Genomic DNA, 53,721 nt, shown 5'->3' with positions numbered 1-53,721 from the left:
ACACGTTGAGTTCACTGGCGGCAGCCGCCAGAGATCCAAGACGGGCAACGGTTTCGACGGCGCGCAGGCCGTTGAGATGGACGCGGTTGAGCATGGTCATTTGAGATTTTCTAAACCGGCCCGGCCGAAATCTCAATTGAAAGACCCGTCGAAACGGCAGATTTTATGCAAGGGAAGACAGACCCGCGGAGCCAAAAAATGCTAAGGATCTTGTCGTCGTCGCTGAAGGTTTTTTTCGCTGCAGGTTCGGCATATGGGTCCCGTCGCGAGAGCGAGGCGCAGGGATGGCTGGCCGATCCGCTTTCGCATCCCGTGCTGAACACCATGTCGGAGCGCGAACTCGGCGACGTGCCGTTCAGGCTGACGGCGCGGCGAACCGTGCATGAAACCGCTTCATTGCGAACCGGTTTCGGTGGGCGCTGCTGAGCGGGAGCCAGGCGGTCCGGCTTGAGGAAAGTCGAGGCGAGGATCGCACTGGCCTAACGGATGGCGGATTGTTTCAGCGATCGCTGCAATTATTGTGCGCTGCAATGACATCAGCCACCTCGACAGCGCTCCGTTTTACCTTCGCCGGCATGATTGCCATGGCGGTTGCCATGGGCATCGGCCGCTTCGTCTACACGCCGATCCTGCCCGGCATGATGCAGGAACTGCATCTGTCGCCGGCCGATGCCGGATGGATCGCCTCCGCCAACTATCTCGGCTATCTCATTGGCGCATTGGCGGCGGCGGGCGGCTGGGCGCATGGGCGCGAACGCCTGCTGATGCTGGTGGGGCTCGGCGCCAGTGTGGTCCTGGCCGCGCTGATGGGGCTGACCGATATGATGGCCGCCTTTCTCGTTGTCCGCTTTCTGGCCGGCCTGGCCAGCGCCTTCGTCATGGTGTTCATGGCCAGCATCGTTTTCAGCCATATCGCGGCTGCCGGCCGCGGCGACCTGCAGGCGTGGCACTTCGGCGGCGTTGGCCTCGGCATCGCAATCTCCGCAGCGATGATGGCGGTGCTGGTCACCGAACATGCCGGCTGGGCGGCGGGCTGGTTGTGGTCGGCGGCAATTTCGGCTTGCGGTTTCGTACTCGTGGCGCTGATGGTCGACGAGGGTCCGCTCACCAATGGCGAAGTCGCCCGCGAGTCGGCATTGCGGATGGACCGATCGTTGATCAAGGTCATCATTGCCTACGGCCTGTTCGGCTTCGGCTACGTTGTGACGGCGACATTCCTGGTCGCCATCGTCCGGCAAGGCGGCGGCAGCCGCGTCTTCGAGGCCATGGTCTGGATGGTCGCCGGTCTTGCCGGCTTTCCCTCGACCTGGCTCTGGCAGAAGATCGCCGCTCGGACCGGCCTCTATCCCGCCTATGCGCTGGCATGCTTCATTGAAGTTGTCGGCGTCACCGCCAGCGTCGCCATCGGCGGACGTACCGGGCCGTTGCTCGGCGGCGTGCTGCTCGGCGGCACCTTCATAGCCATCACCGCATTTGGCCTCCAGGCAGCCAGACAGCTTGCACCGCGGGCGCCGCGGCGGATCTTTGCCCTGATGACGGCTGTGTTCGGCGTAGGCCAGATCATCGGCCCGATCGCCGCCGGGCTGCTGGCGCAAATGTCAGGCGATTTCTTCCTCGCCTCGATCGCCGCCGCCATCATGCTGGTCGTCTCCGGCGGCCTCACATGGTCGGCTGCGCCAAAATCGCCATGATTGTGGGGTTGCTCGGTGCGGGCATCGGGCACGGGCATTTTCTTTCCAGCTAATGTGTGACTTTATGCCCGCCGTAGTCAGCTGATTTGCGCCTAGATCGAGGAATTCGTCACAGTGTTCGTATCATTTTTCCCGCAGCCGAAGCTCTTCTTCACTTCGGCCGCCGTCTGGAGCCTTGCGGCGATCCTGTTCTGGTTTTTCGGTGGTGAACAATTGGGCGCGGTTTTCGGACTGCCGCCGGCTGCCGCTGACGGGCCGCCCATTATCGGCATCGCCATTCTCATGTCGCCGCCGTTTCTATGGTTTTATCTCTATTTCGCGTTTTGCGTGGCCGTCTTCTATGCGTTTTGGAGCTGGTATTCGCCACATCCCTGGCAGCGCTGGTCGATCCTGATGACCGCAGTCATCCTGTTCTTCATCTATTTCAATGTGCAGGTCAGTGTCGCCGTCAATGCCTGGTACGGGCCTTTCTTCGACTATGTGCAGGGATTGATGTCGGGGACAGGAAAGTCGACGAACAGTGAATTTTATATCGGATTGGCAGATTTTTCGTGGCTCGCGTTGGTCGGCATGAATGTGCAGGTGGTCAATGCTTTCATCGTCAGCCACTGGATCTTCCGCTGGCGCACGGCGATGAATAACTATTTTGTCGAGAACTGGGGTAGGCTTCGACATATCGAGGGAGCTTCGCAGCGTATCCAGGAAGACACGATGCGGTTCTCGCAGATCATGGAGGATCTCGGCTCCAGCTTCGTCCAGTCGATCATGACCCTGATCGCATTCCTGCCGGTCATGATCCAGTTGCAGGCTCACATCAGCGAGTTGCCGATTGTCGGCGCGATCCCGCAGCCATTAGTGGTCGCAGCCCTTGCCTGGTGTCTGTTCGGAACGATCTCGGTCATGATTGCCGGCCTGAAGCTTCCGGGACTGCAGTTCCGCAACCAGCGCGTCGAGGCCGCCTATCGCAAGGAACTCGTCTACGGCGAGGATCACGCAGACAGGGCTCAGCCAGCCACCACTGCCGAGCTGTTCGCGAACGTTCGTCACAATTATTTCAGGCTCTATTTCCACTACATTTATTTCAACGTCGTCCGTTACACATACCTGCAGGCCGACAACATTTTCTCGCTGCTGATCCTGGGTCCGTCGCTGGTTGCGCACAAGATAACGTTCGGCGCGCTGAACCAGATTTCGAATGCATTCGGTAAAGTGACGGGGTCGCTGCAGTTTCTGCTCACCTCCTGGTCGACCATCGTCGAGCTTCAATCGGTCCACAAACGCCTGCGCGCCTTCGAGGCGACCCTGCTCGGCGAGCCGCTGCCGGACATCGACCAGCGCTATCTGGCAAAACAGGGCGTTGAAGATCCGGCCTAAAGGCCGAGGTTGGAAATCGAACCGGGTTGGCGGCTCAGCCGCCGACCGAAGCCTGCTTCGGGGCAGCGTCTTGCCGCGAGACATAGTCGCGAAAACTGATGCATTCGACATCGGCTTTGACGCAGACCTCGCCGGCAAAGCGCTCCAGCGCATTCCAATAGGCGCCGTCATTCATCAGCGCGAAATGGAAGCCGAGCTCCAGCGGAATGCGCTTGCCCGCATACTGCTTGTCGAAGGCGGCGCGGAAGGCATCATAGGTGCGGTTCGCGAACTCGTTCGACTTGCTTGGCTGCTCGAAGCCGCCGGAATGCCTGACATAGAGATTGTAATCCATGGCGATCACCAGCCTTGACTTCGGTCCTTCCGGAATCTGCGGCAACGAAAACTGCATGATGCCGTTGCCGGCCACCGGCCGGGCGGGCCCCTGCGAGACGCCGCTCGCGTCGAACTGATAGCCGGCCGCCACCAGCGCCTCGTAGAGGGCCTTGTTCGCCGACAGATACGGCGCGCGGAAGCCGACCACCGCATGCCGCGCGAAGTTGCGCCAGCCCTGGGGTTCGGGCGCAACGCCGTTGATCGCATAGGCGTTCTCAAGAATGCGTTCGAACGAACTGAACTCTTTCAGCCAGTCGGCCTTGCTCCAGTCCTTGCCGTCGAAATGGCCGCAGCCATGGCCGGCGATGTCGTGACCCTCGGAGGCGGCAAGGCCGATCTGTTCGAGCCGCTCGGTGACTTCCTGTTTCGAGGCGGCAAAGCCGATATTGGATTTGCCGGCGCTTTTGCCGGGTGCGTTGTATTGCATGCGTGTTTCTGGCGACAGCAGGAAGACGCAGGAGAGAAAGTAGGTGAAGTGCGCGCCGGTGCGCTCTGCCAGTGCCCGGCTACGCTTCCACTGCGAAATGTCGCGGGCGCTGTCGAACGAAATGATGACGGCCTGCTTGGGCTTTGCCGGCCTTGGCGGCGCGGGCGGATCGGCCAGAGCCTGCCCGGCAGTGGCGAGCGCAGCGAGGGTAAAAGCAGCAACACGGAACGGAGGGTACATCGGCAATCTGATCTGCGCTTTTCTGAGCTGCACTTTGGGGGGAGACGTCTGGAAGCCGGCTATCCTCGAAATGTGGCGCTGGTGCGATTGGCCTTTTCGGCTGCTTGCCCGGGGCAAACATCCGTTTGCCCTAGGGAATGGGCGATTTTCCGGTTGAACCCCTTCCATGCCGACAAAATTTCGCTAAAACGCGGGCTGACAAAGGCCCGACCGGGCAGGAATGGTTTTGATCGATGTCTGACGACAGTTTTATCCGTGAAGTCAACGACGAGATGCGTCGCGACCAGGCGCACGCGCTGTGGGACCGCTTCGGTCCCGCCTTGCTTGTCCTCGCGATCCTCGTGGTGCTCGGCACCGCCGCCTTCGTCGGCTATCGCTATTGGGACGAGACGCGCGCCAACCGCTCCGGCGATGCCTTCTCGCAGGCGCTGAAGCTTGCCAATGACGGCAAGAACGATGAAGCGCTGACCGCGCTCGATCAGTTGGAGAAGGATGGCTACGGTGCCTATCCTTTGCTCGCCCGCATGCGCGGCGCAACCGTCAAGGCCGACAAGGGCGACTTCGCCGCCGCCGTCAAGGATTTCGACGATGTCGCCGCCGACACCGCCATTCCCCAGGGCATTCGCGACATGGCGCGTCTCAGGGCAGCGCTCCTGCTTGTCGACCATGGCTCCTTCGCCGACGTCTCCAGCCGTGTCGAGGCGCTTACATCGGACACCAACACCTTGCGCCATACGGCGCGCGAGGCCCTCGGCCTTTCTGCCTGGAAGGAAGGCAAGACCCAGGACGCGCTAAAGCTGTTCGACCAGATCGCCGCCGATGACGGCGCCCCGCGCAACACCCGCGAGCGCGCAACGTTGATGTCCGAGCTGATCCGTGGGTCGGGCAGTGCGTCGTGACCTTCAAAGCCGCCATCATCGGCAGACCTAACGTCGGCAAATCGACCCTTTTCAATCGGCTGGTGGGAAGGAAGCTGGCGCTTGTCGACGACACGCCGGGTGTCACCCGCGACCGCCGTGTCCATGCCGCCAAGCTATACGACCTGCATTTCGACGTCATCGACACCGCCGGCTTCGAGGATGCGGCTGCCTCGACCTTGCCGGGCCGCATGCGCGCGCAGACCGAGATCGCCATCCGCGAGGCGGACCTGATCTTCTTCACCATCGACGCCAAGTCCGGCCTGCTGCCCGACGACCGGACGTTCGCCGAGATCGTTCGCAAGTCCGGCAAGCCCGTGGTGCTGGTCGCCAACAAGGCTGAGGCGAAAGGTGCCCAGGGCGGCATGCTGGAGGCCTGGGAACTCGGCCTTGGCGAGCCGATCCCGGTCTCGGCCGAGCATGGCCAGGGCATGCCCGATTTGCGCGATGCCGTGATCGAAGCGCTCGGCGAAGCGCGTGCTTTCGGCGAAGATGAAGATGGCGAAGACGAAGAAGTCGCTGCCGGCGAGGTTCTGATCGGCGAGGATATCGCCGATCCGGATGCCGAGCACAGCTATGACGATACCAAGCCGATGCGCATCGCCGTCGTCGGTCGTCCCAATGCCGGCAAGTCGACGCTGATCAACGCGCTGATCGGCGAAGAACGGCTGCTGACCGGACCGGAAGCCGGCATCACCCGCGATTCCATCTCCGTCGACTGGGATTGGCATGGCCGCCGCCTGAAACTGTTCGACACGGCCGGCATGCGCCGCAAGGCCAGGATCCACGAAAAGCTGGAAGTGATGTCGGTGCAGGATGGCCTACGTGCCATCCGATTCGCCGAGATCGTCATCATCGTGCTCGACGCCACCATCCCCTTCGAGAAGCAGGATCTGCAAATCGCCGACCTGATCATCCGCGAAGGTCGCGCGCCGGTGATCGCCTTCAACAAATGGGATCTGATCGACCATCCCCAGGAGCTTCTGGCCGAACTGCGCGAAAAGACGGAGCGGCTTCTTCCCCAGGCGCGGGGCCTTCAGGCCGTGCCCGTATCGGCCGAGACCGGGCGCGGCCTCGACAAGCTGATGGATGCCGTCATCAGGACGCATAAGGTGTGGAACAGCCGCGTTTCCACCGGCAAGCTCAACCGTTGGCTGGAAGGCATCCTGGCGCACCACCCGCCGCCCGCCGTGGCCGGCCGCCGGCTGAAGGTCAAATACGTCACCCAGGCCAAGACCCGGCCGCCGGGTTTCGTCGTTCAGTGCTCGCGGCCGGATGCGATGCCGCAATCCTATGTCCGCTATCTCTCCAACAGCCTGCGCGAAGCCTTCGACATGCCCGGCGTGCCGATCCGCATTGCGCTGCGCACCTCGGACAACCCATTCGCCGGCAGGTCCAAGAAACGCGGTTGAGCGTCGGCGGCCGTCCGGCGATCACGCCACGTCGCGCAAGCCGCTGTCGCTGGCCTGCACATTTTTAGGCAGTGCCTGCCGGGCTGCATCCAGCAATATGTCGGCGAGGCGGGCCGCCACTGGCTCGGCTTCAGCGTCCTTGCGATACAGGAATAGCGCCAGCTTGGGCAGCGCCGGCAATCCGGCGATCTCCGGCGTCATCGCGCTGACGCTGGCTGGCAGGCCGATATCGGTGCGGATCGTCAGCCCCAGCCCCGCCGCAACGGCCGCCCAGATGCCGCCAAGGCTCGGGCTGGAAAACGACATTCGCCAGGACAGGCCGGCGCGGTCGAGCGTTTCGGTTGCAACCGTGCGCAAAAGGCATGGCGCTTCGAGCGCCACCAGCGGCAGTGGCTCACCGTGGCGCAGGCTGGTCTCAATGCGCTTTGCCGGGCCGATCCAGCGCATCTGCACATCGGCGACATGTTCGCTGTAGGGCAGCGTGTCGCCGCTGTGCCAGGCAAGCGCGATGTCGAGACTGCCTGACAGGATCCGTTCGGCAAGCTCGTGGCTGCGCGCGATCCTGGCTTCGATCTTGACCTTGGGATGGGCGCGGGCGAAGCGACCGAGCACGTCAGGCAGCACCGCCTCGCCGAAATCCTCCTGCAGGCCGAGCCTTACCCAGCCCTCCAGTTCGACATCGTGGATAGCGGATGCGGCCTCGTCATTCAATTCGATCAGCCGGCGCGCATAGCCGAGCATGGTCTCGCCGGCCTCGGTCAGGGCGAGGCCGCGTCCCGACTTGCGAAAGATCAGCGTCGCAGCCTGTTCTTCCAGTTTCTTCAATTGCGCACTGACCGCCGACGTCGACCGGCCGAGCCGGTCAGCCGCCTTGGCAAAGCTGCCCAGTTCCATGCCGGTGACGAAGCTGCGGAGAACGTCGAGATCGAAGGTTACGCGTCGCATAGATAATCCCGATTTTCAGGATGGTTGGTTTAAAACTTCCTGATTTCAAGGATGAAACTACGGCGCTAGAAACAGACCGTCAAGGCCCAGGCCGCTGGCCAAGCACGGGAAACAAATCATGTCCGCTATCGTCAATTGCACCGACCGACAGTCGCCGGGACTTTTGAAAGACACGGCTGCCGGCCCTGCCGGAAGGGCGTTCAAGCCCAACCATCGCTGGAAAGTTCTCGGCATCGGCGTTGCCGCCAATGCCAGCTTCTCGGCCACCTTCGCCGGCATACCGGCAACGGCGGTCGTGCTGCGCCAGGGTATCATCTGGCCAACGCCGAACTCGGTCTGGCCCTCGGCCTTCTGGGTCTGGGGGTTGCGCTCAGCGAACTGCCATGGGGTCTGCTCACCGATCGCTGGGGTGATCGGCGCGTGCTTCTGACCGGGCTTGGCGCCACGGCGGCGTGGCTCTTCGTCATGGCGATGCTGGTTGTACCGACAAGGGCCGGGATTCCCGATGTCACGCTGCTCTGCGCTAGCCTGCTCATCACAGGGCTGCTCGGCGGCAGCGTCAATGGTTCGAGCGGCCGGGCCATCATGGGCTGGTTCCGGGAAAACGAGCGCGGCTTTGCCATGAGCATCAGGCAGACGGCGGTGCCGCTCGGCGGCGGTCTTGGCGCGCTCGCTTTGCCCTCGCTTGCCCTGGCTTTCGGCTTTGCCGCCGTGTTCGGCGTCCTGGCGGGTGCATCCGCCCTCTCTGCCCTGTTCGCGTGGCGCTGGCTGCACGAGCCGCCGCCGACGGACGAGGGCCATCCCGCTGCGGCGGCTATGGCCGGACCGGCGCCGCTGCGCAATCTGGACGTTTGGCGCATCGCGACTGCTATCGGCCTGCTCTGCTTTCCGCAGGTGGCGGTGCTCACCTTCGCCTCCGTGTTCCTGCACGACTTCGTCGGTCTGGGAACGGCAGCGATCAGTGCGAGCCTCGCCGCCGTGCAGATCGGTGCCATGGTCATGCGCATCTGGAGCGGCCGCTTCACCGACCGCCACGGCAACCGCCGCCAGTTCCTTCGCCTGTGCAGTGCGCTGAGCGCATTTGCCTTCGCCGTGCTTTGGCTGCTGGTCTTGGTCAGTTCCGCCATGTCAGGCGGACAATTCTTGCTGATGGCGGTCCTTCCCGTTGTGCTTATTGTCGCAGGAGTCTCGGTCTCCGCCTGGCACGGCGTCGCCTATACCGAGCTTGCCACGCTTGCCGGTGCCGGCCATGTCGGCACCGCGCTCAGCCTTGCCAACAGCTTCGTTTTCGTCGGCTTCTTCCTGGTGCCGGTGGCCATTCCGGGCCTCTTGCACCTCTGGTCATGGTCCGGCGTCTGGCTGTCCGCCGCCATTTGCGCGCTGATCGCCTGGCCGATCTTCCTGCGGCCGGCCTGAAGGGCCCGCCGCAAAACCGCCCGAGTTCGGAACCACGACCTCGGGCAGACCGGGAGAACCCGATCGAACCTGTTAACGTCCCATCAAGGTTAATGCATCATTTTGCTCTCCAGTGGGGTCTATAGCGTTCCTGGAGAGAGTTCCGTGCATCGACGTGTGTTGAAGCGGCTTGTCGCCGCTGCCGGTGAGAGGCGTGGCTTTCTGCCTCCGTTGGTCATCGGTCTCGGCATCTGGATCGGCTTTCCGACCGTCGCCGCCTACCAGGACATGACGAGCCTCGTTTCCGGCCTCGAAGCGTCGAACACCCGCTGGAATTCCTACGTCGAGAAAACCATTGCCGGCTCGACCCACGCGGCCGAGATGCCCTTTGTCGATTCCGATGTCACCGAGTCCATCTCCGGATCGGGTGTCCACTTGGCCGGCGTCGGCAACGTCTCTTTTCGCGGCAAGGGCGGCAAGGTAAGCGCCACGCCCGACGAGGATCGCGTCATGCGCGCCGACAAAAAAGGCCGCATCGTCATGGTGTCGCCCGTCGCACCGCCGAAGAACTTCAATGCCGGCTCGATCTTCGAGCGCACCTCCTCCTTGCTGCGGCCCAGCATGGACAGCGGTCTGAAGATGGCCTTCGCCAAGCCGCAGATCAAAGGCAAGGAAATCCAGATCGCCGCGGCATTCCATGCGCGCGAGGACAAAAAGCCCGATCCCGGCGTGCCGGCGATGCTTGCCGCACTGGTCAACAACGACCATCCGGACGTGCTGGCGACCGCTTATGCGCAGCCCGAGCCCGATTATGCCAAGGCATCGCCGTTCGAAGCGCTGCTTCAGGACGAGCAGCCCAATGAGGGCCGCTTCATTCCGCCGATGGTCAAGGGCGATCATTCGTGGATCCAGAACCCGCTGCCCGCCAGCGTCTTCTCCAAGCCGGAACAGGCATGCCTCGCCAATGGCATCTATTTCGAGGCGAGGAGCGAATCCGTACGTGGTCAGGCCGCCGTCGCCCAGGTCATACTCAACCGCGTCCGCAACCCGACCTATCCGAATTCGATCTGCGGCGTCGTCTACCAGAACGACAGCTGGTTCAACCGTTGCCAGTTCTCCTTTGCCTGCGACGGCAGGAAGAAGCGCATCGACAGTCCTGCGGCCTACAAGACCGCCCAGGATATCGCCATGGCCGTCACCGCCGGCAAGATATTCATCCCTGAGGTCGGATCGTCGACCCACTATTACGCCCAATATGTCCATCCCGGCTGGGCGCGCACGATGGAGAAGATGACCAAGATCGGCCTGCATATCTTCTATCGGACCTATGGCGGCGGCTGGAGCTGAGCGCGCAACAGATCGCTGATCTTTGGCACGGCGCGCTGTCGATCGAAGAGCCATTGCTCGGGGGATTCGCGCAACGCATCCCCGTCATCGTGGCGGGCACGATGTCGCACCTTTCTAATCCATTGATTTTGCTGCCTAAAATACATGGCAATGAACTTCCGCCCGTGGCTTGACGGGCGCAAACCCTCTAACTATGTTGCCGGCGACTTTAGAAGCGGACGGACGGTGACGGTCTGACCGGGCAGGGGGGTTGCGATGGCCGACAAGAATGGGCCAGGCGGAACCGGAGAAACCGGCCGCGGCAAGCAGCATGAACCCGACATCCGCGACGACGATCTTGAGCGCCGTCGGCGTGACCTTGAAGCATCGCTCGCGACAAGGCGGCCGGACCGGCTCGAGGGGAAAGACGACGCGAAAGCGGGCAGTGTGGCCGGTTATGGCCAGGCGCTCAAACTCTCTAGCGAGTTTATCGCCGGGGTGGTGGTGGGTGCCGGCATCGGCTGGATCATCGACCGTCTGGCGGGAACATCGCCATGGGGTCTGATCGTGTTTCTGCTGCTTGGTTTTGGCGCCGGCGTACTCAATGTGATGCGTTCCGCGGGCGTTGTGGCAGAATTCGGACAGGGCGACAGATCGCGCCGTGACCAGGACGACAAGAAATGACCGCGCTTCATGGCGGTAATGGTAACGAGGCCGTACGCGGCATTGACGGGGTTTGAACGTGGCAGCTGACAAGGTCGATCCGATCCACCAGTTCCATATCAACAAGCTGATTCCGATCGACATCGGCGGCTACGATCTGTCATTCACGAATTCGGCATTGTTCATGGTCGCGACAGTTGTCGTCGCGGCAGCGTTTCTGTTTCTCACGACGTCGAGCCGCAGCCTAGTTCCGGGCCGCCTTCAGTCGGTCTCCGAGATGGCATACGAGTTCGTCGGCAACATGTTGCGCGATGCCGCCGGCACGCAAGGCATGAAGTTCTTCCCTCTTGTGTTTTCGCTGTTCATGTTCGTGCTGGTCGCCAACCTGCTTGGCCTGTTCCCGTATTTCTTCACCGTCACCAGCCACATCATCGTCACTTTCGGTCTGGCCATCCTGGTGATCGCGACCGTGGTCGTCTACGGCTTCATGAAGCATGGTTTTGGCTTCCTCAAGCTGTTCGTGCCGCATGGCGTGCCGGTGTTCCTGCTGCCGCTGGTGGTGCTGATCGAGGTGATCTCCTTCGTGTCGCGCCCCGTCAGCCTCTCGGTTCGTCTGTTCGCCAACATGCTCGCCGGCCACATCACGCTGAAGGTGTTCTCCGGATTCGTCGTCAGCCTGAGCGCGCTCGGCGCGGTCGGGGTGGCCGGCTCGATTCTGCCGCTGGCAATGGCGGTGGCGCTGACGGCGCTGGAACTGCTGGTCGCCTTCCTGCAGGCCTACGTCTTTGCCGTGTTGACCTGCATGTATCTCAACGACGCCCTGCACCCCGGGCACTGAGCAAAAATTTCCGGCCCAAGAGTTTCCAGCATTGGCGCCGGATGAAATCGCAACGGAATTTTTAGATCCAAAGGAGTTGAACAAATGGACGCAGAAGCAGCAAAGTACATCGGCGCCGGCATCGCTTGCCTGGGCATGGGTGGCGCGGGCATTGGCCTCGGCAACATCTTCGGCAGCTACCTGGCGGGCGCTCTGCGCAACCCGTCGGCTGCCGATGGCCAGTTCGGCCGTCTGATCTTCGGCTTCGCGGTGACCGAAGCTCTGGGCATCTTCTCGCTTCTGATCGCGCTTCTGGCCCTGTTCGGCTGAGCCCCTCTTTGGCTAAGCCATGAGAAGATTGGACGGGTCGGCCGCGCAAGCGGCGGGCCCGAATTTCGGGGATAGTCCATGTTCGTGACATCTGCCTTCGCGCAAGAGTCCGCGCCTGCCGATACCAGCCACGCTGCGACGGAAGGCGAGACGCAATCCGGCACCAGCGTGCCTGCCGAAGCGCACGGCACGTTTCCGCCATTCGATCCTGCGACGTTCCCGTCGCAGCTTCTGTGGCTGGCGATCACTTTCGGGCTGTTTTACCTCTTCCTGAAGCGGGTGGTGATGCCGCGCGTCGGGGGCATCATCGATGTCCGCAACGACCGCATCAGCCAGGATCTCGACCAGGCCGCCAAGTTGAAGGGCGAGGCCGACGCCGCTGTTGCTGCCTACGAGCAGGAACTGGCGGAAGCCAAGACCAAGGCCAACGCGATCGGCCAGCAGGCCAACGATGCGGCCAAGGCCGAGGCCGAGACCGCACGCAAGAAGGTCGAGGCCGCGCTCGACGCGAAGCTTGGCGAGGCCGAGGCCCGCATTTCTTCCATCAAGGCCAACGCCATGAAGGAAGTCGGCAGCATCGCCGAGGATACCGCTTCGGCGATCGTCGAGGCCCTGGTCGGCGGCAAGGCCAGCAAGGCCGAGATCGCGGCCGCGGTCAAATCCGTGGCCCGGTGAGGAGCGCATCATGGACTACACCTCTCTCGCAACGCTCTGGGCCACGGTAGCTCTGGTTATCTTCCTCGGCGTTGCAATCTACATCAAGGTACCTGGCCTGATCGCCAAGGCGCTCGACGCGCGCGCCGACAGGATCAGCAACGAGCTGGACGAAGCGCGCCGGCTGCGCGAGGAGGCCCAGCAATTGCTTGGCCAATACCAGCGCAAGCGCAAGGAAGCCGAGCAGGAGGCCGCCGCCATCGTCGCCGCCGCCAAGCGCGAAGCCGACATGCTTGCCGCGGACGCGCACAAGAAGACCGAAGACTATGTCGTCAGGCGCACCGCGCTTGCCGAACAGAAGATCGGCCAGGCCGAGCGTGACGCCATCAGTGAAGTCCGCGCCAGCGCCGTCGATATCGCCGTCGAGGCCGCACGCACGCTGCTCGCCGGCAAGATCGACGCCAAGGCGGGTGCCGAGCTGTTCAAGGCTTCGCTCGTGGACGTGAAGTCGAAACTGAACTAGACGATCCGTCTAGCCAATCATCGAAAGCCGCCCGGGAAACCTGGCGGCTTTTTTGTTGTGGGAAACCAGATTGGCGAGGCGGCCGAGCGCGCAATCTCCCTCCTTGAGGGGGAGATGGCCGGCAGGCCAGAGGGGGTCGCCGCGCATGAAGCGCTGGCCTGATCTTTGCTGAAAAATGGCGTCGTGCCCAGTCGAGCCGACCCCTCTGTCGCCTTCGGCGACATCTCCCCCTCGAGGGGGGAGATCGGCCGACATCGCCGTGGCTCACTCCAATCCGACCAGGCTCTCGTCTCCCGCCACTTCGGTCCCGCCCAGTCTGAACGGGGCAAACGACACGCGGTGCAGCCGCGGCACGGGACCATGAGCCTCGATCGCGGTGCGATGGCGGACCGTGGCGTAGCCCATGTGGGACTCGAAGCCATAGCGGTCGTGATGGTTGCCGCAGCCGCACATCATGCGGTCGCGCATCACCTTGGCGACGATCGAGGCGGCGGCGATCGATTGCGAACGCTGGTCGCCCTTGATCAGCGCGCGCCCCGCGCAGGGCAGGCCCGGGGGCACGTCGCGCCCGTCGGCGAGGGCGAGCTTCGGTTGAACCGACAGCCCGACCAGGGCACGGCGCATCGCCTCCAGGCTTGCCTTTAGGATGTTGCTGCCGTCGATGCCCTCGGCGCTGATCGAGGCCATTGAGACCGCCTGCGCGGAGCCGAGAATGAGCAGGAACAGGGCCTCGCGCTGCAAATGGGTGAGGCGCTTGGAATCGTCCAGCCCGTCAGGAATGTTGGCGGGATCGAGCACCACCGCAGCGGCCACCACCGGTCCGGCCAAGGGACCGCGGCCGGCCTCATCCATGCCCGCAACCGGCCACAGACCGTCAGCCATCGCCTTCGTCTCGAAGGAGAAGTCGGGCTTCTCGATGATCTCAAAGAGAGGCGGAGAATCAGAACGCGCGCGAGCCATGTTGCGGCGAGGTTCGCATCGGCTCCGATTCTCCGCAAGTCCCTCCGGGTCGGGTGGGGCGCCGGACCGGGAGGGCACCGTCTGCAGGCCGGGGCGGGCCGGACGGGATTCCTGTGCTGCGGCAGATCAAGCCGCCGCAGTGAATTGCATTCTCAAAGCAGCGTCAGCTGCAGTTGGTCTTTGGCAGCAGCAACGAACTGGTCGGTCCGCAACGTGCGCCGTTCGGCATTGAGGCCGAGCCGCTTGGCTGCGATCTCGAAGCGCCGGCCGATCTGCCAGGCATAGGGACCGGCGCCCTTCATGCGCTTGCCCCATTCCGAATCGTAGTCCTTGCCGTCACGCATCGAGCGGATCAGCGACATCACGTGGCGGTAGCGGTCGGGGTAGTGGCGCAGCAGCCAATCCTTGAAGATCGGGCTGACCTCCAGCGGCAGGCGCAGCACGACATAACCCGCCTCGCGCGCACCGGCGGCGCGTGCCGAATCGAGGATGCGTTCCATCTCCGGATCGGTCAATCCGGGAATGATCGGCGCCACCATGACCGACGCCGGAATGCCGGCATCCGAAAGCTGCCGGATCGCCTCCAGCCGCCTGGTGGGCGTCGACGCGCGCGGCTCCATGGTGCGCGCCAGCATGCGATCGAGCGTCGTCACCGACAGCGCCACCTTGGCCAGCCCCCGCTCAGCCATGCGCGACAGGATATCGATGTCGCGCGTCACCAAAGCGGATTTGGTGACGATGCCGACCGGATGACCGCGCGCCTCCAGCACTTCGAGGATCTCGCGCATGATCCGGTATTGCTTCTCGATTGGCTGGTAGGGGTCGGTGTTGGTGCCGATAGCGATGGTTCGTGGCTGGTAACCGTCCTTCGACAGCTCCTTGTCGAGCAAGCGCGCCGCATCTGGCTTGGCGAACAACTTGGATTCGAAATCCAGACCCGGCGACAGACCCATGAACGAGTGCGTCGGCCGGGCAAAACAATAGACACAGCCGTGCTCGCAACCGCGATAAGGGTTGATCGAACGATCGAAGGAGATATCGGGCGATTCGTTGCGGGTGATGATGGTGCGCGGCTTCTCGACCTGCACTTCGGTCTTGAAGGGCGGCAGTTCTTCCAGCGAATTCCAGCCATCGTCGAAAACATGCCGGCTGACCGGCTCGAACCGACCGGACGGATTGATGCCTGCCGACCTGCCGCGGTTGCGGTCCGGCCGGACACGCACGCCACTCTGCTCGATCATCGCATTGGCCATCTCGGCCCGTCCAGCTCCGAAAGCTGCAATGTCGGCGCGCACGATCTGTTCCATCTTCGCCCGCTCCCAAGGACTGTCCGTGTTGTGTCGAATCGCTCTGTTCATGAAATTATTCCTATTCTGTTGATGAGAACAAAGCAAGAACTTTTTATGGCTCGCTGGATAACTGGCGCTATGCCGCGCTTTCCGCTATCGGCTAACGATGCTTAGTGTTCTCATCGAAACCTGCAATGACGAGGAAGGGCTTACCCGCACGCTCGCCTCGCTGATTGGCGGCGCGGTTGAGGGCGTGGTGCGTGACGTCATCGTCTGTGACACGGGCTCTACCGACCAGACGCATCGTGTGGCCGAGCATGCCGGCTGTCACTACGTGACGGGCGGCATCGCCACGGGGATCCGGCAAGCCAAGGGGGACTGGTTGCTGCTTCTGGAGCCGGGCGCACGATTGATGGAGGGCTGGATCGACGCGGTCGTCGACCATACGGCCAGGCAAACCATGGCGGCACGGTTTTCGCGGGCGCGCGGCAGCCGCAAGCCGTTCCTGGCTCGCGTCTTTTCCGCAAACCGTGCCTTGGCCGACGGATTGCTGATCACCAAGCGTCAGGCCTCGGCCAGGAGTGCCGTCAGCGCCGAGGCCATCGCCCGCGGCCTCGCGACAAAGCGGCTCGACGCCGAGATTTGGATGGCGCCGGCGAAGCGGGAACGCCGCTCTCCGCGCTGAGTTTTTTGCACCTGCTCTGGTCATTGTGCATTGCACAAAATCTGACACGCGGTTAGCTTCCGGACAAAGCGGGTGAGTTGGGTTTGGGTCATGCCGAGTGGTGAACACCGATGCAGCATTGGTGGTGCCCTTATATCGAGGACCCGATGAATCTTCCAACGCCCGACAAATCCGGCACGGCCAGCCTAGAGGCCATTGCGCGCAACGGCAGTCTGCTGCGGCGTATCGCCGTGCGCATTCCAACCTATCTGACGGACCTGCGGGAAAACCCTGCCTGGCTGCCGATGTTTGTGCTGGCGCGCACTATGCCCGGGCGCCGCATGCATTGGCTGGGCGCAAAACGCGCCCGCCCGGTCGCGGATACGGGGGATACGATGTTCGCCGGTGTCGAACGTGAGGCAGTAGTCGAAGCGCTGCGCACCGACGGGCTGTTTTCGGGCCTCGTCCTGCCGTCTGATATCCATGAGGAGATCGCCGATTTCGCCCAGCGCACGCCTTGCTTCGGCAATTTCGACCGCCGTCTCGAATTCATGCCGGATGAACATGCGGAAGCTGAGAAGCGCTTTGGCCGCTCGCTGCTCAGCGGGCACTTTTTCGAGCGAATCCTTGATTGCGAGGCGGCGCTCGCCATCCAGCGCGACCCGCTGCTTCTAGACATTGCCGCGCACTATCTCGGCGGTCAGGCAAAACTGATCACGACGCGGGTCTGGTGGAGTTTTCCGACGGGTGCCGCTTCGGACGCCGACAAGAACCTCGCCTCGCTCGGCAAGTATCATTTCGACCTCGACGATTGGCGCATGCTGAAATTCTTTTTCTACCTCAAGCCGGTCGATGCCGAGACCGGTCCACACGTCTATGTGCGAGGCAGCCACAAGCGACGCAGCCTCAAGCATCAACTCACCCTCCTCGTCGGCCATTCCGCGCGAGAGGTCCTGGATGTCTATGGCGAGCAGAGCCCGGTGACATTGACTGGAGAAGCAGGACTAGGTTTCGTCGAGGACCCCTTCGGCTTCCACATGGGCACCGTGCCGTCGCGCAGGCCGAGGTTGATGATGGAAGTCGGCTTCGGCGTATCGCCGCCGTCGCGCCGCCGCTTTCATGGCGAGCCGGTCATCCGCTGAGAGCTGACGACCCGAAGTTCATCTCGACAGGCATCCGGTGAGCACGGCGCCGGGCTTTGCGCAGCGCCCGTGGAGCCGCCGCTTGGCCTCGGCTTTTAGGGAGCCGATTTGCCGCGCCGCAGATGCTCGTCCAGACGCGGCATGATCTCTACGAAGTTGCACGGCATGTGCCGGTAGTCGAGCTGCGCCTTCAGGATGCCGTCCCAGGCGTCCCTGCAGGCGCCGGGTGAGCCCGGCAGCACGAAGACGAAAGTGGCGTTGACGACGCCGCCGGTCGCCCGGCTCTGGACCGTCGAGGTGCCGATCTTGTCGTAGGAGATGCGGTGGAACACTTCCGAAAAGCCGTCCATGCGCTTTTCGAAGATTGGCTCCAGCGCTTCCGGCGTCACGTCGCGCCCGGTGAAGCCGGTGCCGCCGGTGGTGATGACGACATCGATATCCCTGTCCCGCGACCACGCCAGAACCGTGTCGCGGATTTTCTCGCGGTCGTCGGTGACGATATCGCGGGCAGCCAGTATGTGGCCGGCCTCGGCGATGCGGTCTGCCAGCGTCTGGCCGGATTTGTCGTCGGCAAGGCCGCGCGTGTCGGAAACGGTCAGCACCGCGATGCGTATGGGAATGAAGGAACGGCTCTCGTCAATTCTGGCCATCAGCTCCCTCCGAGGCGATGCTGCGCGTCGCGGCGACGAACCAGTCGGGCTGGCGACCACGGATCTCGGCGGCGGCGCGCTTGGCGACATTGCCGGTTTCGAACAAGCCGAAGCACGTGGCGCCCGACCCGGACATGCGTGAAAAACCCGATCCAGCCTTGTTCAGCCAGGAAAGTGCCCTGCCGATAGCGGGTTGCATCGCAATGGCTGCCGGCTCGAGATCGTTGCGGGTGATCTCCAGCCAGTTGCGCAGGCTGTGGAAGTCGATGCTGCGCGGCAGCGGCGGTAGCGCTTCGCTGTCGCGACGGGCAAGCGCTGCGAAGATGTCGGTCGTCGAGACCGGCGTGCCCGGATTGACCAGCACCAGCCCCAGCGTCGAAAAATCCGGCACCATCGAAAGCTCGTCACCAATGCCGCGCGCGACCAGCGGCTTAGCGGCCAGGCACATCGGCACGTCGGCGCCAAGTAAGAGGCCGATCCGCGCCAGCTCGACGCCATCGATATCCAGGGCCCATATCTCTACCAGCCCGCGCAGCACGGCTGCCGCGTCGCTCGAACCGCCGCCGACGCCGGAGGCAACCGGCAGGTTCTTTTCGAGCTTTATCGAGATAGGTGGGGTCTTCTCTTGCCCGACCGCCTGTCGCAGGGCATCGCGCGCCCTAAGCACCAGATTGCTGGCGTCGACAGGGACGGCCGGCGCGTAGCGGCCTGACACGACAAAATCATCAACTTCGGCCAGCGCGATTTCGACCCTATCGCCAAAACGGGTGAACACCGCCAGGCTCTCGATCAGATGATAGCCGTCAGGGCGCCTGCCGGTGACATGCAGCGCAAGATTGATCTTGGCGTGCGCATGCCAGGTGCGTGAACCGGTGTGGATGTCCACCGCGTCAGTCACATGTGAAATGATGCTCAGTCCTTGGCCAGCCGGTATTCGCCGGTCTTCGGATCCTTGACCAGCGTCCCCATCGCGCCATTGGCCGCCTGCTTTTCGGTGCGCCGCACTTTGGCGGTCACGCGCTCGGCCTCGCGGATGAAAGTGCGGTAGCCGAAATAGGCGGCGACGCCAACGACGGTGAAGAAAATGATCTGAGGCATGCCAAAACTCCTCCCACGCTGGGCCGGCGAAGGCGGCCGGTAGGTCGGTTGATACATGTCGCCCAAAGGTGGATCCGGTTTTGGGAACACGACATGCATAAGATTTCAAGCTTCTTATGCTAGACGGTTTCGCCGGGTTTTCAAAGCCCGAAGCGCGCCCATGATGCGCGCTCTTCCGCCGCATCGATCACCCCGCTCGCGGCCGCGGCGGCGATGTCGGGCACCGAAAAGCCCATTCTCGAGCCGAATAGGCCGAAGCGGCCGAGGAGACCGCGCGGTGCCGTGATCAGCCGGAGCTGGGTCTTCTCCCCGAAGCGTGTCTTCAGCACCGTCCGCATGTCGCCGAGCGCATCGACCAGGCCGAGTTCAAGGCCCTTGATGCCGGTCCAGAACAGGCCGGTGAACAGGTCCGGATCGTCCTTCAGCTTGGTGCCGCGCCGCTCCTTGACGAGGTCGATGAACGTGCCGTGCACCTCGAGCTGCAACGCCTTCAGCCGTTCGACGTCTTCCTTCTTCTCCGGCTTGAACGGATCGAGCACTGCCTTGTTCTGGCCGGCGGTGTGGACACGGCGCTCGATCCCGATCTTCTTCATCAGTTCCGGGAAGCCGAACGAGGCCGACACCACGCCGATCGAACCGACGATGGAGGACGGATCGGCAAAAATCTCGTCGCCGGCGACCGCGATCATGTAGCCGCCCGATGCCGCAACGTCCTCGACGAAAACCAGCACCTTTTTGTCCTTTTCGGTTGCCAGATCACGGATGCGCTTGAAGATCAGCCGCGACTGCACCGGCGAGCCGCCGGGCGAATTGATCGAGATGGCGACCGCCGGCGCGTCGTAGGAAAACGCTTTCTCGATGAGGCCGGCGGTGGAGGCCAGGGACAGGGTCGGCCGCAACTGGCCGCCACCGGCCATGATGGTACCGTGCAGCCGGATGACCGGAATGGTGACGACGGTGGAGCGCCAGGATTTCGGCAGCAGGCGGTTGATAAGTCGTTTCACGAGGGCACGGTCTCCGGTCGATGGGTTGCTGGCATGTAGGGATTCCCCGGCCAACAGCAATGTGGGCCCCAAGAATAGCTCAATCTCCGAACAAAGAGGCAAGCCCGTTGGTGATCATTTCACTGCGCTCATCAGGACCGTTGCCCGACTGCGCGTGCAGCATCAGCGGCGGCCGGATGGCAAGTCTTCCCCGTGCGCCGAGCGCCGCCCGCACAATGATGCGGATCGCCGCCGCGTCTGGGCGCGGGTGGACGGCAAGCATCTCGGCATCGCCGAAGCGGCCGGCGATTGCATCGAGAATCGAGCCGAGCTGTTCGGGTCGGGCGATGACGGCAAGCCGGCCACGCGGCCTGACCACCGCCGCGGCGCTCCGGATCCAGCTCTCGAACGCTCCATCCTCCATGACATGCGCTTCCTTTCGCAGGCGATCGGATGTGGCGCGGTCCCGCGCGGCGTTGAAAGGCGGGTTCATGATGACGAAGTCGAAGTCGTTGTCGGCGAGGCCGGCGGACGCCCGCGCCCGGCCCGATACGGTAACATCAGCGACGACCACCGAGGCGCGATCGCTGAGATGGGCATTGCCGGGATGGGCAAGGGTGGCCGCAGCGAAGGCCGCCATTTCCGGCGCGCGTTCGACAAGCACGGCCTCGGCCGCCAGGCAGCGCGACAGCACCGCCAGGCCCGCAGCCCCGGCTCCGGCGCCGAAATCGGCCAGACGCCCGCCAAAGGAAGATGGCACCGACGCGGCCAGCATCATCGCATCCATGCCGGCGCGATGACCGCCTTGCTTGGGCTGCACGAGCCAGAACCGGCCGCGATGGAAAGCATCGACCGTATGGGCCGGTGTGTCCGGGATAAGGGTGGCCGGCGCGGCGGGCATTATTTTCCACGGATCTCGTTGGCGATGCCGGCATCCGTCAGGATGCGCCGTGCCGCGTCGGCCTTGTCGGCGTCGACCATGACGCGCCGCGGCAGGATGCCGAGCGAGCCGTCGAGCACGCTCATGTTCTGGTCGGCGACGAAGCAGCCGATGCCGGCATCGCGCATAAGCGATTCGACAAAGGAGATAATGACGGCGTCGTTGGTGCGAATGAGCTCTATCATCGGGCGAAACTCTCAGTTTGCAGCGCTGATGTAAACGGGTAGGTGGATTGCCCTGGCAAAGCAGAACTTCCTTCGCCGCCAGTTGACAGCCTGTCATCGCCGCCGCGCCAATTCGCCTCTTGCCGTGGATGTGCCTGCCGCCCTAGAGTCCAAGCAGGGATTAAGGGTGCCGTCGCACGCGTTATACCAAGACGGGAGTGATTGTCGTGGGTGTCGTTCTCAACATCGAAAACGGGAAGCGGGAGCCCGCCTCCATCAAGGAGATGATCGATCTGACTGCGGCCGATATGGGGCGCGTCAACGAATTGATCCTGTCCAAGGCCGGCTCCGACGTCGAGATGATCCCCGAAATTGCCAACCATCTGATCTCGTCCGGCGGCAAACGATTGCGGCCGATGCTGACGCTCGCCGCCGCGCAGATGTTCGGCTATGCCGGCGAGGGCCACGTCAAGCTCGCCACGGCGGTTGAATTCATGCACACGGCGACGCTTCTCCATGACGATGTCGTCGACGAGAGCGGCATGCGCCGCGGCAAGAAGACCGCCCGCATGATCTGGGGCAATCAGGCGAGCGTGCTGGTTGGTGACTTCCTGCTCGGCCAGGCCTTCCGCATGATGGTCGATGTCGGCTCGCTGGAGGCGCTCGACATCCTGTCGAGCGCGGCTTCGATCATCGCCGAGGGCGAGGTGATGCAGCTTGCCGCCGCCAAGAACCTGGAGACCACCGAGGACGAACATTTCGCCGTCATCAAGGCCAAGACCGCGGCGCTGTTTTCTGCGGCTGCCGAAGTCGGTCCGGTCATTGCCTTGGCGACGCGTAACGACCGTGCGGCGCTGCGCTCCTACGGTATGAACCTCGGCCTTGCGTTCCAGCTGATCGACGACGCGCTGGATTATGGCGGCACCAGCAAGGATCTGGGCAAGAATGTCGGCGACGATTTCCGCGAGGGCAAGGTGACGCTGCCGGTCATCCTCGCCTACCGGCGCGGCACCAAGGCTGAGCGCACCTTCTGGAAGCGTTCCATCGAGGACAATGCCACCGATGACGCCGGCCTGGAAAAAGCGATCGGCCTGATGACACGCCACGGCGCCATCGCCGACACGATCGGGCGCGCCCGCCATTTCGGCGAGATCGCCCGCGATGCGCTGGCGCCGCTGGAAGCGACGCCGCAGAAATCGGCGCTGATCGACGTCATCGATTTCTGCATAAGCCGGGTGAACTGAAGGCTGGACTTTAGCGACGCTTCCTCTGGCTTACGCTGGAAGTTTTGCGAATTCGGTCCCGCCGTCTCGACAAGCTGCCTCGCCGCAAATTATCTATAAAAGATGGCAAAGGGCACAGACGACACCATCGCGGTCCGCATCAGCAAGGTACTGGCGGACCGCATCATCTCCGGCGCGATCGAGCCGGGGGCCAGGCTTCGGCAGGATCATATCGCCGAGGAATTCCAGACAAGCCATGTTCCCGTACGCGAAGCGTTTCGCCGTCTCGAGGCGCAAGGGCTGGCCGTCGGTGAGCCGCGCCGCGGCGTACGTGTCGCGGCTTTCGACCTGAGCGAGGTCAAGGAGGTCGCCGAAATGCGCGCCGCGCTCGAAGTGCTGGCGCTGCGCCACGCCGCGCCGCATCTGACATCGGCCATTCTCGACCTTGCCGAGGAAGCGACCAGGGCCGGCGACAAATCCCGCGATGTCAGGTCCTGGGAAGAAGCCAACCGCGCCTTCCACCGGTTGATCCTGTCGCCGTGCGGCATGCCGCGTCTGCTCGCCACCATCGACGACCTGCACGCGGCAAGTGCCCGCTTCCTGTTCGCGGCCTGGCGCTCGGAGTGGGAGACACGCACCGACCAGGATCATCGCGCGATACTCACCGCCTTGCGGCAGGGTAACACCGAATCGGCAGCCGCGACACTGGGGCGGCATGTCCAGTGGATCGGCCGCAAGCCGGTCAGGACGGCCTCTGGCACGACACGCGAGGCCTTTGCCATCGTGGGCTAGGATGACGCCTTGCACAGGCAGGGCTTGCTATCTTGGGGGATTTGTGGATTCGATAATAGATCGAAAACAGAAATTATCTATAATTTGCAATCGATCAAAGGAATCCCATGACAGACGTTGCATTCTCGTCCGGCAAGCCCTCGTTCAGTCCGCTCCGGCTTCAGGGCCGCCCTCTTGCCTGGCAGGTTGGAGCCGTCGTGCTCGGCACGCTGTTCCTGGCGCTGTCGTCCTACATCGAAGTACCGATGTTGCCGGTTCCGGTGACCATGCAGACCTTCGCCGTGACGTTGATCGGCGCACTCTATGGCTGGCGGCTTGGCGCCGTTACCATCGCCGCTTGGCTGGTCGAAGGCGCGGTCGGCTTTCCGGTGCTGGCCGGAGGCGCCGCCGGCGTCCAGCATTTCGTCGGACCAACGGGTGGCTATCTCTTCGCTTTCCCAATCGTCGGCGCCTTGGTCGGCTGGCTGGCCGAACTCGGCTGGAACGGCAACCGGGTGATGCTTGCCTTCGCCGCCATGCTGCTCGGCAACCTTGCCTGCCTGGTTCTCGGCACCATGTGGCTCGCCATCATGATCGGCGCCGAACAGGCCATCACCTTCGGCTTCCTGCCATTCATCGTCGGCGGTCTGCTGAAGTCGGCGCTCGGTGCCGCGACACTCATGGCTCTCCCCGGCAGAGCGAAGCCGGCCAATCCGTGACGATCAGGCTGCGCGCCCATCACCTCCTTTGCCTGCTCACCTATGTGGGCAAGGGATACAGTCCCGCCTTCACCGCCAACTATGACGGGATCGCGGAGCGCCTGAGCCGGGGCGAGGACATCCTCCTCGTTTCCGGCGCGGACGATGTCTGCGGCCCGTTGCTCGACGAGCCGGAGCCGCATTGTCTCAACGAGAGCGTCTACGAGCGCGATCGGCTCGCGGCACAGGATTTGGAGGAATTGCTGGCGCTCCCAATCCGCGTCGGCGCCAGCCTCGATCTCGATGCGTCGATGCTGGCCCGGATGCGGCAGGCGTTTTCCGCCGGCCGCGTGCGCAAGGCCTGCGGCGGCTGCGAATGGAGCGGGCTGTGCAGCACGATTGCTGCTGGCGGATATGTTGACACGCTGGTGCAGCAGTCTGCCTCGCTGGGCGAACACTGACATTGGCGTCGAGCCCCGCGGTCGAATCTGTGATATGCTCCGATCCGCGCGACGCCATGACCGAAATTCAAGATCGGAAAACCGTGGGCCGTCGCCATGATTTGTTAATCGGGTGCCCGGATTGTAAATTCGAGGCGGATTGAACCGCGACCCCAAAAAGGCCATGCTTTATCATGAAGATGGAGTCTACGCCGATCCCGCTGATGCGGAGATGGGCCTGGCTGAAAGGAATACGATGCGGCAAGGACGTGCGCGCTGGCTGACAAGGCTGGCAATTGTGACCGGCATGGCGATCTCGGCTCTGCCGGCCTATGCCAAGCAAACCACCGAACCGGTCAAGATCACGTCGTTTTCGGGCGCTTATCTGGCGGCCCGGATCGCCGAAGGCGACAATGACCTCGACAGCGCCATCGGCTATTACAAGCAGGCATTGGCCTTCGACCCGAGCGACACCGGCCTGCAGCAAAGCTTGATGCTGTCGCTGATCGCGCAAGGCCGCTTCGACGAGTCCCTGGTCTATGCCGACAAGCTCAAGGAAGTTCCCGATGTCGAGCGCTTCTCGCGCCTGGCGCTGGCCGTCGATTCCTTCCACAAGAAGGATTTCACCAAGGTACAATACTGGCTCAAGCTGTCGGTGGAATCCGATCTCGACCGGCTGCTCTCCGGGGTCATGTCCGGCTGGGCGCAGCAAGGCGCCGGTGAGGCCGCCGATGCGATGGCCTCCATCGACAAGTTGCAGGGGCCGGATTGGTTCGGTCTGTTCAAGTCGTTCCATCGCGCATTGATTGCCGATGCGTCCGGTATGCCCGAAAAGGCTGATGCGATCTACGCCGCGACCATGCAGGATACGGCCGCCGGTGGTGCGGCTCCCGAAACCTGGATGCGCAATGCGCAGGCCTATGCCTCGTTCCTGGCCCGCAAGGGCGACAAGACCAAGGCAATGTCGGTGCTCGATCAGGCCGAGGCGTTTTCGCCCGGCAAGCTGGAAATCGTCGCCCTGCGCGACAAGATCGCCAGGGGCGACAAGATCGCGCCCTTCGCTGCCGGTCCGTCGGACGGCGCCTCAGAAATTCTGCTTGATCTCGCCACCGCGCTCAACCGTGGCGGCGGAGAGCCGTTCGTCCGTCTCTATCTGCAGTATGCTCTGGCGCTGAAGCCCGACAGCGATGCGGCACTGGTGCAACTCGCCGCAGTGTCCGAGCAGTTGAAGGACGGCGAGGGCGCCATCGCGCTCTATCGGCGGATCCCCGCCACTTCGCCGCTGAAGGAGCTTTCGGAGCTGCAGCTCGGCCTCAACCTTGCCGATCTCGACCGTCATGAGGAGGCGATCACCCATCTGAAGACCTTCGTCGACGCCCACCCCGACGACATGCGCGCCTATCTGGCGCTCGGGGGTGTCTATTCCTCGAAGGACGATTTCCGCTCGGCCGCCAATCTCTACGACAGGGCTGTCGAGGCGCTGAAGACGCCGACCGCGGCCAACTGGAACATCTTCTACCAGCGTGGCATTGCCTATGAGCGGCTGAAGGAATGGCCCAAGGCCGAGCCGAACTTCCGCAAGGCGTTGGAATTGGTCCCCGACCAGCCGCAGGTGCTGAACTATCTCGGCTATTCCTGGGTCGACATGAACATGAACCTCAAGGAGGGCCTGGCGATGATCCAGAAGGCCGTCGACCTCAGGCCAAGCGACGGTTACATCGTCGATTCGCTGGGGTGGGCCTATTTCCGCCTTGGCCGATTCGACGATGCCGTGCGCGAAATGGAACGCGCCGTGTCGCTGAAGCCGGAAGATCCGGTTCTCAACGACCACCTTGGCGATGCTTACTGGCGCGTCGGCCGCAAACTGGAAGCCACCTTCCAGTGGAACCAGGCCCGCGACCTGAAGCCCGATCCCGATGTGCTGGCCAACTTGCAACAGAAGCTGATGAAGGGCCTGCCGCCGATCGAATCCAACACGGCGCAGGAAACCCCGAAGGTCAAGCCAGAGCCGGTGCCCGCCCCGAAGGGGTGAAATCGGTTTTTTTGAATGCAACGGGGCTTTTCGGAGCCCCGTTTCGTTTGTGGATGGCTGTTGCGCCCCCGACAGGCGCCGATAGGCTCGGAATTGCCTCAGAATAGCTTCCGGTAGACGACGAAGCCGGAACGTTCGCCGATCTTGTCATAGAGCTTCATCGCGGTCTGGTTGGTCTCGTGCGTCAACCAGTACACCCTGCCTGAGCCGGCGGCCTGGGCGCGCTCGTAGACGCCCTCAATCAGCGCACGGCCAATGCCTTTGCCGCGGGAGGCCTGTGTGGTGAAGAGGTCCTGCAGATAGCAATTCGGCGCGATCGCCGTGGTGCTGCGATGGAAGAGATAGTGCACGAGGCCGAGAAGCTGTCCCTCGCTCTCGGCGACCAGCGCATGAACCGGCTCATAGGCATCGAAGAAACGGGACCACGTCATCGCCGTGATCTCGCCCGGCAGGGCTGTTTCAGCCGAGCGGCCATAAAATGCGTTATATCCGTCCCACAGCGGCAGCCACTGGTCGAAGTCCTGACGCGTGACGGGACGGATGACGATCGGGCTGGGCATGGTTGACCTGTTGTCATTGAGGTGGACGCATCGAACAGACCTCAGGTGCCCAAGGCTGGCAATGGACCAGCCGCTCGCAAAGCTTTCAACTGTACGTTCGCGGGGGACGGCGGGCGCCTTGCTTGACGCCTCGCCGCCGGGTCACTAGGACGTGCCGGCAAGCTAGCCTGTGCTGCCGAGGCCCCCGTGACGATTGAAATCCCCGCCCATATGCATCCCAGCCGCTCGTTCCAGGGGCTGATCCTGACCTTGCACAATTACTGGGCGGCCTATGGCTGCGTCATCCTGCAGCCCTACGACATGGAAGTCGGCGCCGGCACCTTTCACCCGGCAACGACGCTGCGCGCGCTCGGACCGAAGCGCTGGAACGCCGCCTACGTCCAGCCCTCGCGCCGGCCCAAGGATGGGCGTTACGGCGAGAACCCGAACCGGCTGCAGCACTATTACCAGTATCAGGTGATCCTGAAGCCGAATCCGCCCAATTTGCAGGAGCTCTATCTCGGCTCGCTGGCGGCGATCGGCGTCGACCCGCTGCTGCACGACATCCGCTTCGTCGAGGACGATTGGGAAAGCCCGACGCTGGGCGCCTGGGGCCTCGGCTGGGAATGCTGGTGCGATGGCATGGAGGTGTCGCAGTTCACCTACTTCCAGCAGGTCTGCGGCATCGAATGCGCGCCGGTGGCCGGCGAACTCACCTACGGGCTGGAGCGGCTGGCCATGTATGTTCAGGGCGTCGACAATGTCTACGACCTCAACTTCAACGGCCGCGAAGGCGCCGACAAGGTCACCTATGGCGATGTCTTCCTGCAGGCCGAGCAGGAATATTCGCGCCACAATTTCGAATACGCCAACACGGCGATGCTGTTGCGCCACTTCGAGGATGCCGAGGCCGAGTGCAAGGCGCTGCTCGATGCCGGCGCGCCGGCGTCGAACGACAATGCGCCGATGCACCGCATGGTTTTCCCGGCCTACGACCAGTGCATCAAGGCCAGCCATGTCTTCAACCTGCTCGATGCACGCGGCGTGATTTCGGTCACCGAACGGCAGAGCTACATCCTGCGGGTGCGCAATCTGGCGAAAGCCTGCGGGGAGGCATTTTTGAAGACGCAGGCAGGCGGCTTGGCGGCCTGAGCTTCAGGCCAGCTTCATCATCGCGAGCGAAGCGTGAATCGGCATCGCGTTCTGAGTGCCGGTACCGTCGATCGTGCGCAATGCCTGCCGCACGCCCGGCATCGAGAAGGCGCCGTGGACCTGTCCGGTGAAGCAGGCGCCGAGCGCGAGGATCTGCAGAAGTCTGGATGCCGTTTTCATGGTCGTTGAGCCAAATGTTCCCTGCCTGAGCGTGGGTCGCTTCAGCGCTGCGTTAGGTTCATGGAAATCTTTGATCCAAGGACGAGCGGGATCGTCTCGTCCCGACAGGGACGCCAAAATTTGTGGAAAGGGTGACAGCGGCCAGCCGAGTTGCTATGCCCCGCCCGGACCTCTCTCCCGCATGAGCTGACCCTGATGCCTGACCTGCTTCTAGAACTTCGCTCCGAGGAAATCCCCGCCCGCATGCAGCGCAAGGCGGCGGGTGACCTGAAGAAGATGCTGACCGACGGTCTGGTCAAGGCGGGGCTGACCTATGAGGCGGCACGCGAGTACTGGACGCCGCGGCGCCTGACGCTCGATATCAGGGGCCTGACTGCACGCTCGAAAGATATAAGCGAGGAGATCAAGGGGCCTTCGACCTCAGCGCCCGAACAGGCGGTGCGAGGTTTTCTGCGCAAGGCAGGGCTGGCTTCCGTCGCCGAGGCGCATGTCCATTCCGACCCAAAGAAGGGCGACTTTTACATCGCCCATATTTCGAAGCCGGGCAGGGCGGCGGAAGACATTATCGCCGAGCTGGTGCCTGATATCATCCGCAGTTTTCCATGGCCGAAATCGATGCGTTGGGGCCCAGCCTCGGCCAAGCCCGGCTCGCTGCGTTGGGTGCGGCCGCTGCAATCGATCCTGTGCACCTTCGGCCCGGAGACCGAGGAGCCGGTGGTGGTCGATTTCGAGATCGACGGCATCCGCTCCGGCAACATCACCTATGGCCACCGTTTCCATGCGCCTGATGCCATCACGGTGCGCCGCTTCGACGACTATGTTTCCAAGCTGGAAGCGGCCAAGGTCGTGCTCGATGCCGACCGCCGCAAGGAGATCATCCTTGCCGACGCCCGCAATCTTGCCTTCGCCAACGGGCTCGACCTGGTCGAGGACGACGGGCTGCTGGAAGAGGTGTCCGGCCTGGTCGAATGGCCGGTCGTGCTGATGGGCGAGTTCGAGCAGGCTTTCCTCGCCATACCCGCTGAAGTGATCCGGCTGACCATCCGCGCCAACCAGAAGTGCTTTGTGACATCGCGCCCGATCTCCCCCCCTGAGGGGGAGATGTCGGCGAAGCCGACAGAGGGGGTCGCCTCGCGTGAAGCGCTGGCGCCATCTGTGCCGAGCCCGATCGAACCGACCCCCTCTGGCCTGCCGGCCATCTCCCCCTCAGGGGGGGAGATCAGCCAGCTTTCCAATCGCTTCATCCTCACCGCCAACATCGAGGCCAAGGATGGCGGCAAGGAGATCGCCCACGGCAACGGCAAGGTGGTGCGCGCGCGCCTGTCCGACGCGCTCTATTTCTGGACGACCGACCAGGGCGATTTGCCGGATCTCGGTGAACTAGAGGCATCAGCAAAGAAATTCGGGCTCGATCTGAGCAAGCCGCTCGACCAGCGCATGGCGCGCCTCGACCATCTTGGGGTGACTTTCCACGCCAAGCTCGGCACACAGGGCGAGCGGGTGGAGCGGATTGCGCATCTGGCCGAAGAACTGGCGCCGATCGTGGCGCAGTCGATCTCCCCCCTTGAGGGGGAGATGGCCGGCAGGCCAGAGGGGGTCGTCTCGCGTGAAGTGCCGACATCCTCTGTCCGCGATGTAGCGCCGCGTCCCGTCGTGCCGACCCCCTCTGTCGCCTTCGGCGACATCTCCCCCTCGAGGGGGGAGACTAGTGCGCTTGCCGCCCGCGCCGCTGTCTTGGCTAAGGCCGATCTCACCACTGAAGTCGTCGGCGAGTTTCCGGAACTGCAGGGCGCCATGGGTCGCAAATACGCTTTGCTGCAGGGCGAACACCCATCCGTGGCCGCGGCCATCGAGGAACATTACAAGCCGCAGGGCCCTTCCGACCGCGTACCGAGCGATCCGGTTTCGATCACCGTGGCGCTCGCCGACAAGCTCGACACGCTGGCTGGCTTCTGGGCCATCGACGAGAAGCCCACAGGGTCGAAGGACCCCTATGCGTTGCGTAGAGCGGCGCTGGGTGTGGTGAGGATCATACTGGAAAACAGGATCAGGATTTCGCTGGATGTCGCCATCGCAGCGACGGTGGCCTCGGCCCTCACCGCATATGAACGATCGGGAGAGGGGGTTGAGTGCCGTGGTCTGGTGGCGATGCTCGATTCCCGCATACGCGACTACAAGGGAGCAAGCCAGTTGTTGTCGGAAGCTGGCTTGATCTCCAACTTGTTGAAGGGTGGATTGGCCAAAGCAAATTCGGAAACCATCGGCGCCGCCGATCAGGAACGAGAGTTCTTCGACGGCCAGCGAATGATGGAATTGGAAGCATCACTTTCGCCATTCATCGCCGATCTCCTCGCCTTCTTCCACGACCGCCTCAAAGTCCACCTCCGCGACCAGGGTGCACGCCACGACCTGATCGATGCGGTGCTGGCGACAAGTTCGCGCCCGATCTCCCCCCTTGAGGGGGAGATGTCGGCGAAGCCGACAGAGAGGGGCGCTGTCCCGCCGTCCTCTCAGCGCCAAGCGCCCCCCTTTGCCCTGCCGGGCATCTCCCCCTCAAGGGGGGAGATCGGCCAATCGTCCAATGCCGACCTGCTGCAGATCGTCCGCAGAGTCGAAGCGCTGGGCTCCTTCCTCGACTCGGAGGACGGCAGGAACCTGCTCGCCGGAACCAAGCGCGCGGCCAACATTCTGGCCGCCGAAGAGAAGAAGAAAACGGTGATTGCCGAAACCGTTGAGCCGGCATTGTTGCGCGAGGTTGCCGAGAAATCGCTGTTTGCGGCGGTGAATCAGGCCGAGAAGCAAGCCGGAGAAGCTGTTCAAAACGATGACTTTTCCGCCGCGCTGCTGGCGCTTAGCGTGTTGCGTGAACCGGTTGATTCATTCTTTGAGCACGTTCTCGTGAATGATGAAGACCAGGCCGTGCGTGCCAACCGCCTGGCCCTGCTCGCCCGCATCCGCGCGGCCACCGGTCAGGTGGCGGATTTCTCGAAGATTGCCGGTTAAGGACTGAAAAAATATCTTCCAGCCGGCCGTTCGAGCCGGCTTACAGTCATATGACGATGATCTCTCCGTGGCAAAAGGGGCATGTTCCCAAACCCCACGGAGGCTTCCATGAATTCCGATCACGACATCGATGTGACAGAAGAAACTCCCGCCGAGGCGCTCGAATCCACTTCCGAAACCATCCTCGATCATGCCGCGGCCGCCGCGGTCGAAGCCGCTGACCTCTCGGATGACGACGAAGACGTTGAAGATGAGGAAGAAGGCGACGACGGCGTGAAGGCCGAAGGCGACGAAGAGTCCGAAGAGGACGACGACAACGAAGAAGCGGCCTGTTTTGCGGCGGCGTTTTGTTGGTTTGGAGGGGGGGGGGGCGCTGACGCGCCCCCCCGTCTGTCAGTCGTTCCGCATCCTTCAGTTTTCCAGGACGCTGACGCGCACGCTGTTTTCGTAGACGTCGACCTGGATCAGCGGTTCGCCATTGACGATTGCGCGCTTGGTCGATGAACTCATCGCGCCGCCACGCTCCAGCATGCGTTGCAGATCGGCGCGCTGGTCGTTGGTCCTGAACCAGCCATCACCCTCGTCGTCGCTGTCGCGGCGGTGGAACTTGTGCCAGTTGGCGCGGTCCTGCCGTACCATTTGCGCGGCATTGTCCAGCGCATAGCCGTCACTCGCCTGATGGTCCCGATCGGAAATGCGAGCGACATAGGATCCCAGCATCTCATCGGCATGAGCCGTGCCGCCAAGCAATGAAGCCAGCAGAAGCCCTGCCGCGGTAACGGCTTTGAATTTTCTCATGATCTAACCCCCTTGCCCCTAACGATGAAATCCCGTCTCCCGGGGCCGCTCGACGCGATAGCGTCCAGCGGCTGACATAAAACTGAAACGGCCTGGCAATGGTGCGCCGGGCGCCAGACGGCAGTCAAGCCACGCATCAATGCCAGGCGATCGTGAGCCGAAGCTATTTGGAATAGCCATTGGGAGGCATCCGCTGACCGGGCGCCGGCGCCGGGGCGTTCGGCGGGGCGGATTGGTTCTCGGCATTGCCCGACGGGGCTGCGGAGGCGGTGGCCGTTGCCGGCACAGTGCCTGCCGCTGGCTCGGTGCCTGTGGCTGGCGCAGCAGCTGCGGCGGGTTCGGCGGTTGGCGTCGGAGCCGAGAAGGCAGGACCGGCAATGCCGCCGCGAATGACCATCGGGCTTGGCTGGAAGCCATGCCTGGCCTCCGGCTTGTCCGGGATCGCTGCCACCTTTTCATCGGTGACGCCGGGCTGGGCATCACCGACCGCCACCACCGACTTCGCATCGCTGGCCTTAGGTGCGCCCAGCTTGATGATCGACGGTGTCGCGGACGACGCGCCCGGGAAAACGAGAGACGAGGCCTGAGCCCCGCCGGTTGCCACCGCAAGAACTATACCCAGCAGGATACGCACAGACACGATGACCTCTCCCCTTTGCCCAGAGACTGCACAATAGCAGGCCCGAATTGATACCGGCTTTCGTGGAAGCATAGCATTTTAGGAATTGATAAATCGCCAAAGCCCAGGCTTGTCCGACAATGCCTTGCCATAACAGTCGACTTGCCCAACGGCCGCCATCGTACTACGCAACCCGCATCTGCGAGGTGACGAGAGTGGCTGAAATTCTTGCCGTCGGCGAGGCGATGGAGCAGGCGCTGGCGCTGCTCAGGGGTGGCGATGTCGTCGCCATCCCGACGGAAACCGTCTACGGGCTGGCCGGCGATGCCACCAACGGCATCGGTGTGGCGCGCATCTTCGAAGCCAAGGGACGGCCGCGCTTCAACCCGCTTATCGCCCATGTCGGCGATATGGCGATGGCAGAACGCCACGCGCTGTTCGATCCGCTGTCGAAGAAACTGGCGCTGACATTCTGGCCCGGTCCGCTGACGCTGGTGCTGCCGCAACGGCCCGGCAACGGCATCCATCCGCTGGTCACTGCCGGGCTCGATACGATTGCCTTGCGCATGCCGAGGGGTTTTGGCGCTGACCTGATCGCCAGGCTCGGCCACCCGCTTGCCGCGCCCAGCGCTAATTCATCCGGCAAGATCAGCGCAACGACCGCGCAGGCGGTGGCGGCGGATCTCGGCGCGCGGATCAAGCTGGTCGTCGATGGCGGCGCGACCCCGGTCGGGCTGGAATCGACCATTATCAAGGTCGAGGGCGCAGCATTGCGGCTGCTGAGGCCCGGTGGCATCGCCGCCGAGGAGATCGAGGCGGCCGTCGGCATGGAGCTGTTGCGCGGCGGTGCCACCGACATCGAGGCGCCAGGGATGCTTGGCTCGCACTATGCGCCGGGCGCTGCGATGCGGCTCAACGCCGGGACGGTCGGTGCGGGCGAAGCCCTGCTCGGCTTCGGCGGCCAACGGGCGGCAGGCTGGCGAAACGCCGCCGCGTTCCTCAATTTATCCGAAGCCGGAGACCTGCGCGAGGCGGCGAGCAACCTGTTCGCTTTTATGCAAGAGCTTGACTGCAGCGGCGCGCTGACCATCGCCGTCGAGCCGGTTCCGTTCGACGGGCTGGGCGAGGCGATCAACGATCGGCTTTCGCGTGCCGCCGCCCCTCGTGACAACATGCTGCCCACGACGTAGTTTTCCGCATGACCGAAAATTCAGCCAAACTGGATCCCGCTCTCATTGATCGCTTCGCGGCGATCGTCGGCGACAAATATGCGCTGCGTGACGAGCAGGATATCGCGCCTTACCTCATTGAGCGGCGCGGGCTCTGGCACGGCGTGACATCGCTGGTGCTGCGGCCGGGCAGCGTCGACGAGGTCAGCCTGATCATGCGGCTGGCGACCGAGACAGCAACGCCGGTCGTGCCGCAAAGCGGCAACACCGGGCTGGTCGGCGCCCAGGTGCCGGACAGGTCCGGCCGCGAGATCATCCTGTCGCTTTCGCGGCTGAACCGCATCCGCGAGATCGATGTCCTGTCCAACACGGTGACGGTCGAGGCCGGCGTCATCCTGCAGACGCTGCAGGAGGCGGCCGATGCCGCCGACCGGCTGTTTCCGCTGTCGCTGGCCGCGCAAGGCTCCTGCCAGATCGGCGGCAACCTGTCGTCCAACGCTGGCGGCACCGGCGTGCTTGCCTATGGCAATGCGCGCGAACTCTGCCTCGGCGTCGAAGTGGTGCTGCCGACCGGTGAGGTATTCGACGATCTGCGTAAGCTGAAGAAGGACAACACCGGCTACGATTTGAAGAACCTGTTCGTTGGCGCCGAAGGCACGCTCGGCGTCATCACCGCCGCCGTGCTCAAGCTGTTCCCGAAGCCGAAGGGTCGGGAAGTCGCATTCGTCGGCCTGTCGTCGCCCGAAGCCGCGCTCTCCCTGTTTAGCCTGGCGATGGACCGCGCCGGGGCAGCACTGACCGCCTTCGAACTGATCGGCAAGCGGCCATACGACTTCACGCTGGCGCATGCCCAGGGCGTGGTGCGACCCTTGGTCGACGATTGGCCGTGGTATGTGCTGATGCAGATTTCGTCCGGCCGTTCATCGGAAGATTCGAGAGCGTTGATCGAGGACGTGCTCTCGGCGGGCCTCGAGCAGGAATTCGTCGGCGACGCTGTTATCGCGGCAAGTCTCGGGCAGGGCGATGCCTTCTGGATTTTCCGCGAGGTGTTGCCGGAGGCGCAGAAACCAGAGGGTGCCTCGATCAAGCACGACATTTCGGTGCCTATTGCATCGATCCCGCGCTTCATCGAAGAAGCCGCCGGCGCGGTGGCGTCGGTGAGCGCCGGGGCCCGCGTGGTCTGCTTCGGCCATATGGGCGATGGCAATCTCCACTATAACATCTCGCGGCCCGTCGACGGCGACGACGAGGCGTTTCTCGCCCTCTATCATCCTATGAACAAGGCGGTGCACGACGTGGTGCGCAGCCTGCACGGTTCGATCTCTGCCGAGCACGGCATCGGCCAGTTGAAGCGCGACGAACTGATCGCCACCGCGCCACCGATAGCGATCGATCTGATGCGCAGGGTGAAGGCCGCCTTCGACCCGGCCGGCATCATGAATCCCGGTAAGGTTATCTGATCCTTTCAACTTCTTGTGGCTGGTGGCATTCCGATAACCATCCCTGAGATCAGCAAAATTTAACCGACTTTCTTAAGCGGGGCGGTAAGGAGCCCGCGCTACTGTCTCCATACAAACGAGGCTGGAAAAACCGGCCCGGAGAGAACCGGACACCGGCTCTCAGGAGACAGACAGGAAGGCAATCCATGAACACCGGACTGAAGCCAGTCTGGGCGGGACGCAACATGCGTCTCGACCCATTTCGCCTGCCGCAAGTGGTGAGCTACGCGACCCGCGACGACTACGGCGACGTGACCTTCACCATCGACCAGCGTGGCGCCGTGATCCGCCGCCTGCTCGAGATGAGCGGCCTGCCCGCGATCATCGTTCTGCCCGCCAATGCGTTCCGCGGCGTTGCCGCCCGCGCCATGGAGGACCCGGACGGCAATGTCACGGTGACCCTGGAACTCCTGCACAACGATCCGATGCTATCGGTGCCGCTGCTGGTGGCCGACGATCTCGACGATGTCGCCGCCGACTGGCGCGCCTGGGCCGACGCCTACCGTCTGCCGATGCTGCTGATCGAATCGGACGGCGTTGCCCGTACACTGGAAGAATCGCTTGGCGCCGCCATCAAGACGCTGCCGCCGCAGGATCGCCGCAAGGGCCGCGTTTCCAATACGCGCCGCCCGCGCTTCCTCGCTCGCCGCAGGGCAGGCGCCCTCGGTCTCAGGCTGGTCATCGACGGCCAGGAAATCATTTCGCGGGAGTAGGAAGGGACCCTTCCTCCTTCCACAAGGGAACGGAAAAGGTAAGAAGCCGCTACACCAGCGGCTTCAGCGCCACCCACACAGCGCCGCCGATCAGGCCGAGGAAGATCAGCCAGCCGACCTGGTTGTTCGACCTGAACAGCCGCAGGCATTGGTCCGGATTGTCGATATCCAGAACCGCGATCTGCCGGGCCATATGTGCACCGGCGGCGATCAGTCCAGCCAGCGCCACCACCGGAGCCTGCGCCGACGCGAAGGCGATGGCAAAGCAGATCAGCGCGCCGCCATAGAGTCCTGCCAGCCACGATTTGGTGTTGTCGCCGAACAAGCGTGCCGTCGAGCGCACGCCGACAATGGCGTCATCTTCCTTGTCTTGATGCGCGTAGATCGTGTCGTAGCCGATCACCCACAGGATCGAGCCGATATAGAGCATGATTGCAGGCCCATCGAGATCGCCGAACTCGACCGCCCACCCCATAAGCGCGCCCCAGGAAAAGGCAAGGCCGAGTACAAGTTGCGGCCAATTGGTTATCCGCTTCATGAATGGATAGATGGCGATGATTGCCAGTGAGCAGATGCCGAGCAGGATGGCGAAGCTGTTGAACTGTATGAGCACCGCGAGGCCGACCAGCGCCTGCAGCGCAACAAACAGCCACGCCCGCCGGCGCGTCGCCTTGCCCGACGGCAGCGGCCGCGAGCGCGTGCGTTCGACCTGGTTGTCGATGTCCTGATCGACGAGATCGTTGTAGGTGCAGCCGGCGCCGCGCATGGCGATGGCGCCGGCCAGGAACAGCACGAGATACCAAGGCGCCGGCAGCAGCGACAGCAGCGGGTCGCCGGGGCGCGGATAGGCGCTCGCCGCAAGGGCCGCAGACCACCAGCACGGCCACAGCAGCAACTGCCAGCCGATCGGCCTGTCCCACCGGGCAAGTTGCGCATAGGGCCATAACGAGCGTGGCAGCACGCGATAGACCCAATGGCCGTTCGGCGCATCGGCGACACGGCCCTGGGCCGCCTTCGACTGGATAGGTTCCATGTCCATGGAGTGGCAGCAGCGGCGGAAACCGTCAAGCGGCAAGCGCGGGAGCGGGGTCCGTCAGCCTTTCACGAGGCAAAGATGTCGCGGCTGGCGAACCACCCCTTCGCCACGTCGATGAAGGACAGCGCCGCATTCGACACGCGCTGATGCGAGTCATAGGTGAGCAGGATCCGCTGCATCGGCAGCGGATCGGACAGCGGCTTGCGGACAAGCGGCAGCCCGTCATAGCTGCGGTCGCCGTACGGACGGGTATAGCTGACCGCAACGCCGAAGCCGTTGGCCACCATGCTGCGCTGCAGTTCGAACGAGCTCGTCGTCATGTCGGCCACCGGCGACAGGCCGCGGCTGCGGAACAGGTCGAGCATGTGCTGCCAGCTGTGCGGCTGGTCCGTGGTGATCAGCGGATAGGCGGCCAGATCCGCAAGGCTGACCGATGGGCGATCCGCCAGGGCATGGCCTGCCGGCAACAGCGCATGCGGACGAAGTTCGCCCAGCAGGATGCGAGCGAAATGTGTCGGCAGGCTGAGGTCATAGGTGAGGCCGAGATCGATGGCCGCATCGCCGAGCCGTCGTCCCAGCGTCTCGAACGTCTCGTCGCGAACGACCACCTTGACGTCCGGATGACGTCCGGAGAAGGCGCGGAGCAGGGCCGGCGCGAAGAACGGCGCCAGGTCCTCGAAGCATCCCAACACCAGTTCTCCGCTGACAGCCGATTTGCCTGAACCCAGGCCGATGAGTTCGTCCGTCTCGGTGAGAACCTGTCTTGCCTTGGCCACGACGGCGCGACCGAACGATGTCGGTGACACGCCGCTTCCGCGCTGGCGGACGAACAGCTTCTGGCCGAAATTCTTCTCGACCGCGTCGATGGCCACCGAAATCGACGGCTGCGAGACGTTCAGCATCTTTGCCGCGCCCGTGACGCTGCCGTGACGCGCCACGGCGACAAGGTAGCGCAAATGGGTGAGGGTCACATTCATAGGTACAGTCTATGTGCCGGATGGAAAGTTATTATTTTACTGAATGAAGGCTGGTTGCGATAGTCGGTTCATTCCAAGAGGAGAACACCATGGCTTCCGCAATCGATACCCAGACAATCGATGCAAAGGTAATCGCCGACTATCAGCGTGACGGAGCGGTCTGCATCCGCGGCGCCTTCAAGGGCTGGGTTGACACGATTGCCGCCGGCATCGAGCGCAACATGCAGAACCGCAGCGCCGCCGCGTCTGATATCGCTAACGGTCGCGGCAGTTTCTTCGACGACTATTGCAACTGGGAGCGCATTCCCGAATTCGTCAGCGTGGTGCGGGAATCACCCGCCGCCGAATTGGCGGCGGCGGTCATGCAGTCGCGCACCGCGCAGTTCTTCCACGACCATGTGCTGGTCAAGGAACCCGGCACGCAGAAGCCGACGCCCTGGCATCAGGATATTCCTTACTACTTTGTCGATGGCCAGCAGACGGTAAGCTTCTGGATTCCCATCGATCCGGTGAAGGAGGCGACGCTGCGGCTGATCGCGGGTTCGCACAAATGGGACAAGATGATCCTGCCGGTGCGCTGGCTCGACGACAGCAATTTTTATGCCGGCGAGGGTGACTACCTGCCGGTGCCCGATCCCGACAAGGATCCGTCGTTGAAGGTGCTCGAATGGGAAATGGAGCCGGGCGACGCCATCCTGTTCGACTTCAGGACCGCGCATGGGGCGCGCGGCAATCTGACGGCGGCGCGACGTCGGGCGCTGTCGCTGCGCTGGGTCGGTGACGATGCGCGCTACGTCGAACGGCCGGGTCGCACCTCGCCGCCCTATCATGGCCATGGCATGCGGCCGGGGCAGAAATTGCGCGAGGACTGGTTCCCGATCGTCTATCAGGGCTGAGCAGCGCCGGAACTTGTTCGGCGGATACCGCCGCCGAAGTTCGGCATGTGGTACCGTTCCCGTGCGCAAATTCCGATCAAAGCACCCTGATGCCTTGACCCGTCGTCCAGAGAGCAATAGCGGGTGCTCAAAGAGATCGGCATCAAGAGGTGGCCATGAACGTTCTTCTTCTCGGCTCCGGTGGCCGCGAACATGCGCTCGCCTGGAAGATCGCCGCGTCACCGCTACTGACCAGGCTCTACGCCGCTCCCGGCAATCCGGGTATCGGCGGCGAGGCCGAATTGGTGAAGCTGGATATAGCCGACCATGCCGCTGTAACCGTCTTCTGCAAGGAGAAAAAAATCGACCTCGTCGTCGTCGGCCCGGAAGGGCCGCTGGTCGCCGGCATTGCCGATTATTTGCGCGCGCAAGCCATTCGTGTCTTCGGCCCATCCAAGGCGGCCGCGCAGCTGGAAGGTTCGAAGGGTTTTACCAAGGATCTCTGTGCCCAATACAACATCCCGACCGCTGCCTATGGCCGCTTCGGCGATCTCGCGACCGCCAAGGCCTATGTCGAGAAGATGGGCGCGCCGATCGTCATCAAGGCCGATGGGCTCGCCGCCGGCAAGGGCGTCACGGTCGCCATGACGCTGGATGAGGCGCGGGCCGCACTCGATACCTGTTTCGACGGTTCCTTTGGTGCAGCCGGCGCGGAGGTGGTGGTCGAGGAGTTCATGACCGGCGAAGAGGCAAGCTTCTTCTGCCTCTGCGACGGTAACACCGCGCTGCCCTTCGGCACCGCGCAGGATCACAAGCGCGTTGGCGATGGCGACACCGGTCCCAACACCGGTGGCATGGGCGCCTACTCGCCAGCTCCGGTGATGACGCCGCAGATGGTCGAACGCACCATGCGCGAGATCGTCGAGCCGACCATGCGCGGCATGGCCGAACTGGGTGCGCCCTTCGCCGGCGTACTGTTCGCCGGGCTGATGATATCAGATAAGGGGCCGAAGCTGATCGAATACAACACCCGGTTCGGCGATCCGGAATGCCAGGTGCTGATGATGCGGCTGAAGGACGATCTGCTGGTTCTGCTCAACGCGGCAACCGACGGGCAGCTTGCCCATACTTCGGTGCGTTGGCGCGACGAGGCCGCACTTACCGTGGTGATGGCGGCCCGGGGCTATCCGGGCACGCCGGAAAAGGGGTCGGTCATCCGCGGCGTCGAAGACGCGGCGGGCGACGGTGTCGAGATCTTCCACGCCGGTACCGCCATCAATGGCGGCGCGCTGGTCGCCAATGGCGGCCGCGTCCTCAATGTCACGGCGACGGGAAGCACCGTCGGCGAGGCGCAGAGACGAGCCTACGCCGCGCTCGACCGCATCGACTGGCCGGATGGCTTCTGCCGCCGCGACATTGGCTGGCAGGCCGTTGCGCGCGAGCAGTCAAACTGAAGGTCTCTTTGGAGAGACGGCAGTCTACCGCTGGCCGCGATCGATCTCGGTCGAAGCGGTGCTGAGTGGATCGGCGGCGGCAAAGGCGGCGTCGAGTTGCGCCGGAAAACGCTGTTCCGTCCGCTTCCAGGCGACATATTGGACAATGCCGAAGTCAGGCCGTCGCGGCACCGTCTTCACGACAGGCATGCGGAAGCCGCCGCGAAATTTCGTCCAGCGCGTGCCCAACGCCACAACCATGTCCTCGAAGGTCGGCGGCGCCGCCACCGAGGCGTAGGTGATGGTGACATTGCCGGCAAGGCCGGCTTCGCGTGAGACGGGAAGTGGTATCGAGGCGAGATAGTCGGGCGGCACGTCGATGAGCCCACCGAACGGCCATTGCGCGCGCAGCGTGGCGGCATCCGTCGGCGCGACATTGACGTCGATGTCCTTGGGTGTACCGGCGACCCTGTAAGGGCAGCGGAACCTGCCGCAATTGGCTCGCGCCGAAAACTGCCACAGTGCGTAGCCCTGCCAGTTGCCCATCGGAAAATGCACGTCGATGTCGTTGATGTAGCGGGCATACCAGAGTGGCAACCGCGACAGGAGCCGGTATCTGTAGCTGTTGTCGGCAATGTACTGGGCTGTCTTGCCGTTGGTGTAGATGACCGGGAAGCGGCCGACGCGCCGATGCACCTGGCGGACGAACTCCTCGGCATCGTCCAGTGACATCCATTGTGAAGGATCGTTGCCCTCGATGTCGAGGGCCATGAGATCGTCCGGTGCGGGCTCGGCGAAATCGAGGAAGCTGTTGGCCTGCTCGACCGGATTGCCGGGGCGGGCGAGATGGTAGGCGCCCCATTTCAGGCCGAGTGCCTTGGCGACAACCCGGCGGGTCTGGAAGAGTTCGCGCGTCACTGCGTGGCGTTTCCACAATGCCTTGCAGAGCTTCACCTCGGTGTCATCACCCAAACAGTAATAGGGCGGCGGCATACCGTCGGACGCCTTGTTGATGAACCCGACCACCCGCTTGTCGGTGGCGAGCTGGGCCCAGTCGATGGAATTATACTCGTAGGCGTCGACGACTAGGGCGCGATCGGCGTTCTTCCAGGGCTCGGAAAAATCCGAAGCCCTTGCCGCCATCGACAGCGCCATCGTCGCCGCGAAAGCGAGGAGCGCTGTGCGGCGAAGGAGGTGCGCCGTCCTTTTCAAACAGGGATCCCCGTTGATCAAAGACAGATGCTGAACCGCTATGGTTAAGGAAGTGCTTCAGCCAGGAGCCGCGGTTATGCGGCCTTTGGCGGATCGACGATGAAGGCGAAAGTTACCGAGATTCAACGACCAGCCGTTTGTGGGCATTTGCGGCTTTGCGTAGCGCTTCATTCGGTTCCGGCGGGTTCACAATCGCTTCCACCAACGCCATCTGATCCTTGATCGAAAGGTGGATGATGTCGGCCTCTTCATTGAAGGGCTGAGCTGCCTCCTGGTCTGCTTCGAGGCCGGTACCGGTCTGTTTGTTTGGCATCGTGATCACCTTGATCCGGTCGTCATCGCCGGACAAGCGGCTGAACCTCAAACGGGTCGGGCGCCGGCTCCCGGCGCAGCGTGCCTTCGGCCGCGCGTTTGCGGTGGTGGGCCAGCGAACATTGCGGCGAGCACAATATGCCGCGATCCGACCAATAAGCGGCGCCGTTTTCCAGCCTGCCTTGATAATACCGGAACCCTGCCGCGCGGTAGGGTAGGCCGCATTCGATGCAGCGATAGGCGTCGGGTCTGGCAAGCATGGGGCGGTTCCGGTCGGCTGGTCCTGGTCTGTCGCCGGTCGATTTGATCCGGCTTCGATTGATTTAATACGTGCCGCAGCGATTGCAAAATCCGCGTGACAAAATTTGACGCTTACGTAAAAAGAAGAAGGGAGCCCGCCCAAAGGCGGATGGTTTCGCAGCGGCGCTGGCTTTAGGGTCGGCGTGGCTGATGCATCAGGAGGATCGAGCGGCATGTATCGGGCACCGGTCGAGGACATCGCGTTCACCCTGAAGCACGTGGCGGGCATGAAATCCGCCCTTGAGGCCGGCACCTTCGGCGATCTCGGCGAGGATCTGGTCGATGCCGTCCTTGCCGAGGCTGGCCGTTTCGCCACCGAGGAGGTGGCACCGCTCTACAAGATCGGCGACCAACAAGGTGCGCTGCTGAAGGGGGCGGCCGTCACCACGCCGCCCGGCTGGAAGGAACTCTATCGCCGCTGGATCGATGGCGGCTGGAATGCACTGTCCGGGCCTGAAGCCTATGGCGGCCAGGCTCTGCCGACCATGCTCGGCGTCGCCGCGCTCGAAATGTGGAACTCCGCCGCCATGGCTTTCGGCATCGGCCCGACACTGACCATGGGTGCGGTCGAAGCTCTCGACAAACACGCCTCCGAAGACCTCAAGGCAAAATATCTCGAAAAGCTTGTGTCCGGCGAATGGATGGGCACGATGAACCTGACCGAGCCGCAGGCGGGTTCGGACCTCGCCGCCTTGCGCGCCCGTGCCGAGCCGGCCGGTGACGGCAGCTACCGCATCTTCGGCCAGAAAATCTTCATCACCTATGGCGAGCACGATTTCACCGACAACATCATCCACCTGGTGTTGGCGCGGTTGCCCGACGCACCGGCCGGCACGCGCGGCATCTCGCTGTTCCTGGTGCCGAAATTCCTGGTCGGCGACGATGGCTCGCTCGGTGCCCGCAACGACGTCTTCTGTTCCGGCCTGGAGCACAAGCTCGGCATCCATGCTTCGCCGACCTGCACCATGATCTATGGTGATGGCTTCCAGGGCGCCAAGCCGGGCGCCATCGGCTGGCTGATCGGCGAGGAGAACAAGGGCCTCGCCTGCATGTTCACGATGATGAACAATGCGCGGCTGTGCGTCGGCATGCAGGGCGTCGCGGTCGCCGAGGCCGCAACGCAGAAGGCGATTGCCTATGCCAATGAGCGCCGACAAGGCAAGGCGGCAAGCTACGCTGGCGCCGGCATGGCGCCGATCGTCCATCACCCCGACGTGCAGCGCAATCTCCTGACCATGAAGGCGCTGACGCAGATCGCACGCGCGATCAGCTATTCCTGTGCCTATGCCATCGACCTGGCACGCGTCTCGGACGGCGACGAGGCGGCGCATTGGCGCGACCGGGCCAACCTGCTGACGCCGCTGGCCAAGGCTTTCTCGACCGATGTCGGTGTCGAAGTTGCCTCGCTCGGCGTCCAGGTGCACGGCGGCATGGGCTTCATCGAGGAGACGGGCGCGGCGGCCCTCTACCGCGATGCCCGCATCGCGCCGATCTATGAGGGCACCAACGGCATCCAGGCGATCGACCTGGTGATGCGCAAGCTGCCGCTCGGCGGCGACGACCACGTGCATGGCTTCATAGCCGAACTGGCTGCGGTGGCAGGAGCGGTGCGAACCTCGAACCTGCAGGGTTTTGGCCGCACCGCCGATGCTCTCGACGCAGCACTTGCCGATCTGACGCAAGCGACCCGCTTCCTGCAGAAACTGGCGGCCGATGGCCGACCGGACGAGGCGCTGGCAGGTGCTACGCCCTATCTCAGGCTGATCTCGCTTGCCGCCGGCGGCGCCTATCTGGCGCAGGGCGCTCTTGCCGATCAGAGCCGCATCGCACTTTGCCGCTTCTTCGCCGAAAACCTGATCGGCGAGGTCGGTGCCTTGAAGGATCGCGTTGTCGAAGGCGCCGAGAGCCTTGCCGCCGCCGGCAAGACGCTGGTTTCTGCCTGACGTTCACAAGGAATAGACCGTGACAGACCACATCCTCGTCGAGCGCCAGGGCGCCATCCAGATCATCCGCATGAACCGGCCTGACAAGAAGAACGCGCTGACGCGCGCCATGTATGCGAAAATGTCGAAAACCCTGGCCGAAGGCGACGCCGATCCTGCGGTCCGCGTCCATGTCTTCCTGGGCGTGCCCGGCGCCTTCTCCTCCGGCAACGATCTAGCCGATTTCATGGTCGTCGCCACCGGCGGGGATGGCGGCACCGAGGTCTGGGACTTCCTGATGGCGCTGGCCAGGGTCGAGAAGCCCATCGTCTCCGGCGTCGACGGCATCGCGGTAGGCATCGGCACGACGCTCAACCTGCATTGCGATCTGACCTTCGCCACACCGCGCACAGTGTTCAGGACGCCTTTCGTCGACCTCGGTCTCGTGCCCGAGGCGGGATCCAGCCTTTTGGCGCCGCGAATCCTGGGACAGCAAGGAGCGTTTGCGCTGCTCGGCCTCGGCGAGGGCCTTTCGGCCGAACGGGCGAAGGTCGCCGGCTTGATCTACGAGGTGGTCGAGGAAGCAGCACTCGAAGCCGCGGTGCTGGCGGCGGCCGGCCAGATCGCGGCCAAGCCACCGCAGGCGCTGAAGATCGCCCGCGAGCTGATGCGTGGCTCGCGCGATGACCTCGTCACCCGTATCGGCGAGGAGAACGAGTATTTTCGCGAGCGGCTGAAATCGGATGAGGCGCGCGCCGCGCTGACGGCATTTATGACCAGGAAGAAGGCCTGAGCCTCTCTTTCACGGATAAAGCCTGGTCTTGTCCCAGCCGCCTTTCGCATTGCGGGAAAAGACGACACGGTCGTGTAGCCGGAATGGCCTGTCGTGCCAGAATTCGATCGTCTGAGGGACAATGCGAAAGCCCGACCAGTGCTTTGGCCTGGGGATCTCGCCGATTGCATGGCGCGCCGTGTATTCGGCCACCGCCTTCTCCAGGGCGAAACGGCTTTCCAGCGGCCGCGACTGTTTCGAGGCCCAGGCGCCGATGCGGCTGCCGCGCGGCCGCGTTGCATAATAGGCGTCGGCCTCGGCGTCGCTGACGATCTCCACCGGTCCGCGAATGCGCACTTGCCGGCGCAGCGATTTCCAATGGAAGCACATCGCCGCCTTCATGCTGCCAAGAATTTCCTGGCCCTTGGCGCTCTCGAAATTCGTATAGAAGACAAACCCGCTTTCATCGAACCCCTTGAGCAGAACCATGCGCACATTCGGCATGCCGTCGCCATCGACGGTCGCCAGCGCCACGCCGTTGGGATCGTTCATTTCGCTCTTCGTGGCGTCCTCAAGCCATGCGGCAAAGAGGCGAAAGGGCTCCGCAGCCTCGGTAAAGTCACCGCTTGTTAACTCTGTGTCACTCATAGTTTTTCTCAATTTGTCACGAAGCCCAAATTATCACGAAGCCAGGGGGAGGTTGCCGATTGTCGCGTATTGCGCGAGCTTTTGACAGCAGGCAATGGGGCGTTATCGCTTCGGCCAGCGCGAAAGTCGCGATCGTGGCAGTCGCGTTGCCGCTTGCCGCCTGTGGCGCCGGTGGCGTCAGCCTGGAAAAGGCCGAAGTCGACCGCTCCATCCTGACCAGCAGCACATCTGTCTCGGCCGTGCCGGCCAATTTGGATCGCGATTCCGACCAGACGACGATCGGCAACGCGGTGTCCTCGGCCGACATCGAACAACTCGGCGGACAGGCAGTGCCGTGGGCCAATCCCGGCACCGGGTCACGCGGTTCCATTACCGGACTGGCGGAATTGAAGGACAAGGGCCAGACATGCCGCCGTTTCAAGGTCTCACGCGAAAGCTTTGACGGCGTTGCCATGTTCGAAGGCGAACTGTGCCTGGCCAGCGCCGGCGGCTGGCGCATGCAGGACTTCAGGGCGCTCTGAGCGTGTTCTGAAAGTCGATTGGATCGGGCTCGGCGAATCTTTTTCGTCGCCCGGCGCGTTGCCAATCTTGCCGATATCCCGATATCGGCTGCGATCGGTTCCTTCCGGATCGACAAAAATCCCTCGCCAATCCTCAACCGCCGACTTTTGGAACAAGCTATGATCTTCCGCTTTTGATATGCTGCTCGAGCACTGGAATTTCTTCCTATGCGAGCGCATATAGGGAGCAACCAGAGACTCAACTCTTCGCCAGGGCAGTAAGCATGCGCGACCCCTATGAGGTGCTGGGCGTTGCCAAGAACGCATCGGCCAAGGACATAAAATCGGCGTATCGGAAACTCGCCAAGAAGTATCATCCGGATCAGAATCCGAATGATCCCAAGGCGAAGGACCGATTTGCCGCGGCCAACCAGGCCTACGAGATCGTCGGCGACGAGAAGAATCGTGTCGCTTTCGATCGCGGCGAGATCGACGCCGACGGCAAGCCGCGATTCCAGGGCTTCGAGGGCGCTGCCGGTGGTGGCGATCCCTTCGGTGGATTTCGCCGGCAGCAAGGGCCTGGCGGTTCGCGATTCGAATTCCGCTCCGGCCGCCCGGGCGGCGATCCGTTCGACGGCAACAGCGACATCTTCAGCCAGATTTTCGGCGATGCTTTTTCTGGCGTGCGTGGCGCCGGGATGGGAGATCGCCGCCAGCCCGCGACCGCTGCCGACCTGAACGTGACGCTCGACGTTACCATCGAGGAGGCGGCGACCGCCGAAAAAGTGACGGCGATGTTCCCCGACGGCCGCAAGGTGGCCGTCAAATTGCCGGCCTATGTCGAGGACGGCCAGACCATCCGGCTGAAGGGGCAGGGCGAGCAAGGGCCAGGCCTGCCGGGCGACGCGCTGGTCAAGATCCATCTTCGCCGGCATTCGCGCTACCGAATCGAGGGCCGCGACCTGCACGCCGATCTGCCGGTGACGCTGGCGGATGCCGTGCTCGGCGCCAAGGTTCCGGTCGATACGCCGACCGGCCGGCTCGCGGTCAACATCCCCGCCTGGTCGAGCTCCGACAAGGTCCTGCGGCTGAAGGGTAGGGGCCTGCCGGAAAAGGCCGGCGGCCACGGCGATCTCTACGCCCATGTCCGGATCATGCTGCCGGAGGGCGGCGATAGCGCCCTCGAAGCGCTGTTGCGCAGTCAAAAAGGCTGATCGGCGGCTCTTGTCCCCCGCACTGTCCAGTTTGAGCGCTTGAAGGGGCTCTGTGCCTGTGCGATAGGGCACTCCACAAAGCAGAAATCTTGCGGAGAGCGCTCACATGGCGGGTGGACAGGGCCTAATGGCCGGCAAGCGCGGCCTTATTCTTGGCGTCGCCAACAACAGGTCGATCGCCTATGGCATCGCCAAGGCCTGCGTCGATCATGGCGCCGAGATCGCGCTGACCTATCAGGGCGAGGCATTCAAAAAGCGTGTCGAGCCGCTGGCGGCGGAACTGGGCGCGTTTGTCGCCGGCCATTGCGACGTGACCGATCCGGCGAGCCTGGACGAGGTTTTCGCCAATGTCGCCAGGCACTGGGGCAAGCTTGATTTCCTCGTCCACGCCATTGCCTTCTCCGACAAGGACGAACTGACCGGCCGTTATGTCGAAACGACGCGCGACAATTTCCTGCGCACCATGGACATTTCGGTCTATTCCTTCACCACCATTGCCAAGCGCGCCGAGGCGCTGATGACCAATGGCGGCTCGCTGCTGACCCTGACCTACTACGGCGCCGAAAAAGTGATGCCGCATTACAACGTCATGGGTGTCGCCAAGGCGGCGCTCGAGGCCAGCGTGCGCTACCTGGCCGTCGATCTCGGCGCAAAGAAGATCCGCGTCAACGCCATCTCGGCTGGCCCGATCAAGACGCTTGCCGCTTCCGGCATCGGCGATTTCCGCTACATTCTGAAGTGGAACGAGTACAATTCGCCGCTGAAGCAAACGGTGACGCAGGAGGAAGTCGGCGATTCCGGCGTCTATTTCCTGTCCGATCTGTCGCGCGGCGTCACCGGTGAAGTGCATCACGTCGATTCGGGCTACCACGTCGTCGGCATGAAGGCGGTCGATGCGCCTGATATCTCGACGGTCAAGGACTAACCCACCAACCGTCATCCGTCCCGATCCCGCACCGGAAGACTTGATGTACCCGCTGGTTTATATCGTGCGCCACGGCCAAACCGCGTGGAACGCCGAATTCCGGCTTCAGGGGCAGGCCGACACCGATCTCAATGCTCTTGGCCGCGAGCAGGCGACCCGAAACGGTCGTCGGCTAGCCGAACTGGTCCAAAATCCCGAAGATTTCGATTTCGTCGCCAGCCCCATGAAACGGACGCGCGAAACGATGCAGCGTATCCGCGTCGCGATGGAGCTTGATCCAGGCGCCTATCGAACGGATCCACGCCTCGTCGAAGTCAATTTCGGTGATTGGCAGGGATTTACCTTCCCCGAGCTCGAGGCGCGATATCCCGGAGCGGGCAGGACGCGCGCTCTGGACAAATGGAACTTTCGGCCACCCGGCGACGGCGCGGAGAGTTACCAGATGCTGCTCGAACGCGTGAGGCCATATTTCGACGCAATCGAACGCCAGACGATCTGCGTTACCCATGGCGGCGTCATGCGCGCCTTGTTTCGCTTCGTGCTCGATGTGGCAGAGGACGAGGCGGCGAACCTGGAAATACGGCACGATCGTTTGCTCAAGCTCGAAGGCAAGAGCCTGGAGTGGCTTTAGGGCACCAATTCCCTAGTTCGTGTCGCTGTCCGGTAACTGCATATCGGTGACGACATTCTCGCCATTGTTCACGTCATAAGCGATGACGATGTCCATGCCCGGCGTCAGCGCGTCGAGATCGGTCTGGGCAGTCAGCTTGTAGGACTTGCCGTCATCCAACGTCAGCGTCAGCGCGTCCTTGTCGACCTTCTTGATCAAACCTTCGGTCTGGCCAGCGAAAGCAGCGGTTGAAAGCAGCAGTGTGGCGGCAATGGCGCCAATCAGGGTACGCATAGTCGTTCCTCTTTGTCATTGCACCGGCATGGCGGCGGGCGTTCAACGGCGGATGGAGCAGAGCAGAAACCAACCGAATGTGTCAAAACTAAATCCGCCAGATCACAGTTTGACCCCTGTGAAAAACGCCAATAGAAGCAGACTACAGCGCCGCGCGGCCTCATGGACGCGCAAAGGACGCTGTAGCACTTTTGATTGCGCATGATCCTTTCCGAACATCGCTTCGATTTTCGGGTCATGCGTCAAGCCGGCTCCGCTGCCGGGCAGGGTCATTCTATGTCTCACAACACGTTCGGTCACCTTTTCCGCGTCACCACCTGGGGTGAAAGCCATGGCCCGTCGCTCGGCTGCGTCGTCGATGGTTGTCCGCCCGGCATCCGCTTCACCCAAGCCGAGATTCAGGCTGAACTCGACAAGCGTCGGCCGGGACAGTCACGTTTCGTGACGCAACGTCGCGAACCAGATGAGGTGAAGGTGCTGTCCGGCTTCATCCTCGACGAGGACGGCGAGACCATGATCACCACCGGCACGCCGGTGTCGATGCTGATCGAGAATGTCGACCAGCGCTCGAAGGATTATGGCGAGATCGCCCGCCAATACCGGCCGGGCCATGCCGATTACACCTATGACGTCAAATACGGCGTGCGCGATTATCGTGGCGGCGGCCGCTCCTCGGCCCGCGAGACGGCCGCGCGGGTGGCAGCCGGTGCCTTGGCGCGCAAGGTTGTGCCCGGCATGGTGGTGCGTGGCGCGCTGGTGTCGATGGGCGAAAAATCCATCGACCGCGCCAACTGGAACTGGAATTTCATCGGCGACGCGGAAAATCCGTTTTTCACCCCCGATCCGGCTTCCGTTCCCGTCTTCACTAGATATCTCGACGGCATCCGCAAGGCTGGGTCCTCGGTCGGTGCGGTGATCGAGATCGTCGCCGACGGCGTTCCGGCAGGCCTCGGCGCACCGATCTACGCCAAGCTCGACCAAGACATCGCGTCTGGTCTGATGTCGATCAACGCCGTCAAGGGCGTCGAGATCGGCAACGGCTTCGAGGCCGCCCGCATCACCGGCGAGCAGAATGCCGACGAGATGCGCATGGGCAATGATGGCAAGCCGGTGTTCCTGTCCAACAATGCCGGCGGCATTCTCGGCGGCATCTCGACCGGCCAGGCGATCGTCGCCCGTTTCGCCGTCAAGCCGACCTCCTCGATCCTGACGCCGCGAAGATCGATCGACAAGGACGGCCACGACGTCGAGATCATGACCAAGGGCCGCCACGATCCATGCGTCGGCATCCGCGCCGTGCCGATCGGCGAGGCGATGGTTGCCTGCGCCCTTGCCGATCATTATCTGCGTCATCGAGGACAGACGGGAAAGGGAATAGGGGAATAGGGGACTATGTTGCGCTCTTAGCCCGGCTAGCCAAATCTTTTTGCTTTTCCCTACTCCCGTACTGCCCTACTCCCTTATTCCCTGCGAGCGAAGCGAGCACTTATGCCTTACGACCAGAAGAAAATCGTCGAAGCCCTGCGCGCTTTCGAACGCGGCGAGATCGTCGTCGTCATGGACGATGACGGGCGCGAGAACGAGGGCGACCTGATTGTTGCCGCCGTCCATTGCACGCCGGAAAAGATGGCGTTCATCGTTCGCCATACCTCCGGCATCGTCTGCACGCCGATGCCGCGCGAGGAAGCCAAGCGGCTGAACCTTGCGCCGATGGTCGCCGACAATGATTCGGCGCACACCACCGCTTTCACGGTCAGCGTCGATTTCAAGCATGGCACCACCACGGGCATTTCGGCCGACGACCGCACGCTGACCGTGCGCAACCTCGCCAACGGCAATGTCGGCGCCTCCGATTTCGTCCGCCCCGGCCACATCTTTCCGCTGATCGCGCGCGAGGGCGGCGTGCTGATGCGTTCGGGCCACACCGAAGCGGCGGTCGATTTGTGCAAGCTCGCCGGCCTGCCGCCGATCGGCGTCATTTCCGAACTGGTTAATGACGACGGCACCGTCAAGCGCGGCCCGCAGGTCGCGGCCTTTGCCGAGGAGCATGGCCTGAAGCAGGTTTCGGTCGCCGACCTCATAGGATATCGGCAGCGCAAGGAAACGCTGGTCGAGCGCGTCGCCTGCTCCGAAATCGACACGCTCGGCGGCAAGGCGCAGGTCTTCACCTACACGCTGCCCTGGGACTCCATGCATCACGTTGCCATCGTCTTCGGTGACATCCGTGACGGCGAGGACGTGCCGGTGCGTCTGCATTCCGAGGATGTGGTGACGGATGTCTTCGGCACCAGCCATCGGCTCGACGCCATCATGAAGGCGATGGGCGAGCGCAGGCGCGGCGTTATCGTCTATCTGCGCGAAGGCTCTGTCGGCGTCGCCCATCAGGAGCGCAAGCGGCCGGCGAGCGGCGACCGCGAGGATCACGAAGAGGCCCGCCGCCGCGAAAACGAGTGGCGTGAGATCGGGCTCGGTGCGCAAATCCTCAAGGATCTCGGCATTTCCTCGATCAACCTGATTGCCTCGCGCGAACGACACTATGTCGGCCTCGAAGGTTTTGGCATCCATATCGCCAAGACCGAGATTCTCTAGGGTATGTCGATATTCAGGTGAGGCCGGCCTGCAAACGATGGCTTTCTGCGCTTCCGGTGCTCACGGACCTGAAAGTCCGCTGCGCTCCGGTTCTCGAAACCCATCATTTTCGGCTCGGCCTGACCTTAATCTCAACATACCCTGGCTATCACTCGGCCGGGATTGCTACTTCGCACCCATCCAGCTCGCATTCGTGAGTGGCAAGCCTGCGCTGGCCAAGCAGCACCGTAGCCAGCGCGATTGTGCCTGAAGCAACCGAGACCCAGAACCCGTTCTGGGCGCCGAATGCGTCCACCACCGCACCGGCGGCGAAGGAACCAAGCGCCATGCCGATGCCGATCCCGGTCATCACCCAGGTGATGCCTTCGGTCAGCATTGCTTCCGGCACGTGTCGTTCAATCAGGCCGAAGGCGGTTATGAAGGTCGGCGAGATCGCCACGCCGCTGATGAACACGGTCAATGCCAGCAGAGGCACCGTGTCGGCGGTGAGCGGCAGCAGCGTGCCGAGCGCGACGAGGGCGACTGCGATGGCCAACTGGCGTTGCAGCGGTGCTTGCAGGTTGAGTGCGCCGACGATGATGCCCAGCACGAACGACCCGAGCGCATAGACGCCGATGACCAAGCTCGCGGCCGCCGGTTGCCCAAGCTCCTTGGTGATCGCGACGGTGCTCACTTCCGTCGTCGCGAAGGTTGCGCCGACGAAGATCAGGGCGAAGGTGATGATCTGAACCGGTCGCAGGCGGATTGCGGAGCCGCCAGAGCCCTGTTCCACCGGTCGCACTTGCGGCTCGGTCGAGCGTTGCAGAATGAAGGCTATCGATCCGAATGCGAGAAATAACGTGCTCGCCACCATGCCCGCTTCCGGGAACAGGGCGGCACTCAAGCCCACCGACAGCGATGCCCCGGCTATGTAGACCAGTTCGTCGGCCGCCGACTCGAAGGCGAACGCGGTGTTCATCTGAGGCCGCCCGCGAAAAATCTCGGTCCAGCGTGCGCGCACCATTGCCGGGATGCTTGGCATCGCCGCCGCCAGCAGTGCCGACACGAACAGCATCCACACCGGCCAGTTTTGATTGGCCGCCGCAACCAACACGACGAAAGCCAGCACCGAAATGATGGTGGTGGGCACCACGATCCGCGTCTGGCCAAGGCGATCCACCAGTCTTGATATCTGCGGCGCGAGAAAAGCGTTGGCCAGCGCGAACGTCGCGGCGACGGCGCCCGCCAGCCAGTACTCGCCACGCGTCTGCGACAGCATTGCCACGATGCCGATTGGCGCCATGGCAATCGGCAGGCGCGCTATGAAGCCGGCGGCGGCAAAGCCCTTGGTTCCGGGGGCACGAAAGATCTCCGAATAGGGATTTTGCATGGGTTGGTTCCTCGACAAAGCACGATTCGACAATTACATACGATGCGTATGAATGTTAAATAGAGCATACGCCGCGTATGTCAATTGGCATACGGTTCGTATGTGGATAGGGCCAGGAGCCATGCACAAATCCCGCAAGGAGATGATTGCCGAGACGCGTGCCAAGCTGATCGCGGCAGCCCGCCATGCTTTCGGCACGATCGGCTATGCCGAAGCCTCGATGGATGATTTCACCGCATCGGCCGGGCTGACTCGCGGCGCGCTCTATCATCATTTCGGCGACAAGAAGGGCCTGCTGCAGGCGGTCATCACCGAAATCGACGGCGAGATGGCGGCACGCATCGATGAGGTCGCGTCGAGAGCGCCGACCCGCTGGCAGCATTTTGTCGACGAATGCACGACCTATATTGAGATGGCATTGGAGCCGGAAATCCAGCGCATCATGTTCCGGGATGGCCCGGCCGTTCTGGGGGATCCGGCACAATGGCCGAACGCCAATGCGTGCATCGCTTCAATGACCGGCCATCTGACGGCGCTTCAGGAGGAGGGGGTCGTAGTCTCCAGCCTCGACCCCGAAACTGCCTCGCGGCTGATCAATGGGGCGAGCAGCCAGGCGGCGCAACGGATCGCCAATTCGAACGACCCCGAAGCGACGTCGAAGAAGGTGGTGGTGGCGTTCAAGCAACTGCTCGAAGGCCTACTCAAAAGGCCAGGTTCGCAACCGAACTGAAATCCCATCGGTGGCCCGGCGCCGCCAGGGCGAAATCATGAATCGTTAACCTGCAAGGACGGCTTGGCGGTAGGTCGGGTTCATGAGGGCTTTGAGGCGCTTGCGCTTGAGCGAGGTCTTTGAAGGCTCGCGTCGGAGCATGTTGAGCACCGCGCGGCGGATCATGGCGAGGTTGCGCGCCGAATGGT

General features: G+C 63.1%; 62 protein-coding genes (1 of these 62 only partly in view). 37 read left to right on the top strand and 25 right to left on the bottom strand.

The window, feature by feature from the left end; translation table 11 throughout:
* Positions 1–100, bottom strand: the start of a protein-coding gene (locus tag NKJ89_RS04970; protein WP_352600422.1) for a LysR substrate-binding domain-containing protein. 893 nt of this gene lie to the left of the window's left edge; 100 of the gene's 993 nt are visible here — the first part of the coding sequence; its start codon is at positions 98–100; the stop codon falls past the left edge of the window.
* 98 nt (positions 101–198) lie between these two features.
* Between NKJ89_RS04970 and NKJ89_RS04965 the strand changes: the two genes are divergently transcribed.
* The 3 genes from NKJ89_RS04965 (at position 199) to sbmA (ending at position 3,065) form a co-directional block, all read left to right on the top strand.
* Entirely contained in the window at positions 199–426 is a 228-nt protein-coding gene (locus NKJ89_RS04965; protein WP_352600420.1) for a hypothetical protein, read from the top strand.
* A gap of 104 nt (positions 427–530) precedes the next feature.
* Entirely contained in the window at positions 531–1,691 is a 1,161-nt protein-coding gene (locus tag NKJ89_RS04960) for a YbfB/YjiJ family MFS transporter (protein WP_352600418.1), read from the top strand.
* A gap of 114 nt (positions 1,692–1,805) precedes the next feature.
* On the top strand, positions 1,806–3,065 hold the full coding sequence (gene sbmA / locus NKJ89_RS04955) for a peptide antibiotic transporter SbmA (RefSeq protein WP_352600416.1): 1,260 nt from the start codon (positions 1,806–1,808) through the stop codon (positions 3,063–3,065).
* Positions 3,066–3,099: 34 nt separating this feature from the next.
* On the opposite strand, the gene NKJ89_RS04950 is transcribed toward sbmA, so the two are convergent.
* Entirely contained in the window at positions 3,100–4,107 is a 1,008-nt protein-coding gene (locus NKJ89_RS04950; protein WP_352600762.1) for a polysaccharide deacetylase family protein, read from the bottom strand.
* A gap of 233 nt (positions 4,108–4,340) precedes the next feature.
* Here NKJ89_RS04950 and NKJ89_RS04945 point away from each other — a divergent pair, with 233 nt between their 5' ends.
* A complete protein-coding gene (locus tag NKJ89_RS04945; RefSeq protein WP_352600414.1) occupies positions 4,341–5,006 on the top strand; it encodes a tetratricopeptide repeat protein in 666 nt (221 codons plus the stop codon).
* Positions 5,003–6,436, top strand: coding sequence for a ribosome biogenesis GTPase Der (gene der, locus NKJ89_RS04940; protein ID WP_352600412.1), 1,434 nt, complete (start codon positions 5,003–5,005; stop codon positions 6,434–6,436). Before NKJ89_RS04945 ends, der begins: the two co-directional genes overlap by 4 nt.
* Positions 6,437–6,457: 21 nt before the next feature.
* Here der and NKJ89_RS04935 read toward each other — a convergent pair whose 3' ends face one another.
* A complete protein-coding gene (locus NKJ89_RS04935; RefSeq protein WP_352600410.1) occupies positions 6,458–7,381 on the bottom strand; it encodes a LysR substrate-binding domain-containing protein in 924 nt (307 codons plus the stop codon).
* Between the two features lie 118 nt (positions 7,382–7,499).
* Here NKJ89_RS04935 and NKJ89_RS04930 point away from each other — a divergent pair, with 118 nt between their 5' ends.
* From NKJ89_RS04930 to NKJ89_RS04895, 8 genes are all read left to right on the top strand, one after another.
* Positions 7,500–7,811 carry a hypothetical protein gene (locus tag NKJ89_RS04930; RefSeq protein WP_352600784.1) on the top strand — a complete coding sequence of 104 codons (312 nt, stop codon included), beginning with the start codon at positions 7,500–7,502 and terminating at the stop codon, positions 7,809–7,811.
* Complete coding sequence (locus tag NKJ89_RS04925; RefSeq protein WP_352600760.1) at positions 7,697–8,797, top strand: MFS transporter; 1,101 nt, start codon at positions 7,697–7,699, stop codon at positions 8,795–8,797. Before NKJ89_RS04930 ends, NKJ89_RS04925 begins: the two co-directional genes overlap by 115 nt.
* A gap of 144 nt (positions 8,798–8,941) precedes the next feature.
* Positions 8,942–10,123: a cell wall hydrolase gene (locus tag NKJ89_RS04920; protein WP_352600408.1), complete on the top strand. Its 1,182-nt coding sequence runs from the start codon at positions 8,942–8,944 to the stop codon at positions 10,121–10,123.
* 255 nt (positions 10,124–10,378) lie between these two features.
* Positions 10,379–10,786 carry an AtpZ/AtpI family protein gene (locus NKJ89_RS04915; RefSeq protein WP_023759062.1) on the top strand — a complete coding sequence of 136 codons (408 nt, stop codon included), beginning with the start codon at positions 10,379–10,381 and terminating at the stop codon, positions 10,784–10,786.
* 58 nt (positions 10,787–10,844) lie between these two features.
* Positions 10,845–11,603 carry a F0F1 ATP synthase subunit A gene (locus tag NKJ89_RS04910; protein ID WP_352487594.1) on the top strand — a complete coding sequence of 253 codons (759 nt, stop codon included), beginning with the start codon at positions 10,845–10,847 and terminating at the stop codon, positions 11,601–11,603.
* 84 nt (positions 11,604–11,687) lie between these two features.
* On the top strand, positions 11,688–11,912 hold the full coding sequence (locus NKJ89_RS04905; protein ID WP_006206606.1) for a F0F1 ATP synthase subunit C: 225 nt from the start codon (positions 11,688–11,690) through the stop codon (positions 11,910–11,912).
* A gap of 78 nt (positions 11,913–11,990) precedes the next feature.
* Positions 11,991–12,587 carry a F0F1 ATP synthase subunit B gene (locus tag NKJ89_RS04900; protein WP_023759064.1) on the top strand — a complete coding sequence of 199 codons (597 nt, stop codon included), beginning with the start codon at positions 11,991–11,993 and terminating at the stop codon, positions 12,585–12,587.
* A gap of 10 nt (positions 12,588–12,597) precedes the next feature.
* A complete protein-coding gene (locus NKJ89_RS04895; protein WP_023759065.1) occupies positions 12,598–13,089 on the top strand; it encodes a F0F1 ATP synthase subunit B in 492 nt (163 codons plus the stop codon).
* Positions 13,090–13,098: 9 nt separating this feature from the next.
* Here the strand turns inward: NKJ89_RS04895 and NKJ89_RS04890 are convergent, their stop codons facing one another.
* The 3 genes from NKJ89_RS04890 to NKJ89_RS04880 all read right to left on the bottom strand — a co-directional run bounded on the left by NKJ89_RS04890 (position 13,099) and on the right by NKJ89_RS04880 (position 15,356).
* A complete protein-coding gene (locus NKJ89_RS04890) occupies positions 13,099–13,344 on the bottom strand; it encodes a hypothetical protein (RefSeq protein WP_352600406.1) in 246 nt (81 codons plus the stop codon).
* Positions 13,345–13,353: 9 nt separating this feature from the next.
* Positions 13,354–14,049, bottom strand: a complete 696-nt coding sequence (gene rnhB, locus NKJ89_RS04885) for a ribonuclease HII (RefSeq protein WP_352600404.1) — start codon at positions 14,047–14,049, stop codon at positions 13,354–13,356.
* A gap of 152 nt (positions 14,050–14,201) precedes the next feature.
* The gene (locus tag NKJ89_RS04880) at positions 14,202–15,356 is read right to left on the bottom strand and encodes a PA0069 family radical SAM protein (RefSeq protein WP_023759068.1); all 1,155 of its coding nucleotides are present in this window, start codon (positions 15,354–15,356) and stop codon (positions 14,202–14,204) included.
* Between the two features lie 148 nt (positions 15,357–15,504).
* Here NKJ89_RS04880 and NKJ89_RS04875 point away from each other — a divergent pair, with 148 nt between their 5' ends.
* Together NKJ89_RS04875 and NKJ89_RS04870 are read left to right on the top strand one after the other, a co-directional pair.
* The gene (locus NKJ89_RS04875) at positions 15,505–16,023 is read left to right on the top strand and encodes a glycosyltransferase (RefSeq protein WP_352600402.1); all 519 of its coding nucleotides are present in this window, start codon (positions 15,505–15,507) and stop codon (positions 16,021–16,023) included.
* 146 nt (positions 16,024–16,169) lie between these two features.
* Positions 16,170–17,144, top strand: coding sequence for a hypothetical protein (locus NKJ89_RS04870; RefSeq protein ID WP_023759070.1), 975 nt, complete (start codon positions 16,170–16,172; stop codon positions 17,142–17,144).
* A gap of 95 nt (positions 17,145–17,239) precedes the next feature.
* Here the strand turns inward: NKJ89_RS04870 and moaB are convergent, their stop codons facing one another.
* The 6 genes from moaB to NKJ89_RS04840 all read right to left on the bottom strand — a co-directional run bounded on the left by moaB (position 17,240) and on the right by NKJ89_RS04840 (position 21,000).
* Positions 17,240–17,794: a molybdenum cofactor biosynthesis protein B gene (gene moaB / locus NKJ89_RS04865; protein WP_352600400.1), complete on the bottom strand. Its 555-nt coding sequence runs from the start codon at positions 17,792–17,794 to the stop codon at positions 17,240–17,242.
* The gene (locus tag NKJ89_RS04860) at positions 17,781–18,680 is read right to left on the bottom strand and encodes a 4-(cytidine 5'-diphospho)-2-C-methyl-D-erythritol kinase (RefSeq protein WP_352600758.1); all 900 of its coding nucleotides are present in this window, start codon (positions 18,678–18,680) and stop codon (positions 17,781–17,783) included. The genes moaB and NKJ89_RS04860 overlap by 14 nt, the downstream gene beginning before the upstream one ends.
* A 26-nt stretch (positions 18,681–18,706) precedes the next feature.
* Positions 18,707–18,892 (bottom strand): membrane protein, encoded by a 186-nt coding sequence (locus NKJ89_RS04855; RefSeq protein ID WP_027023000.1) that lies wholly within the window; start codon positions 18,890–18,892, stop codon positions 18,707–18,709.
* Positions 18,893–19,032: 140 nt separating this feature from the next.
* Complete coding sequence (locus NKJ89_RS04850; protein ID WP_352600398.1) at positions 19,033–19,896, bottom strand: S49 family peptidase; 864 nt, start codon at positions 19,894–19,896, stop codon at positions 19,033–19,035.
* A 79-nt stretch (positions 19,897–19,975) separates the two neighbouring features.
* Positions 19,976–20,776 carry a tRNA1(Val) (adenine(37)-N6)-methyltransferase gene (locus NKJ89_RS04845; RefSeq protein WP_023759074.1) on the bottom strand — a complete coding sequence of 267 codons (801 nt, stop codon included), beginning with the start codon at positions 20,774–20,776 and terminating at the stop codon, positions 19,976–19,978.
* Complete coding sequence (locus NKJ89_RS04840; protein ID WP_023759075.1) at positions 20,776–21,000, bottom strand: putative signal transducing protein; 225 nt, start codon at positions 20,998–21,000, stop codon at positions 20,776–20,778. Before NKJ89_RS04840 ends, NKJ89_RS04845 begins: the two co-directional genes overlap by 1 nt.
* A 206-nt stretch (positions 21,001–21,206) precedes the next feature.
* Between NKJ89_RS04840 and NKJ89_RS04835 the strand changes: the two genes are divergently transcribed.
* The 5 genes from NKJ89_RS04835 (at position 21,207) to NKJ89_RS04815 (ending at position 26,143) form a co-directional block, all read left to right on the top strand.
* Positions 21,207–22,223, top strand: a complete 1,017-nt coding sequence (locus tag NKJ89_RS04835) for a polyprenyl synthetase family protein (RefSeq protein WP_023759076.1) — start codon at positions 21,207–21,209, stop codon at positions 22,221–22,223.
* Between the two features lie 102 nt (positions 22,224–22,325).
* Entirely contained in the window at positions 22,326–22,994 is a 669-nt protein-coding gene (locus NKJ89_RS04830) for a GntR family transcriptional regulator (RefSeq protein ID WP_023759077.1), read from the top strand.
* Positions 22,995–23,101: 107 nt separating this feature from the next.
* Complete coding sequence (locus NKJ89_RS04825) at positions 23,102–23,692, top strand: biotin transporter BioY (RefSeq protein ID WP_352600396.1); 591 nt, start codon at positions 23,102–23,104, stop codon at positions 23,690–23,692.
* A complete protein-coding gene (locus tag NKJ89_RS04820) occupies positions 23,689–24,132 on the top strand; it encodes a DUF1284 domain-containing protein (protein WP_352600394.1) in 444 nt (147 codons plus the stop codon). Before NKJ89_RS04825 ends, NKJ89_RS04820 begins: the two co-directional genes overlap by 4 nt.
* Positions 24,133–24,367: 235 nt before the next feature.
* Positions 24,368–26,143 carry a tetratricopeptide repeat protein gene (locus NKJ89_RS04815; protein WP_352600756.1) on the top strand — a complete coding sequence of 592 codons (1,776 nt, stop codon included), beginning with the start codon at positions 24,368–24,370 and terminating at the stop codon, positions 26,141–26,143.
* Positions 26,144–26,241: 98 nt separating this feature from the next.
* Here NKJ89_RS04815 and NKJ89_RS04810 read toward each other — a convergent pair whose 3' ends face one another.
* Positions 26,242–26,703: a GNAT family N-acetyltransferase gene (locus NKJ89_RS04810; RefSeq protein WP_352600392.1), complete on the bottom strand. Its 462-nt coding sequence runs from the start codon at positions 26,701–26,703 to the stop codon at positions 26,242–26,244.
* 210 nt (positions 26,704–26,913) lie between these two features.
* On the opposite strand from NKJ89_RS04810, the gene NKJ89_RS04805 reads away from it, so the two are divergent.
* A complete protein-coding gene (locus NKJ89_RS04805) occupies positions 26,914–27,834 on the top strand; it encodes a glycine--tRNA ligase subunit alpha (protein WP_352600753.1) in 921 nt (306 codons plus the stop codon).
* A 3-nt stretch (positions 27,835–27,837) separates the two neighbouring features.
* Here NKJ89_RS04805 and NKJ89_RS04800 read toward each other — a convergent pair whose 3' ends face one another.
* Positions 27,838–28,014, bottom strand: coding sequence for a hypothetical protein (locus NKJ89_RS04800; protein ID WP_352600390.1), 177 nt, complete (start codon positions 28,012–28,014; stop codon positions 27,838–27,840).
* 195 nt (positions 28,015–28,209) lie between these two features.
* Here NKJ89_RS04800 and NKJ89_RS04795 point away from each other — a divergent pair, with 195 nt between their 5' ends.
* Both NKJ89_RS04795 and NKJ89_RS04790 read left to right on the top strand, forming a co-directional pair.
* Entirely contained in the window at positions 28,210–31,017 is a 2,808-nt protein-coding gene (locus tag NKJ89_RS04795) for a glycine--tRNA ligase subunit beta (RefSeq protein ID WP_352600388.1), read from the top strand.
* Between the two features lie 108 nt (positions 31,018–31,125).
* Positions 31,126–31,521 (top strand): hypothetical protein, encoded by a 396-nt coding sequence (locus tag NKJ89_RS04790; RefSeq protein WP_352600386.1) that lies wholly within the window; start codon positions 31,126–31,128, stop codon positions 31,519–31,521.
* Here the strand turns inward: NKJ89_RS04790 and NKJ89_RS04785 are convergent.
* Together NKJ89_RS04785 and NKJ89_RS04780 are read right to left on the bottom strand one after the other, a co-directional pair.
* Positions 31,429–31,815 carry a hypothetical protein gene (locus NKJ89_RS04785; protein ID WP_352487352.1) on the bottom strand — a complete coding sequence of 129 codons (387 nt, stop codon included), beginning with the start codon at positions 31,813–31,815 and terminating at the stop codon, positions 31,429–31,431. The two genes, NKJ89_RS04790 and NKJ89_RS04785, sit on opposite strands and share 93 nt — an antisense overlap.
* 163 nt (positions 31,816–31,978) lie before the next feature.
* Entirely contained in the window at positions 31,979–32,455 is a 477-nt protein-coding gene (locus tag NKJ89_RS04780; RefSeq protein ID WP_352600384.1) for a hypothetical protein, read from the bottom strand.
* 194 nt (positions 32,456–32,649) lie between these two features.
* Between NKJ89_RS04780 and NKJ89_RS04775 the strand changes: the two genes are divergently transcribed.
* From NKJ89_RS04775 to NKJ89_RS04765, 3 genes are all read left to right on the top strand, one after another.
* Positions 32,650–33,624, top strand: a complete 975-nt coding sequence (locus tag NKJ89_RS04775) for an L-threonylcarbamoyladenylate synthase (protein WP_352600382.1) — start codon at positions 32,650–32,652, stop codon at positions 33,622–33,624.
* A gap of 8 nt (positions 33,625–33,632) precedes the next feature.
* A complete protein-coding gene (locus tag NKJ89_RS04770) occupies positions 33,633–35,063 on the top strand; it encodes an FAD-binding oxidoreductase (RefSeq protein WP_352600380.1) in 1,431 nt (476 codons plus the stop codon).
* Between the two features lie 185 nt (positions 35,064–35,248).
* Entirely contained in the window at positions 35,249–35,815 is a 567-nt protein-coding gene (locus NKJ89_RS04765) for a DUF6101 family protein (protein WP_352600378.1), read from the top strand.
* A gap of 49 nt (positions 35,816–35,864) precedes the next feature.
* On the opposite strand, the gene ubiA is transcribed toward NKJ89_RS04765, so the two are convergent.
* Positions 35,865–36,848: a 4-hydroxybenzoate octaprenyltransferase gene (gene ubiA, locus NKJ89_RS04760; RefSeq protein ID WP_352600751.1), complete on the bottom strand. Its 984-nt coding sequence runs from the start codon at positions 36,846–36,848 to the stop codon at positions 35,865–35,867.
* 68 nt (positions 36,849–36,916) lie between these two features.
* The gene (locus tag NKJ89_RS04755) at positions 36,917–37,828 is read right to left on the bottom strand and encodes a LysR family transcriptional regulator (RefSeq protein ID WP_352600376.1); all 912 of its coding nucleotides are present in this window, start codon (positions 37,826–37,828) and stop codon (positions 36,917–36,919) included.
* A gap of 89 nt (positions 37,829–37,917) precedes the next feature.
* On the opposite strand from NKJ89_RS04755, the gene NKJ89_RS04750 reads away from it, so the two are divergent.
* Both NKJ89_RS04750 and purD read left to right on the top strand, forming a co-directional pair.
* Complete coding sequence (locus tag NKJ89_RS04750) at positions 37,918–38,724, top strand: phytanoyl-CoA dioxygenase family protein (RefSeq protein ID WP_352600374.1); 807 nt, start codon at positions 37,918–37,920, stop codon at positions 38,722–38,724.
* Between the two features lie 155 nt (positions 38,725–38,879).
* Entirely contained in the window at positions 38,880–40,157 is a 1,278-nt protein-coding gene (gene purD, locus NKJ89_RS04745; protein ID WP_352600372.1) for a phosphoribosylamine--glycine ligase, read from the top strand.
* Between the two features lie 24 nt (positions 40,158–40,181).
* Here purD and NKJ89_RS04740 read toward each other — a convergent pair whose 3' ends face one another.
* The 3 genes from NKJ89_RS04740 to NKJ89_RS04730 all read right to left on the bottom strand — a co-directional run bounded on the left by NKJ89_RS04740 (position 40,182) and on the right by NKJ89_RS04730 (position 41,920).
* The gene (locus NKJ89_RS04740) at positions 40,182–41,348 is read right to left on the bottom strand and encodes a glycoside hydrolase family 25 protein (RefSeq protein WP_352600370.1); all 1,167 of its coding nucleotides are present in this window, start codon (positions 41,346–41,348) and stop codon (positions 40,182–40,184) included.
* 112 nt (positions 41,349–41,460) lie between these two features.
* The gene (locus NKJ89_RS04735) at positions 41,461–41,697 is read right to left on the bottom strand and encodes a type II toxin-antitoxin system TacA family antitoxin (RefSeq protein ID WP_352600368.1); all 237 of its coding nucleotides are present in this window, start codon (positions 41,695–41,697) and stop codon (positions 41,461–41,463) included.
* Complete coding sequence (locus NKJ89_RS04730) at positions 41,684–41,920, bottom strand: hypothetical protein (protein WP_352600366.1); 237 nt, start codon at positions 41,918–41,920, stop codon at positions 41,684–41,686. Before NKJ89_RS04730 ends, NKJ89_RS04735 begins: the two co-directional genes overlap by 14 nt.
* 213 nt (positions 41,921–42,133) lie before the next feature.
* Between NKJ89_RS04730 and NKJ89_RS04725 the strand changes: the two genes are divergently transcribed.
* On the top strand, positions 42,134–43,903 hold the full coding sequence (locus NKJ89_RS04725) for an acyl-CoA dehydrogenase family protein (RefSeq protein ID WP_352600364.1): 1,770 nt from the start codon (positions 42,134–42,136) through the stop codon (positions 43,901–43,903).
* A 19-nt stretch (positions 43,904–43,922) separates the two neighbouring features.
* A complete protein-coding gene (locus tag NKJ89_RS04720) occupies positions 43,923–44,675 on the top strand; it encodes a crotonase/enoyl-CoA hydratase family protein (RefSeq protein ID WP_352600362.1) in 753 nt (250 codons plus the stop codon).
* 9 nt (positions 44,676–44,684) lie between these two features.
* On the opposite strand, the gene pdxH is transcribed toward NKJ89_RS04720, so the two are convergent.
* Entirely contained in the window at positions 44,685–45,302 is a 618-nt protein-coding gene (gene pdxH / locus NKJ89_RS04715; RefSeq protein WP_352600360.1) for a pyridoxamine 5'-phosphate oxidase, read from the bottom strand.
* A 59-nt stretch (positions 45,303–45,361) separates the two neighbouring features.
* On the opposite strand from pdxH, the gene NKJ89_RS04710 reads away from it, so the two are divergent.
* The 4 genes from NKJ89_RS04710 to NKJ89_RS04695 all read left to right on the top strand — a co-directional run bounded on the left by NKJ89_RS04710 (position 45,362) and on the right by NKJ89_RS04695 (position 48,572).
* Positions 45,362–45,823: an RT0821/Lpp0805 family surface protein gene (locus tag NKJ89_RS04710; RefSeq protein WP_352600358.1), complete on the top strand. Its 462-nt coding sequence runs from the start codon at positions 45,362–45,364 to the stop codon at positions 45,821–45,823.
* A gap of 263 nt (positions 45,824–46,086) precedes the next feature.
* Positions 46,087–47,016: a DnaJ C-terminal domain-containing protein gene (locus tag NKJ89_RS04705; RefSeq protein WP_352600356.1), complete on the top strand. Its 930-nt coding sequence runs from the start codon at positions 46,087–46,089 to the stop codon at positions 47,014–47,016.
* 106 nt (positions 47,017–47,122) lie between these two features.
* Positions 47,123–47,941, top strand: coding sequence for an enoyl-ACP reductase FabI (gene fabI / locus NKJ89_RS04700; protein WP_352600354.1), 819 nt, complete (start codon positions 47,123–47,125; stop codon positions 47,939–47,941).
* A 43-nt stretch (positions 47,942–47,984) separates the two neighbouring features.
* Positions 47,985–48,572, top strand: a complete 588-nt coding sequence (locus tag NKJ89_RS04695; protein ID WP_023759106.1) for a histidine phosphatase family protein — start codon at positions 47,985–47,987, stop codon at positions 48,570–48,572.
* A gap of 12 nt (positions 48,573–48,584) precedes the next feature.
* Here the strand turns inward: NKJ89_RS04695 and NKJ89_RS04690 are convergent, their stop codons facing one another.
* Positions 48,585–48,845: a DUF1344 domain-containing protein gene (locus NKJ89_RS04690; protein WP_352600352.1), complete on the bottom strand. Its 261-nt coding sequence runs from the start codon at positions 48,843–48,845 to the stop codon at positions 48,585–48,587.
* A 102-nt stretch (positions 48,846–48,947) separates the two neighbouring features.
* Complete coding sequence (locus NKJ89_RS04685; RefSeq protein ID WP_352600350.1) at positions 48,948–49,118, bottom strand: hypothetical protein; 171 nt, start codon at positions 49,116–49,118, stop codon at positions 48,948–48,950.
* A gap of 3 nt (positions 49,119–49,121) precedes the next feature.
* Here NKJ89_RS04685 and aroC point away from each other — a divergent pair, with 3 nt between their 5' ends.
* Both aroC and ribB read left to right on the top strand, forming a co-directional pair.
* Complete coding sequence (gene aroC, locus NKJ89_RS04680) at positions 49,122–50,231, top strand: chorismate synthase (RefSeq protein WP_352600348.1); 1,110 nt, start codon at positions 49,122–49,124, stop codon at positions 50,229–50,231.
* 102 nt (positions 50,232–50,333) lie between these two features.
* On the top strand, positions 50,334–51,434 hold the full coding sequence (gene ribB, locus NKJ89_RS04675) for a 3,4-dihydroxy-2-butanone-4-phosphate synthase (RefSeq protein WP_352487348.1): 1,101 nt from the start codon (positions 50,334–50,336) through the stop codon (positions 51,432–51,434).
* Positions 51,435–51,582: 148 nt separating this feature from the next.
* Here the strand turns inward: ribB and NKJ89_RS04670 are convergent, their stop codons facing one another.
* Positions 51,583–52,803 carry an MFS transporter gene (locus tag NKJ89_RS04670; protein ID WP_352600346.1) on the bottom strand — a complete coding sequence of 407 codons (1,221 nt, stop codon included), beginning with the start codon at positions 52,801–52,803 and terminating at the stop codon, positions 51,583–51,585.
* 121 nt (positions 52,804–52,924) lie between these two features.
* On the opposite strand from NKJ89_RS04670, the gene NKJ89_RS04665 reads away from it, so the two are divergent.
* Entirely contained in the window at positions 52,925–53,533 is a 609-nt protein-coding gene (locus NKJ89_RS04665) for a TetR/AcrR family transcriptional regulator (protein WP_352600344.1), read from the top strand.
* Positions 53,534–53,721 lie beyond the last annotated feature (188 nt).

The organism is Mesorhizobium sp. M0047 (assembly GCF_040323315.1).
In the GTDB taxonomy this organism is placed as follows: domain Bacteria; phylum Pseudomonadota; class Alphaproteobacteria; order Rhizobiales; family Rhizobiaceae; genus Mesorhizobium.
Note: the sequence above shows the minus strand (reverse complement) of the source record. Positions and strands in the feature narration are given on the sequence as shown.

Coding starts and splice junctions, on each gene's coding strand:
- NKJ89_RS04965 (WP_352600420.1), top strand. CDS start 199: ATGCTAAGGATCTTGTCGTCGTCGCTGAAGGTTTTTTTCGCTGCAGGT.
- NKJ89_RS04960 (WP_352600418.1), top strand. CDS start 531: ATGACATCAGCCACCTCGACAGCGCTCCGTTTTACCTTCGCCGGCATG.
- NKJ89_RS04950 (WP_352600762.1), bottom strand. CDS start 4,107: ATGTACCCTCCGTTCCGTGTTGCTGCTTTTACCCTCGCTGCGCTCGCC.
- NKJ89_RS04945 (WP_352600414.1), top strand. CDS start 4,341: ATGTCTGACGACAGTTTTATCCGTGAAGTCAACGACGAGATGCGTCGC.
- NKJ89_RS04935 (WP_352600410.1), bottom strand. CDS start 7,381: ATGCGACGCGTAACCTTCGATCTCGACGTTCTCCGCAGCTTCGTCACC.
- NKJ89_RS04930 (WP_352600784.1), top strand. CDS start 7,500: ATGTCCGCTATCGTCAATTGCACCGACCGACAGTCGCCGGGACTTTTG.
- NKJ89_RS04915 (WP_023759062.1), top strand. CDS start 10,379: ATGGCCGACAAGAATGGGCCAGGCGGAACCGGAGAAACCGGCCGCGGC.
- NKJ89_RS04905 (WP_006206606.1), top strand. CDS start 11,688: ATGGACGCAGAAGCAGCAAAGTACATCGGCGCCGGCATCGCTTGCCTG.
- NKJ89_RS04900 (WP_023759064.1), top strand. CDS start 11,991: ATGTTCGTGACATCTGCCTTCGCGCAAGAGTCCGCGCCTGCCGATACC.
- NKJ89_RS04895 (WP_023759065.1), top strand. CDS start 12,598: ATGGACTACACCTCTCTCGCAACGCTCTGGGCCACGGTAGCTCTGGTT.
- NKJ89_RS04890 (WP_352600406.1), bottom strand. CDS start 13,344: ATGTCGGCCGATCTCCCCCCTCGAGGGGGAGATGTCGCCGAAGGCGAC.
- rnhB (WP_352600404.1), bottom strand. CDS start 14,049: ATGGCTCGCGCGCGTTCTGATTCTCCGCCTCTCTTTGAGATCATCGAG.
- NKJ89_RS04880 (WP_023759068.1), bottom strand. CDS start 15,356: ATGGAACAGATCGTGCGCGCCGACATTGCAGCTTTCGGAGCTGGACGG.
- NKJ89_RS04875 (WP_352600402.1), top strand. CDS start 15,505: ATGCTTAGTGTTCTCATCGAAACCTGCAATGACGAGGAAGGGCTTACC.
- NKJ89_RS04870 (WP_023759070.1), top strand. CDS start 16,170: ATGAATCTTCCAACGCCCGACAAATCCGGCACGGCCAGCCTAGAGGCC.
- moaB (WP_352600400.1), bottom strand. CDS start 17,794: ATGGCCAGAATTGACGAGAGCCGTTCCTTCATTCCCATACGCATCGCG.
- NKJ89_RS04855 (WP_027023000.1), bottom strand. CDS start 18,892: ATGCCTCAGATCATTTTCTTCACCGTCGTTGGCGTCGCCGCCTATTTC.
- NKJ89_RS04845 (WP_023759074.1), bottom strand. CDS start 20,776: ATGCCCGCCGCGCCGGCCACCCTTATCCCGGACACACCGGCCCATACG.
- NKJ89_RS04840 (WP_023759075.1), bottom strand. CDS start 21,000: ATGATAGAGCTCATTCGCACCAACGACGCCGTCATTATCTCCTTTGTC.
- NKJ89_RS04830 (WP_023759077.1), top strand. CDS start 22,326: ATGGCAAAGGGCACAGACGACACCATCGCGGTCCGCATCAGCAAGGTA.
- NKJ89_RS04825 (WP_352600396.1), top strand. CDS start 23,102: ATGACAGACGTTGCATTCTCGTCCGGCAAGCCCTCGTTCAGTCCGCTC.
- NKJ89_RS04815 (WP_352600756.1), top strand. CDS start 24,368: ATGCGGCAAGGACGTGCGCGCTGGCTGACAAGGCTGGCAATTGTGACC.
- NKJ89_RS04810 (WP_352600392.1), bottom strand. CDS start 26,703: ATGCCCAGCCCGATCGTCATCCGTCCCGTCACGCGTCAGGACTTCGAC.
- NKJ89_RS04805 (WP_352600753.1), top strand. CDS start 26,914: ATGCATCCCAGCCGCTCGTTCCAGGGGCTGATCCTGACCTTGCACAAT.
- NKJ89_RS04800 (WP_352600390.1), bottom strand. CDS start 28,014: ATGAAAACGGCATCCAGACTTCTGCAGATCCTCGCGCTCGGCGCCTGC.
- NKJ89_RS04795 (WP_352600388.1), top strand. CDS start 28,210: ATGCCTGACCTGCTTCTAGAACTTCGCTCCGAGGAAATCCCCGCCCGC.
- NKJ89_RS04790 (WP_352600386.1), top strand. CDS start 31,126: ATGAATTCCGATCACGACATCGATGTGACAGAAGAAACTCCCGCCGAG.
- NKJ89_RS04785 (WP_352487352.1), bottom strand. CDS start 31,815: ATGAGAAAATTCAAAGCCGTTACCGCGGCAGGGCTTCTGCTGGCTTCA.
- NKJ89_RS04770 (WP_352600380.1), top strand. CDS start 33,633: ATGACCGAAAATTCAGCCAAACTGGATCCCGCTCTCATTGATCGCTTC.
- NKJ89_RS04765 (WP_352600378.1), top strand. CDS start 35,249: ATGAACACCGGACTGAAGCCAGTCTGGGCGGGACGCAACATGCGTCTC.
- ubiA (WP_352600751.1), bottom strand. CDS start 36,848: ATGGAACCTATCCAGTCGAAGGCGGCCCAGGGCCGTGTCGCCGATGCG.
- NKJ89_RS04755 (WP_352600376.1), bottom strand. CDS start 37,828: ATGAATGTGACCCTCACCCATTTGCGCTACCTTGTCGCCGTGGCGCGT.
- NKJ89_RS04750 (WP_352600374.1), top strand. CDS start 37,918: ATGGCTTCCGCAATCGATACCCAGACAATCGATGCAAAGGTAATCGCC.
- purD (WP_352600372.1), top strand. CDS start 38,880: ATGAACGTTCTTCTTCTCGGCTCCGGTGGCCGCGAACATGCGCTCGCC.
- NKJ89_RS04730 (WP_352600366.1), bottom strand. CDS start 41,920: ATGCTTGCCAGACCCGACGCCTATCGCTGCATCGAATGCGGCCTACCC.
- NKJ89_RS04725 (WP_352600364.1), top strand. CDS start 42,134: ATGTATCGGGCACCGGTCGAGGACATCGCGTTCACCCTGAAGCACGTG.
- pdxH (WP_352600360.1), bottom strand. CDS start 45,302: ATGAGTGACACAGAGTTAACAAGCGGTGACTTTACCGAGGCTGCGGAG.
- NKJ89_RS04705 (WP_352600356.1), top strand. CDS start 46,087: ATGCGCGACCCCTATGAGGTGCTGGGCGTTGCCAAGAACGCATCGGCC.
- fabI (WP_352600354.1), top strand. CDS start 47,123: ATGGCGGGTGGACAGGGCCTAATGGCCGGCAAGCGCGGCCTTATTCTT.
- NKJ89_RS04695 (WP_023759106.1), top strand. CDS start 47,985: ATGTACCCGCTGGTTTATATCGTGCGCCACGGCCAAACCGCGTGGAAC.
- NKJ89_RS04690 (WP_352600352.1), bottom strand. CDS start 48,845: ATGCGTACCCTGATTGGCGCCATTGCCGCCACACTGCTGCTTTCAACC.
- NKJ89_RS04685 (WP_352600350.1), bottom strand. CDS start 49,118: ATGACCCTGCCCGGCAGCGGAGCCGGCTTGACGCATGACCCGAAAATC.
- aroC (WP_352600348.1), top strand. CDS start 49,122: ATGTCTCACAACACGTTCGGTCACCTTTTCCGCGTCACCACCTGGGGT.
- ribB (WP_352487348.1), top strand. CDS start 50,334: ATGCCTTACGACCAGAAGAAAATCGTCGAAGCCCTGCGCGCTTTCGAA.
- NKJ89_RS04670 (WP_352600346.1), bottom strand. CDS start 52,803: ATGCAAAATCCCTATTCGGAGATCTTTCGTGCCCCCGGAACCAAGGGC.
- NKJ89_RS04665 (WP_352600344.1), top strand. CDS start 52,925: ATGCACAAATCCCGCAAGGAGATGATTGCCGAGACGCGTGCCAAGCTG.